46 protein-coding genes and 1 riboswitch are annotated in these 50,004 nt (G+C 71.3%); of the genes, 26 read left to right on the forward strand and 20 right to left on the reverse strand.

Going from position 1 to position 50,004, the window contains the following annotated elements; translation table 11 throughout:
- On the reverse strand, positions 1-349 hold a 349-nt coding region (locus N5D62_RS23035), incomplete at its 3' end, for a DnaA N-terminal domain-containing protein (protein ID WP_279760280.1).
- Between the two features lie 296 nt (positions 350-645).
- Here N5D62_RS23035 and rpmH point away from each other — a divergent pair.
- The 5 genes from rpmH to mnmE all read left to right on the forward strand — a co-directional run bounded on the left by rpmH (position 646) and on the right by mnmE (position 5,039).
- Positions 646-780: a 50S ribosomal protein L34 gene (gene rpmH, locus N5D62_RS23040; RefSeq protein ID WP_067065970.1), complete on the forward strand. Its 135-nt coding sequence runs from the start codon at positions 646-648 to the stop codon at positions 778-780.
- A gap of 233 nt (positions 781-1,013) precedes the next feature.
- A complete protein-coding gene (locus N5D62_RS28295; RefSeq protein ID WP_347881832.1) occupies positions 1,014-1,313 on the forward strand; it encodes a ribonuclease P protein component in 300 nt (99 codons plus the stop codon).
- A 39-nt stretch (positions 1,314-1,352) separates the two neighbouring features.
- Positions 1,353-1,664, forward strand: coding sequence for a membrane protein insertion efficiency factor YidD (gene yidD / locus N5D62_RS23050; RefSeq protein WP_279760330.1), 312 nt, complete (start codon positions 1,353-1,355; stop codon positions 1,662-1,664).
- Positions 1,657-3,339, forward strand: coding sequence for a membrane protein insertase YidC (yidC, locus tag N5D62_RS23055; RefSeq protein ID WP_279760284.1), 1,683 nt, complete (start codon positions 1,657-1,659; stop codon positions 3,337-3,339). Before yidD ends, yidC begins: the two co-directional genes overlap by 8 nt.
- 323 nt (positions 3,340-3,662) lie before the next feature.
- A complete protein-coding gene (gene mnmE / locus N5D62_RS23060; protein ID WP_279760285.1) occupies positions 3,663-5,039 on the forward strand; it encodes a tRNA uridine-5-carboxymethylaminomethyl(34) synthesis GTPase MnmE in 1,377 nt (458 codons plus the stop codon).
- Positions 5,040-5,051: 12 nt separating this feature from the next.
- On the opposite strand, the gene N5D62_RS23065 is transcribed toward mnmE, so the two are convergent.
- From N5D62_RS23065 to N5D62_RS23080, 4 genes are all read right to left on the reverse strand, one after another.
- Positions 5,052-5,612: an adenine phosphoribosyltransferase gene (locus N5D62_RS23065; RefSeq protein WP_279760286.1), complete on the reverse strand. Its 561-nt coding sequence runs from the start codon at positions 5,610-5,612 to the stop codon at positions 5,052-5,054.
- Positions 5,613-5,640: 28 nt separating this feature from the next.
- Positions 5,641-7,149 carry a diguanylate cyclase gene (locus N5D62_RS23070; protein WP_279760287.1) on the reverse strand — a complete coding sequence of 503 codons (1,509 nt, stop codon included), beginning with the start codon at positions 7,147-7,149 and terminating at the stop codon, positions 5,641-5,643.
- A 208-nt stretch (positions 7,150-7,357) separates the two neighbouring features.
- Complete coding sequence (locus tag N5D62_RS23075; RefSeq protein ID WP_279760288.1) at positions 7,358-8,617, reverse strand: acyl-CoA dehydrogenase family protein; 1,260 nt, start codon at positions 8,615-8,617, stop codon at positions 7,358-7,360.
- A gap of 68 nt (positions 8,618-8,685) precedes the next feature.
- On the reverse strand, positions 8,686-9,432 hold the full coding sequence (locus tag N5D62_RS23080; protein ID WP_279760290.1) for a histidine phosphatase family protein: 747 nt from the start codon (positions 9,430-9,432) through the stop codon (positions 8,686-8,688).
- Between the two features lie 186 nt (positions 9,433-9,618).
- On the opposite strand from N5D62_RS23080, the gene N5D62_RS23085 reads away from it, so the two are divergent.
- Entirely contained in the window at positions 9,619-11,628 is a 2,010-nt protein-coding gene (locus N5D62_RS23085; RefSeq protein WP_279760291.1) for an acyltransferase family protein, read from the forward strand.
- Between the two features lie 120 nt (positions 11,629-11,748).
- Here the strand turns inward: N5D62_RS23085 and N5D62_RS23090 are convergent, their stop codons facing one another.
- On the reverse strand, positions 11,749-13,746 hold the full coding sequence (locus tag N5D62_RS23090; protein WP_279760292.1) for a monovalent cation:proton antiporter family protein: 1,998 nt from the start codon (positions 13,744-13,746) through the stop codon (positions 11,749-11,751).
- A 164-nt stretch (positions 13,747-13,910) separates the two neighbouring features.
- On the opposite strand from N5D62_RS23090, the gene N5D62_RS23095 reads away from it, so the two are divergent.
- Positions 13,911-15,182 carry a Glu/Leu/Phe/Val dehydrogenase gene (locus N5D62_RS23095; RefSeq protein WP_279760293.1) on the forward strand — a complete coding sequence of 424 codons (1,272 nt, stop codon included), beginning with the start codon at positions 13,911-13,913 and terminating at the stop codon, positions 15,180-15,182.
- 77 nt (positions 15,183-15,259) lie between these two features.
- Here N5D62_RS23095 and N5D62_RS23100 read toward each other — a convergent pair whose 3' ends face one another.
- Together N5D62_RS23100 and N5D62_RS23105 are read right to left on the reverse strand one after the other, a co-directional pair.
- Positions 15,260-15,838: a DJ-1/PfpI family protein gene (locus tag N5D62_RS23100; protein WP_279760294.1), complete on the reverse strand. Its 579-nt coding sequence runs from the start codon at positions 15,836-15,838 to the stop codon at positions 15,260-15,262.
- 70 nt (positions 15,839-15,908) lie between these two features.
- A complete protein-coding gene (locus N5D62_RS23105) occupies positions 15,909-16,670 on the reverse strand; it encodes a phosphatase PAP2 family protein (protein ID WP_279760296.1) in 762 nt (253 codons plus the stop codon).
- A gap of 199 nt (positions 16,671-16,869) precedes the next feature.
- On the opposite strand from N5D62_RS23105, the gene N5D62_RS23110 reads away from it, so the two are divergent.
- From N5D62_RS23110 to N5D62_RS23135, 6 genes are read left to right on the forward strand one after another with little or no spacing between them, the layout of a single operon-like run.
- Positions 16,870-17,532, forward strand: a complete 663-nt coding sequence (locus tag N5D62_RS23110; RefSeq protein WP_279760298.1) for a response regulator transcription factor — start codon at positions 16,870-16,872, stop codon at positions 17,530-17,532.
- On the forward strand, positions 17,529-18,842 hold the full coding sequence (locus tag N5D62_RS23115) for a sensor histidine kinase (protein ID WP_279760299.1): 1,314 nt from the start codon (positions 17,529-17,531) through the stop codon (positions 18,840-18,842). Before N5D62_RS23110 ends, N5D62_RS23115 begins: the two co-directional genes overlap by 4 nt.
- Before the next feature lie 25 nt (positions 18,843-18,867).
- Positions 18,868-19,857, forward strand: a complete 990-nt coding sequence (locus N5D62_RS23120) for a KpsF/GutQ family sugar-phosphate isomerase (RefSeq protein WP_279760300.1) — start codon at positions 18,868-18,870, stop codon at positions 19,855-19,857.
- Positions 19,857-20,477, forward strand: a complete 621-nt coding sequence (locus N5D62_RS23125; protein WP_279760301.1) for an HAD hydrolase family protein — start codon at positions 19,857-19,859, stop codon at positions 20,475-20,477. Before N5D62_RS23120 ends, N5D62_RS23125 begins: the two co-directional genes overlap by 1 nt.
- Complete coding sequence (gene lptC, locus N5D62_RS23130; RefSeq protein ID WP_279760302.1) at positions 20,477-21,193, forward strand: LPS export ABC transporter periplasmic protein LptC; 717 nt, start codon at positions 20,477-20,479, stop codon at positions 21,191-21,193. Before N5D62_RS23125 ends, lptC begins: the two co-directional genes overlap by 1 nt.
- Positions 21,190-21,966: an SDR family oxidoreductase gene (locus tag N5D62_RS23135; RefSeq protein ID WP_279760303.1), complete on the forward strand. Its 777-nt coding sequence runs from the start codon at positions 21,190-21,192 to the stop codon at positions 21,964-21,966. Before lptC ends, N5D62_RS23135 begins: the two co-directional genes overlap by 4 nt.
- 116 nt (positions 21,967-22,082) lie before the next feature.
- Here N5D62_RS23135 and N5D62_RS23140 read toward each other — a convergent pair whose 3' ends face one another.
- Positions 22,083-22,592: an RNA-binding protein gene (locus N5D62_RS23140; protein WP_279760305.1), complete on the reverse strand. Its 510-nt coding sequence runs from the start codon at positions 22,590-22,592 to the stop codon at positions 22,083-22,085.
- Positions 22,593-22,885: 293 nt separating this feature from the next.
- Here N5D62_RS23140 and N5D62_RS23145 point away from each other — a divergent pair, with 293 nt between their 5' ends.
- The 5 genes from N5D62_RS23145 (at position 22,886) to N5D62_RS23165 (ending at position 29,368) form a co-directional block, all read left to right on the forward strand.
- Positions 22,886-23,809, forward strand: a complete 924-nt coding sequence (locus tag N5D62_RS23145; RefSeq protein ID WP_279760331.1) for a helical backbone metal receptor — start codon at positions 22,886-22,888, stop codon at positions 23,807-23,809.
- 8 nt (positions 23,810-23,817) lie between these two features.
- Positions 23,818-24,540 carry a two-component system response regulator CreB gene (creB, locus tag N5D62_RS23150; protein ID WP_279760306.1) on the forward strand — a complete coding sequence of 241 codons (723 nt, stop codon included), beginning with the start codon at positions 23,818-23,820 and terminating at the stop codon, positions 24,538-24,540.
- Between the two features lie 6 nt (positions 24,541-24,546).
- Complete coding sequence (creC, locus tag N5D62_RS23155) at positions 24,547-26,085, forward strand: two-component system sensor histidine kinase CreC (RefSeq protein ID WP_279760307.1); 1,539 nt, start codon at positions 24,547-24,549, stop codon at positions 26,083-26,085.
- 62 nt (positions 26,086-26,147) lie between these two features.
- Positions 26,148-27,569 carry a cell envelope integrity protein CreD gene (gene creD, locus N5D62_RS23160; RefSeq protein WP_279760308.1) on the forward strand — a complete coding sequence of 474 codons (1,422 nt, stop codon included), beginning with the start codon at positions 26,148-26,150 and terminating at the stop codon, positions 27,567-27,569.
- A 71-nt stretch (positions 27,570-27,640) separates the two neighbouring features.
- Complete coding sequence (locus N5D62_RS23165) at positions 27,641-29,368, forward strand: GMC family oxidoreductase N-terminal domain-containing protein (RefSeq protein WP_279760309.1); 1,728 nt, start codon at positions 27,641-27,643, stop codon at positions 29,366-29,368.
- Here N5D62_RS23165 and N5D62_RS23170 read toward each other — a convergent pair whose 3' ends face one another.
- Both N5D62_RS23170 and N5D62_RS23175 read right to left on the reverse strand, forming a co-directional pair.
- A complete protein-coding gene (locus tag N5D62_RS23170; protein ID WP_279760310.1) occupies positions 29,369-30,745 on the reverse strand; it encodes a leucyl aminopeptidase family protein in 1,377 nt (458 codons plus the stop codon). It lies immediately after the preceding gene.
- 143 nt (positions 30,746-30,888) lie between these two features.
- Positions 30,889-31,299, reverse strand: a complete 411-nt coding sequence (locus tag N5D62_RS23175; protein WP_279760311.1) for a thioredoxin family protein — start codon at positions 31,297-31,299, stop codon at positions 30,889-30,891.
- 210 nt (positions 31,300-31,509) lie between these two features.
- Here N5D62_RS23175 and N5D62_RS23180 point away from each other — a divergent pair, with 210 nt between their 5' ends.
- Positions 31,510-31,674, forward strand: a complete 165-nt coding sequence (locus N5D62_RS23180) for a hypothetical protein (RefSeq protein ID WP_279760312.1) — start codon at positions 31,510-31,512, stop codon at positions 31,672-31,674.
- A gap of 57 nt (positions 31,675-31,731) precedes the next feature.
- On the opposite strand, the gene N5D62_RS23185 is transcribed toward N5D62_RS23180, so the two are convergent.
- The 4 genes from N5D62_RS23185 to N5D62_RS23200 all read right to left on the reverse strand — a co-directional run bounded on the left by N5D62_RS23185 (position 31,732) and on the right by N5D62_RS23200 (position 36,595).
- Positions 31,732-34,065 (reverse strand): DEAD/DEAH box helicase, encoded by a 2,334-nt coding sequence (locus tag N5D62_RS23185; protein WP_279760313.1) that lies wholly within the window; start codon positions 34,063-34,065, stop codon positions 31,732-31,734.
- Between the two features lie 45 nt (positions 34,066-34,110).
- Entirely contained in the window at positions 34,111-35,310 is a 1,200-nt protein-coding gene (locus tag N5D62_RS23190) for a hypothetical protein (protein WP_279760314.1), read from the reverse strand.
- A 104-nt stretch (positions 35,311-35,414) separates the two neighbouring features.
- Positions 35,415-35,918, reverse strand: coding sequence for a hypothetical protein (locus tag N5D62_RS23195; protein WP_279760315.1), 504 nt, complete (start codon positions 35,916-35,918; stop codon positions 35,415-35,417).
- Positions 35,915-36,595 (reverse strand): RNA polymerase sigma factor, encoded by a 681-nt coding sequence (locus N5D62_RS23200; protein ID WP_279760316.1) that lies wholly within the window; start codon positions 36,593-36,595, stop codon positions 35,915-35,917. The genes N5D62_RS23195 and N5D62_RS23200 overlap by 4 nt, the downstream gene beginning before the upstream one ends.
- A 529-nt stretch (positions 36,596-37,124) precedes the next feature.
- On the opposite strand from N5D62_RS23200, the gene N5D62_RS23205 reads away from it, so the two are divergent.
- Positions 37,125-37,883, forward strand: coding sequence for a TSUP family transporter (locus N5D62_RS23205; RefSeq protein ID WP_279760332.1), 759 nt, complete (start codon positions 37,125-37,127; stop codon positions 37,881-37,883).
- A 164-nt stretch (positions 37,884-38,047) separates the two neighbouring features.
- On the forward strand, positions 38,048-38,866 hold the full coding sequence (locus N5D62_RS23210) for an HDOD domain-containing protein (protein WP_279760317.1): 819 nt from the start codon (positions 38,048-38,050) through the stop codon (positions 38,864-38,866).
- 28 nt (positions 38,867-38,894) lie between these two features.
- Here the strand turns inward: N5D62_RS23210 and N5D62_RS23215 are convergent, their stop codons facing one another.
- Positions 38,895-40,193, reverse strand: coding sequence for a GGDEF domain-containing protein (locus N5D62_RS23215; RefSeq protein WP_279760318.1), 1,299 nt, complete (start codon positions 40,191-40,193; stop codon positions 38,895-38,897).
- A 152-nt stretch (positions 40,194-40,345) separates the two neighbouring features.
- Between N5D62_RS23215 and N5D62_RS23220 the strand changes: the two genes are divergently transcribed.
- Complete coding sequence (locus N5D62_RS23220) at positions 40,346-41,017, forward strand: hypothetical protein (RefSeq protein ID WP_279760319.1); 672 nt, start codon at positions 40,346-40,348, stop codon at positions 41,015-41,017.
- A 130-nt stretch (positions 41,018-41,147) separates the two neighbouring features.
- Positions 41,148-41,320, forward strand: a riboswitch (FMN riboswitch).
- Positions 41,321-41,426: 106 nt separating this feature from the next.
- Positions 41,427-41,978 carry a 6,7-dimethyl-8-ribityllumazine synthase gene (locus tag N5D62_RS23225; RefSeq protein WP_279760320.1) on the forward strand — a complete coding sequence of 184 codons (552 nt, stop codon included), beginning with the start codon at positions 41,427-41,429 and terminating at the stop codon, positions 41,976-41,978.
- Positions 41,979-42,128: 150 nt separating this feature from the next.
- On the opposite strand, the gene N5D62_RS23230 is transcribed toward N5D62_RS23225, so the two are convergent.
- From N5D62_RS23230 to N5D62_RS23240, 3 genes are read right to left on the reverse strand one after another with little or no spacing between them, the layout of a single operon-like run.
- Positions 42,129-43,061, reverse strand: a complete 933-nt coding sequence (locus tag N5D62_RS23230) for a pseudouridine synthase (protein WP_279760322.1) — start codon at positions 43,059-43,061, stop codon at positions 42,129-42,131.
- An 8-nt stretch (positions 43,062-43,069) separates the two neighbouring features.
- Positions 43,070-44,053, reverse strand: coding sequence for a TIGR02285 family protein (locus N5D62_RS23235; RefSeq protein WP_279760323.1), 984 nt, complete (start codon positions 44,051-44,053; stop codon positions 43,070-43,072).
- 14 nt (positions 44,054-44,067) lie between these two features.
- Positions 44,068-45,369, reverse strand: a complete 1,302-nt coding sequence (locus N5D62_RS23240; protein WP_279760324.1) for a UDP-N-acetylglucosamine 1-carboxyvinyltransferase — start codon at positions 45,367-45,369, stop codon at positions 44,068-44,070.
- A gap of 232 nt (positions 45,370-45,601) precedes the next feature.
- Here N5D62_RS23240 and N5D62_RS23245 point away from each other — a divergent pair, with 232 nt between their 5' ends.
- On the forward strand, positions 45,602-46,735 hold the full coding sequence (locus N5D62_RS23245; RefSeq protein ID WP_279760325.1) for an RDD family protein: 1,134 nt from the start codon (positions 45,602-45,604) through the stop codon (positions 46,733-46,735).
- Here N5D62_RS23245 and N5D62_RS23250 read toward each other — a convergent pair whose 3' ends face one another.
- The gene (locus tag N5D62_RS23250) at positions 46,736-47,557 is read right to left on the reverse strand and encodes a rhodanese-like domain-containing protein (RefSeq protein WP_279760326.1); all 822 of its coding nucleotides are present in this window, start codon (positions 47,555-47,557) and stop codon (positions 46,736-46,738) included.
- A 141-nt stretch (positions 47,558-47,698) separates the two neighbouring features.
- Between N5D62_RS23250 and asd the strand changes: the two genes are divergently transcribed.
- Together asd and N5D62_RS23260 are read left to right on the forward strand one after the other, a co-directional pair.
- Positions 47,699-48,547: an archaetidylserine decarboxylase gene (asd, locus tag N5D62_RS23255; RefSeq protein WP_279760327.1), complete on the forward strand. Its 849-nt coding sequence runs from the start codon at positions 47,699-47,701 to the stop codon at positions 48,545-48,547.
- A gap of 113 nt (positions 48,548-48,660) precedes the next feature.
- Complete coding sequence (locus N5D62_RS23260; RefSeq protein ID WP_279760328.1) at positions 48,661-49,974, forward strand: tryptophan--tRNA ligase; 1,314 nt, start codon at positions 48,661-48,663, stop codon at positions 49,972-49,974.
- Positions 49,975-50,004 lie beyond the last annotated feature (30 nt).

Consider the following 50,004-nt stretch of genomic DNA (forward strand, 5'->3'; position numbering starts at 1 on the left):
GCTGCTGCAGCACCTGGCCCATCGACAGGCCCGACGGCGAGGTGCGGGGCAGCGGCGCGATCGCCTCGCGCGGCGCGAGCGACAGCTCCAGCCGCGCCGGCTTGCCGGCGAGTTCGCTCAGGATGGCCTCGATGCGGCCGGCGTACTGGCTGCGGATCCAGTCCAGCTTGAATCGGTTGGGGACGCGCAGCGACACCAGGACGGCCGCATGACCGTTCTCTTCCTGCTGGGCGACCTCCGCGGGGGGCAGGGGCCGGATCCAGGTGTTGAATTGCTGTTCAGGCAGTTCGGCGGCCAGGCGTTCGCAGCCGCGCTGCCACAGTGCCGCCCCTGACAAGTCGTCGCTCATTGTGGAAAACTTATTCTTCGAGCGGCCGGATTGTACTGATCCCAGGCCGCGAAGCCAGGGTTATCCACAGATTTTTTGGCTCGGTCAAGTGCTGGTAATCCCCGTGGCCACTCGCATCCGGATTGACCCTGACGCAAATCTTTGCTGTAATCGCGGGTTTTCCGGACGCCCGGACGTAGCTGCGTGGGCCTCCAGTTTTTGAGCGGCTTCCGACATCTCCCGATGTCCTCCGTCCGCCGCGCCATCAGATGGCGCGAGGCGACGGGAAGTTCCGAGATATCCGAAAGAGGTTCATCATGAAACGCACTTATCAAGGCTCCAAGACCCGTCGCGCCCGTACCCACGGCTTCCTGGTTCGCATGAAGACGCGTGGCGGCAAGGCCGTCATCGCCGCTCGCCGCGCCAAGGGCCGCAAGCGCCTGGCCGTCTGAGCGACGTTCCAGTCGTCTTCGCAAGCACCGTGATCGGCCGCATCGTGCGATCGGCCGATTTCGAGCGCGTGCTGGGTACCCCCAGCCGCGCGCGCAGCGCGCACTTCGCCGTGCATCACCTGGCCGCCAGCCCCTCGCTGCCCAAGCGCCGTCCATCCACAGGAACGGCCCACTTGTCCACAGGTGATGCACCGATTCATCCCCAGCCTGTGGATGAAGCGGTTCCCGCGAACGTGGCGCCCACCCCCGCCGACCTGCCTCCCGCCGCGCCCGACCGGGCCTGGCTGGGTTATGTCGTGCCCAAGCGGCACGCCAAGCGCGCGGTCACGCGGGTGCTGCTCAAGCGCCAGATCCGCGCGGTGTTCGGCGAGTTGCCGGACCTGCCGCCGGGCCTGTGGGTGGTGCGGCTGCGCATGCCTTTCGACCGCAAGCAGTTCCCCAGCGCCTCGTCCGACGCGCTGCGCGCCGTCGCGCGCGCCGAGCTGCTGCAGTTGACCCGCAAGCTGGCGCGGCCGCAGGCCGCCGCCGGCTGAACGCGCTTCGGATTTCCGATCATGGCGCCCCGCCCCGGCCTGCCGACGCGCTTGCTGATGGGGCTGGTGCGCGGCTACCAGTTGCTGTTCAGCGCCTGGCTGCGCGCGGGCTGCCGCTACAGCCCGAGCTGTTCGAACTACGCCATGCAGGCGCTGCGCCAGCACGGCGCCGCCGCCGGCACCTACCTGGCGGTCGGACGGATCCTGAGATGCAACCCTTTCTGTCTGGGCGGACACGATCCCGTGCCTGACAATCCGCCCCGCCTGTTCACCCGGCTGCTCGCGCGTCCCTCGGGATGCCGGCCGGGGTCAGCCTCCTCAACCGCCAATCCAAAAGCTTCCCATGACTGATATTCGCCGCACCATCTTGTGGGTGGTGTTCACGATGTCGCTGGTCCTTCTGTGGGACGGCTGGCAGCGGCACAACGGCCAGCCTTCGCTGTTCCACCCGGCACCGGCCAAGGTCGCCACCGCGCCCGCCGGGCCGGCTTCGGCCGCGTCCGCCGCCGCCCTGCCCGCCACGGCGGCCGCTTCCGGCGCCGCGACGACCACCGCGGCCGCGCCCGTCGTCAAGAACGAGCTCGTCACGTTCACGACCGACCTGGTCAAGGCCACCATCGACACCCGCGGCGGCAGCCTGGTGCGCGTCGAGCTGCTCAAGCACGCCGACGACACCAACCCCAGCGGCCATGTCGTGGTGCTGGACCCGATGCGCAACTACAGCGCCCGCTCCGGCCTGCTGAACGTGCCGAACGCGCCGAGCGACCAGACGGTGCTGACGCTGGTCGACGGCCCGCGCGAGATGAAGGACGGCCAGGACACCCTGGTCGTGCGCCTGGAAGGCGAACAAGGCGGCGTGAAGCTGGCCAAGACCTACACCTTCAAGCGGGGCGATTACGCCATCGCGGTGGGCCACGAGGTGACCAACGCCGGCGCCGCGCCGGTGACGCCGCAGCTGTACCTGCAGCTGGTGCGCGATGGCCACATCGATCACACCGGCCCGTCGTTCGCGCCGACCTCGTTCTCGGGTCCCGCGCTGTACACGGACAAGGCGAAGTACCACAAGCTCGCCTTCGACGACCTCAAGAAGGGCAAGGCCGAGTACGAGAAGAACGCCGACGACGGCTGGGTCGCGATGGTCCAGCATTACTTCGTCAGCGCCTGGATCCGCAACGAGGCGGGTCCGCGCGAGTTCAACGTCCGTCCGCTCAACGAGAACCTGTACACCGCCGGCATGGTGATGAACTTCCCGGCCGTGGCGCCGGGCGCGTCGGCCAAGCTGGACAACGTGCTGTACGTCGGTCCGCAGGAAGAGAAGAAGCTCGAGGTGCTGGCGCCGGGCCTGGAGCTGGTGAAGGACTACGGCATCTTCAAGATCCTGTCCAAGCCGCTGTTCTGGCTGCTGGACGTGCTGCACACGCTGCTGGGCAACTGGGGCTGGGCGATCATCCTGCTGGTGGTGCTGCTGAAGGTCGCGTTCTACGGCCTGAACGCCAGCGCGTACCGCAGCATGGCCAAGATGAAGGCGGTGAACCCGCGCATCCAGGAACTGCGCGAGCGCATGAAGGACAAGCCGCAGCAGATGCAGCAGGAGATGATGCGCATCTACAAGGAAGAGAAGATCAACCCGCTGGGCAGCTGCCTGCCGATCTTCCTGCAGATGCCGTTCTTCATCGCGCTGTACTGGGTGCTGCTGTCCAGCGTCGAGATGCGCGGCGCGCCGTGGGTCATGTGGATCCACGACCTGTCGAAGCCCGACAGCCTGTTCGGCCACCTGTTCGGCGCGCCGATCGGTCCGCTGCCGCTGCTGATGACGGCCTCGAGCCTGCTGCAGGTGTGGCTGAACCCGCAGCCGGCCGATCCGGTGCAGGCCAAGATGATGTGGATCATGCCGCTGGCCTTCAGCGTGATGTTCTTCTTCTTCCCGTCGGGCCTGGTGCTGTACTGGCTGGTGAACAACATCCTGTCGATCGCCCAGCAATGGATGATCAACAAGCAGATCGGCGCGATGCCGGCGAAGAAGTAAGGGCAGGCGGCGCGCGGGGGATTCGGCAATTCCTCACGCGCACCCCCCGAGCCCCCGCACCCCGGGGGCTTTTTTTCGTCCGCGCGCAGGCGCTTAATGCGGTTCATGCGGGGTTCGCTTCCCAGTCCGATTCGGGATGACGACTGGGGACCGGAGGCGCGGACGCAGGCTCACGAGAGCCGGCGCCCCGGCCTACCCCGCGCCATCCACGACAACGGCGATGCGGTCCTCGGACGCATCGCCGTTTTTCATGGCCGCGGCGGGAGACGACGCGGGCGAGCCGGCGCAGGAACGCCGCCGGACGCTGCGAGACAATCGCGCCCATGCTGTCGCGACACCAGGATCCCATCGCCGCCATCGCCACCGCGCCCGGACGGGGGGCGGTGGGCATCGTGCGGGTTTCGGCCCCGCAAGACCTGACCCCGCTGGTGACGGCGATCTGCGGTCGCGCGCTCAAGCCGCGCGAGGCGACCTACCTGCCGTTCCGCAGCGCGCAGGGCGAGGCGATCGACCACGGCCTGGCGCTGCTGTTCCCGGCGCCGCATTCCTACACCGGCGAGCATGTGCTCGAACTGCAGGCGCACGGCGGGCCGGTGGTGCTGCAGCTGCTGCTGGCGCGCTGCCTGGAAGCCGATCCCGCGCTGCGGATGCGGCTGGCCGAGCCCGGCGAGTTCACGCGCCGCGCCTTCCTGAACGGCAAGCTGGACCTGGCGCAGGCCGAGGCGGTGGCCGACCTGATCGACGCGAGCACCGAAGCGGCGGCCCGCAGCGCCGGGCGCGCGCTGGCGGGCGCGTTGAGCGGCGAGGTCGGCGGCCTGCGCGATGGGCTGATCCAGCTGCGCATGCTGGTCGAGGCGACGCTGGACTTCCCGGAGGAGGAGATCGATTTCCTCGAGCAGGCCGACGCGCTGGGCAAGCTGCGGCGGCTGCTCGAGCGGGTGGAGGCGCTGCTGGACCGCAGCCGCCAGGGCGCGATCCTGCGCGAGGGCATCAAGGTGGTGCTGGCGGGGCAGCCGAACGTCGGCAAGAGCTCCTTGCTGAACGCGCTGGCCGGCGCGGAGCTGGCGATCGTGACGCCGATCCCGGGCACGACGCGGGACAAGCTGAGCCAGACGATCCAGATCGAGGGCGTGCCGCTGCACATCAGCGACACGGCGGGCCTGCGCGACACCGAGGACGAGGTGGAGCGCATCGGCGTGGCGCGCAGCTGGGACGCGATCGCGGACGCGGACGTGGTGCTGTTCCTGCACGACCTCACGCGGGTCGGCCACGCGGACTACGAGGCCGAGGACGCCGAGATCCGCGGCCGGCTGGCGAGCGTCGATCCGGCGCGGATCCTGCAGATCTACAACAAGGCCGACGCGCATGCCGCGGCGGGCCTGCCGGACGGGGCGCTGACCTTGTCGGCGAAGACGGGCGAGGGCCTGGATGGGCTGCGGCGCAAGCTGCTCGAGCAGGTCGGCTGGCACGCGGTGCCGGAGGGACTGTTCATCGCGCGGGAGCGGCACGTGCAGGCGCTGCGCCGCACGCGCGAGCACATCGAGCTGGCGTTGCTGCAGGCCGAGGCTCAGCCGGCCGCGCTGGACCTGATGGCGGAGGAACTGCGCCTGGCGCATGACGCGCTCGGCGAGATCACCGGCGCGTTCACCGCCGACGATCTGCTGGGGGAGATCTTCAGCAGGTTCTGCATCGGGAAGTGAAGACCTCGCGGCTCAATGCCCGTCGAACGCCACCAGCGAGAACACCTTCAACCCGCCGTCCCGCAGCCGCTTCGAGCCGCCGAGCTCCGGCAGGTCCACGATCGCCGCGCCTTCGATCACCTCGGCGCCCAGGCGCTCCAGCAGCCGCTTGCCCGCCATCATCGTCCCGCCCGTCGCGATCAGGTCGTCGATCAGCAGCACGCGGTCGCCGGCCTTCACCGCGTCGGTGTGCATCTCCACCGTCGCGCTGCCGTACTCCAGCTCATAGGTCTCCTGCACCGTCGTGAAGGGCAGCTTGCCCTTCTTGCGGATCGGCACGAAACCCACGTTGAGCTCGTACGCCAGCACCGAGCCGATGATGAAGCCCCGCGCGTCCAGCCCCGCGATCGCGTCCGGACGGACATCGAAATACCGGTGCACGAACTGGTCGATCAGCACCCGGAACGCCCGCGGGTTGGACAGCAGCGGCGTGATGTCGCGGAACTGCACGCCCGGCTCCGGCCAGTCCGGCACGGTGCGGATCCGCTGCTTCAGGAACGCGATCGGGTCTTCGGTGGGGGCGGCTTGCGGCATGAGCGCGATTGTCGCGCCAGGGCGCCGCTCAGGCCGTCTGCTGCTGACAGATCAGCCGCGCGCGGCCGGCCTGCTTGGCCTCGTACAGCGCGGCGTCGGCGGTCTGGATCAGGCGTTGCGAGGCCTCGCCCGGCTGCGGCACGAAGGACGCCACCCCGATCGACAGGCTCACCGACCGCCGCACCGGCGAGCCCACGTGCTCGATCGCGGCAAGCCGCACGCTGTCCAGGCAGCGCTGCGCCACCACCTGCGCGCCCGCCAGGTCCGTGTCCACCAGCAGCACCGCGAACTCCTCGCCGCCGTAACGGCAGACCGACTCGCCGCCCCGGCCCGCGCAGCTGCGCAGCAGCGTCGCGACCCGGCGCAGGCAGTCATCGCCCGAGACATGGCCGTAGCAGTCGTTGTATTGCTTGAAGTGGTCGATGTCGACCATCAGCAGCGCCAGCGGCCGCCCCGCGCGCGTCGCCCGCTGCCACTCGGTCTGCAGCAGCTGGTCGAACAGGCGGCGGTTGCCCACGCCGGTCAGGCCGTCGGTGGTGGACTGCCGCGCCAGCAGCTCGTTGGCGCGCCGCAGGCGTTCTTCCTGGCGTTTGCGCTCGGTCAGGTCGGTGACGATGCAGACGTACAGGTGGATCGTGTCGGTGCGCACCTCGGCGATCGCCAGCTGCAGGTGCAGCGCCTCGCCGCTGCGGTGGCGCGCGGTGAACTCTCTCGGCTGGCCCAGCAGCGAGCGCGGATCCAGCGGCGCGTCCGGCGCGTTGCCCGCTTCCGGCGCCTGCGTCGTGCCCATCAGCATGCCCAGGTGCACGCCCTGCAGCTCCGCCGCGGTGAAGCCGAACAGCTGCTCGCAGCTCGGATTGGCCTCCAGCACGTGGCCGCCGGAATCCAGCGTCAGGATGCCGTTGGCCGCGGACTCGATCGTCGCGCGCAGCTGCGCGCGGCTCGCCGCCAGCCGCTGCTGCTCGTGGATCAGGTCGGTGACGTCCATCCGCACGCCGACGATTCCGCCCGAGGGCGTGCGCGACTCGTAGATCCGCAGCCACATGTCGTCGTGCACGCGCTGCAGCAGCGGCGTCGTCTGCTTGCCGCGCGCCTGCTTGCGCTCGTCCAGCCACTCGGGCTCGCGGCCGCGCGCCTCGGGCACGCCGCCGCGCGACAGCGACTCCCGCACCAGGTCCTCGAAGGTGCACTTGCGCTGGAAGTGCCGCAGCATGTGCGGATAGATCTCCACCAGGCGGCGGTTGTAGGCGATCAGCCGGTCCTCGGCGTCGAAGATCTCGACGCTGGCGGGCAGGGCGTCGATCGCCTCCTCCATCGTCCGCTGCGCGAGCCGGGCGCGCGCCTGGGTCCGGTTCAGCGTCGACACCACCGCCACCGCCAGCAGCACCGTCAGCGTCAGCGACGCCACGCCGATCCACGCCAGCCAGTTCTCGACCGCGTAGCCGCCCAGGGTGACCGTCAGCACGATCGCCTGCAGGCCGACCAGCAGCGCGAACGCCAGCAGCGGCCAGGTGCGGAGTTCGGCGAATCGGTTCATCGGCGGGCTCGGGGCCCCGGGGCGGGGCGTCCAGAAAAAGGTGGCTGATCCTAGCCACCGAGGCCCGGGATGAACACCGCTCCACGGGGGGAGAAGCGGGTTCCGGCGACGCCCCCACGTTGGTGGGGTGCCACGCATTGTGAGTGACGGTGTACGAAAGGGCGCGACGCGCCCTTTCGTCCGCCTTGCGCGCGTCGCGCGCGCCGGGTCAGCCGCCGCGGGTGACCGGCATGTCGCCGGCGCCGGGCAGCGTCATGTGTCGCGACAGCTCCAGCTTGGCCAGCGAGTTGCGGTGCACCTCGTCCGGACCGTCGGCGAAGCGCAGCGTGCGCTGGCCCGCCCACATGTAGGCCAGCGGCGTGTCGTCGCTGACGCCCATGCCGCCGTGGACCTGCATCGCCCAGTCGATCACCTTGAGCGCCATGCTCGGCGCGACGATCTTGATCATCGCGATCTCCGCCTTGGCGACCTTGTTGCCGACGGTGTCCATCATGTAGGCCGCCTTGAGCGTCAGCAGCCGGGCCTGCTCGATGCTGCAGCGCGCCTCGGCGATGCGTTCCTGCGTGACGGTCTGCTGCGCGATCGTCTTGCCGAAGGCCACGCGCGAGATCGCGCGCTTGCACATCAGTTCCAGCGCCCGCTCGGCCGCGCCGATCGAGCGCATGCAGTGGTGGATGCGGCCCGGGCCGAGGCGGCCCTGCGCGATCTCGAAGCCGCGGCCCTCGCCCAGCAGGATGCTGTCCACCGGCACCCGCACGTTCTTGAGTTCGATCTCCATGTGCCCGTGCGGCGCGTCGTCGTAGCCGAACACGCTCAGGTGGCGCTTGACGGTGATGCCCGGCGTGTTGGCCGGCACCAGCACCATCGACTGCTGCTCATGGCGGCCGGCCTCGGTGTTGGTCTTGCCCATCACGATGTACAGCGCGCAGCGCGGATCGCCGGCGCCCGAGGACCACCACTTCGTGCCGTTGATGACGTACTCGTCGCCCTGGCGCTCGATGCGGCACTGGATGTTGGTCGCGTCCGAGGAGGCCACGTCGGGCTCCGTCATCAGGAACGCGGAGCGGATCTCGCCGCGCAGCAGCGGTTCCAGCCAGCGGTCCTTGTGCGCCTCGGTGCCGTAGCGCTCGATCGTCTCCATGTTGCCGGTGTCGGGCGCGGAGCAGTTGAAGACTTCCGGCGCCCAGTACACGCGGCCCATGATCTCGCACAGCGGCGCGTACTCGAGGTTGGACAGCCCCTCCGGCGCGCGCGGCGAGCGCGGCAGGAACAGGTTCCACAGCCCGGCGGCGCGCGCCTTGGGCTTGAGCTCCTCGATCACCTTCGTCGGGATCCACGCGTTGCCGGCGCGGCGGTTCGCGTCGATCTCCTCGTGATAGCGGCGCTCGTTGGGGTAGATGTGCTCGTCGAAGAACGCCAGCAGGCGCTCGCGCAGCTGGTCCACCTTGGGGCTGTAGTCGAAGTTCATCTGGAGGTCTCCGGTGGGCGGCGTGGGCCGGTGATCGGGGCGTGCCGTGCGGCGGATCGGCCGCGGTGTCAGCCGCGTTGGCTGCGATAGCGGAGGTACTGCGCGTACAGCGCCTCCATCGTGGTGGACCGTTCGTCCGCGTGCAGCGGATGCGACGGCGCGTAGTTGCACACGCGCAGCAGCCAGTCGCCGGGCGAATCCCCGGCCGGCGGCGCCACGTCGAGCACGTTGATGCAGGCGGGCGACTGGACCCAGCTGCCGAGCATCGCGCGCTGGCCGCCGGTCACCGCGTGCGACAGGATGGCCGCGTTGACGACGCCATGCAGCACCAGCAGCGCGCAGTCCCAGTCCGGATCGGCCTGCAGCCGAGCGACGCCGCCGAGCACGCGGTCCAGCAGCTCGCCGACGCTCTCGCCGTTGAGGAAGCGCTGCGATTCCGCGACCGGGCTGCGCTGCAGGCCGGTGAAGGCCTGCGCGAGGTCTTCCTTGGCGATGTCGCCGAGGCGGCCGCCGCGGATCTCCTGCCACTCCGGCCAGATCCGCGGCTTCAGCTCGGACTGGCCGGCATGGCGCAGGACCAGGTCGGCGGTCTCGACGGTGCGCGGCAGGCCCGACACGATCGCGCGGTCGAAGCGCACGCCGGCGGCGCGGAAGGCCTCGCCGGCGGCTTGCGCCTGCGCGATGCCGTCGTCGTTGAGCCGCACCTGCTCGGGCAGCACCGGGCGTCCGGTCGTGCCATCGAAGTAGGTCACCGCGCCATGCCGCATCAGGTAGACGCGGCGGCGATGCGGGGTGCGGGGCTGGGTGTCCAACATGGGCGGCAGTGTGGCGCAACGCCGGAGGGCGCACTGTCACGCAGGCGGCAGGCCCGCGGACCGGGCCACAATTCGCGCGCCGCCCGCGCGGCCGATCTTCGCTCTCCTCCTGACGCCTTGGTGACAAGCCCCTCCCCGCTTCCCTTTCATCGCCCGCACGGCCCGCACGCGGCCGGCGAGGTCCCGTTGCGCGACGACATCCAGGCGCTGCGCGCGATCGCCGTCCTGTGGGTGCTGCTGTACCACGCGCAGCTGCCCGGCGCGTCAGGCGGCTACCTCGGCGTCGACATCTTCTTCGTCATCTCCGGCTACCTGATCACCGGGTTGATCCAGCGCGCGCTGGGCCGCGGCGACTTCTCCTTCCGCGCCTTCTACGGCCGGCGCGCGCGGCGGCTGCTGCCGGCGGCCTACGTCGTGCTCGGCGCGACGCTGCTGGCCGTGCCGTGGGCGCTCAACCGCAGCGAGCAGATCGACTTCGCCGGCCAGCTGCTCGGCGCGCTGGGCTTCGCCAACAACGTGGTGCTGTGGCGCCAGACCGGCTACTTCCAGGGCGCGTCCGACCTCAAGCCGCTGCTGCACTTCTGGTCGCTGGCGCTGGAGGAGCAGTACTACCTCGTGCTGCCCGCGTTGCTGGTGTTCAGCCCGGCGCGATGGCGCGCCGGGGTGGCGATCGCGATGACGGCCGCGAGCCTCGCGCTGCTCGCGTGGTGGCAGTCCTGGGATGCGAGCGGCGCCTTCTACCTGCTGCCGACACGCGCGTGGGAACTGGGACTCGGATCGATCGGCGCGTTGATGACGGGGCCCGGCGTGTTCGCGGACGACGCCGCGCGGCAGGCGGCGCTGCAACGCGCGCTGCGCCTGCTGGCCTGGCCCGCCTGGGCGCTGCTGCTGATCGTGCCGACGATGCCGCAGGTGCTCGGTGCCTCGCATCCGGGGCCGGCGGCGCTGGTCGTCAACCTCGCGACGCTGGTGCTGCTGCTGCGCGAGCCGGCGCGCCTGCCGCGCGTCGCCGCGCCGCTGATCCGCATCGGCGACTGGTCGTACGCGTTGTACCTGGTGCACTGGCCGCTGCTGGCGATCCTGCACAACGCCTGGGTCGGCCTGAAGGCCAATGCCGGAGGACAGGCGTCGCTGGCGTGGTGGCGCGTCGGCGCGGTGCTGCTGGCCTTCCCACTGGCGTGGGCGCTGCATCGCGCGGTCGAGCGGCCGGCGAAGGCGCTGCTCACCGGACGGCGCGGCGCGATGGTCCTGGGCTCGTGCACCGTGGCGCTGGCGGTGGGCGGCGTCGCGCTGGCGCTGCACAAGCCGGCGCCGGGCGCGGTCGATTTCGTCGAGCTGCGCAAGCCCAACTACGGCCTGTCCGCCAACTGCGATGCCGAGGAGCCGTTCGACGGCCGCGAGGATTGCCGCACGCGTCCCGGCGCGCGCTGGATGGTGTGGGGCGATTCCTATGCGATGCACCTGGTGCCGGGGCTGGTCCGCGTGGCGGGCGACCAGGGGTTGGTGCAGGCGACGAAGTCCTCCTGCGGGCCTTTCCCCGGCGTCACGCCGGTGCGGCCGGAACTGGGGCCGGGCCACAGCTTCGCGCCGCCGTGGATCGAGCAGTGCCAGGCCTTCAATGCGTCGGTGCTGCGTTGGCTGGGTCGGCATCCGGAGATCGAGACGGTGGTGCTGTCGAGCTTGCTGACGCAGTACCTGGATGAGGGCAAGTACGAGCTCGAGCGCACGCGCGGCGGCGAGCGCCTGCGGGGCGAGGCGGCGATGCGCGCGGCGTTGCTGGCGGATGTGGGCGAGACGGTGCGGCGGCTGCGCGCGATGGGCAAGCGGGTGATGGTGGTGGCGCCGCCGCCGTCGGCGCCGTTCGACATCGCGGGTTGCCTGGAGCGCCGCCAGGCGCGTCGATGGACGATCGGCGCGACGCCGGGTTGCGTGATCGACGAGCGGGAGGACGAGACCCGGCGCGCCGCCGAAACCCGCTTCATCGAGGTCTTGGCGTCATCCGACCCCCGTCTGCCGGTGCTCCGTTTCGAACCGCTGCTCTGCAACGGAGGGACCTGTCAGGTCGAACGGGACGGCGTGCCGCTCTACCGGGACCAGGGGCATCTGAGCCGCGAGGGCTCGAAGCTGCTGATGCCGGCCGTGATGTCCGAGGCGGTCGGCGAACGTCAACTGGCCCTGCTGCGCAGTCCTCGGTAGCAAAACCGTCGCAGGACGGTGGTGGTTGAGGACGGCAGTGCGTGGGGTTCAGGCGCTTGCCGCCTGTGGCCCCACGTACTGGCGGCCGGCGCCCGGCTCCTGGCAAGCCAGCTCCCCTGCCTACCCCACCAACAACCCATGTTCCGCCCGCGCGATGGCTTCCGGCGTCCCGGAGACCACCAGCGTGTCCCCGCCCTGGAGCACGAGCTCATCGCTCGCCTCCTTGACGGCCCCATTGGGCCGCCTGACCGACACCACGCTGACGCCCCACCCGGCGAGCCCGACCTCCCCGAGGGTGCGTCCTTCGAGGAGGCTGGCCATTGGCAGGCTGATGGACTGCAGCCGTTCCTGATCGCGTTCCTCCAGCGTGTCGTCGTCCGCGCCGTGGAAGTAGCCGCGCAGCAGCCCGTACCGGCGATCCCGCGCATCCCGCGCGATCCGCAGCACGCGCCGCATCGGCACGCCGACGAGCGCGAGCGCATGGCTGGCGAGCATCAGCGAACCCTCGATCGCCTCGGGCACGACCTCGGTGGCCCCGGCGGCGCGCAGTTTCTCGAGGTCGGTGTCGTCGATGGTCCGCACCACCACGGGCACGTGCGGCGCGTGTCCCCGGACCTCATGCAGCACCTTCAGCGCCGACGGCGTGTCGTGGTACGAGATGACGACCGCGCTCGCCCGGGTCAGGCCGGCGGCGATCAGGCTGGGCAGCCGCGCGGCGTCGCCGAACACGACGCTCTTGCCCGCGGCCGCCGCCTGGCGCACCCGGTCCGGATCCAGGTCCAGCGCCATGTAGGGGATGTGCTCGGCCTCCAGCAGCGTCGCCAGGTTCTGCCCGCTGCGGCCGTAGCCGCAGATGATCACGTGCGCGTCGGTCTTGATCGACTTCTTGGCGATCGTCGTCAGCTGCACCGACTGCAGCAGCCAGTCGCTGGCGGACAGCTTCATGACGATGCGGTTGCTGTGCTCGATGATGATCGGCGTCAGCAGCATGGACAGGACCATCGCCGCCAGCACCGGGCTGACCCACTGCGCCGCGATCAGGTTCTGCTGCGCGCCCAGCGTCAGCAGCACGAAGCCGAACTCGCCCGCCTGGGCCAGGTAGAGGCCGGTGCGCAGCGCCACGCCGGTCGGCGCCTTGAACAGCTTGGCCAGTCCCGCGACCAGCACGAACTTGGCCAGCGTCGGCACCAGCGTCAGGATGATCACCAGCGGCCATTGGAAGACCAGCGTCTGCCAGTCCAGCCGCATCCCGATGGTGATGAAGAAGAGCCCGAGCAGCACGTCGTGGAACGGCCGGATGTCGAGTTCCACCTGGTGCTTGTATTCGGTCTCCGCGATCAGCATGCCGGCCACGAACGCGCCCAGCGCCAGCGACAGCCCCGCGTGCTCGGTCAGCCAGGCCAGGCCCAGCGTCACCAGCAGCAGGTTGAGCATGAAGAGCTCCTGGCTCTTGCGCCGCGCCACCAGCGTCAGCCAGCGCCGCATCAGGTGCTGGCCGCCGGTCAGCAACAGCACCAGCAGCAGCGTCGCCTTCAACCCGGCCCAGCCCAGCGACTGCAGCATCGCGCTGCCGCTGCCGCCCAGCGCCGGGATCAGCACCAGCAGCGGCACCACGGCCAGGTCCTGGAACAGCAGCACGCCGACGACGCGCCGGCCGTGCTCGCTCTCGAGCTCGAGCCGCTCGGCCATCAGCTTCACGACGATCGCGGTGGAGCTCATCGCCATCGCCGCGCCCAGCACCAGCGCGCCCTGCCAGCCCAGGTCCCAGGCCCAGCCCATCACGCCGAACAGCCAACGCAGCAGCAGGTTGCCGGCCATGGTCCCGCCGATGGTGATCACCACCTGCAGCAGCCCCAGCCCGAACACCATCGAGCGCATGCTGTGCAGCTTGGGCAGGTTGAATTCCAGGCCGATCGCGAACATCAGGAACACGACGCCGAACTCGGCCAGGTGCTGCACGCCGGGGACGTCGCTGGCCAGCGCCAGCGCGTTCGGACCGATCAGCACGCCCACCACCAGGTAGCCCAGGATGGGCGGCAGTTTCAGCGAACGGCACACCACCACGCCCAGGACGGCGGCGATCAGATAGACGAGGGTCAGGTCCAGCGCGGTGAGCATGGCGGCGATGGTACTGGGGCTTGGCGAAGGTCCCGTCCGAGGCGCAAACTACCCGCCTTATGCATCGGGCGCATGCCCGCATGTGCACTCGGCTTTGCCGGACGTGGCGGGACGGCAGGGCTTCGGGGTACCGTTCGCGCCACCGAAAAGTTACGGAGCATTTCATGCCCAACCTGTCTTTCGTTTCCCCCACGCGCAACAGTCCCTGGGGTACCTACCTGTCCCAGATCGACGCGGTCGAGCCCTACCTGGGCAAGCTGGCCCGCTGGGTGGAAACGCTGCGCCGGCCCAAGCGCGCGCTGATCGTGGACATCCCCATCGAGCTGGACAACGGCACCATCGCCCACTACGAGGGCTACCGCGTGCAGCACTCGCTGACCCGCGGTCCCGGCAAGGGCGGCGTGCGCTACCACCCGGACGTCACGCTGGAAGAAGTGATGGCCCTGTCGGCCTGGATGACGGTCAAGAACGCCGCGGTGAACCTGCCCTACGGCGGCGCCAAGGGCGGCATCCGCCTGGACCCGAAGACGCTGTCCCAGAAGGAACTGGAGAAGGTCACCCGCCGCTACACCAGCGAGATCGGCATCATCATCGGCCCGACGCAGGACATCCCCGCGCCTGACGTCAACACCAACGGCCAGATCATGGCCTGGATGATGGACACGTACTCGATGAACGTCGGCGCGACCGCCACCGGCGTCGTCACCGGCAAGCCGATCCCGCTGGGCGGCTCGCTGGGCCGCGTGGCCGCCACCGGCCGCGGCGTGTTCGTCGTCGGCCGCGAGGCGATGCGCCGCCTGGGCGTCGAGATGGAAGGCGCCCGCGTCGCGGTGCAGGGCTTCGGCAACGTGGGCTCGGTGGCCGCCAAGATGTTCGCCGCCAACGGCGCCGTCGTCGTGGCCGTGCAGGACCACACCGGCACCATCCTCAACGAGAAGGGCATGGACATGGCGTCCCTGCTCGACCACGTCGCCCGCACCGGCGGCGTCGGCGGCTTCTCGGGCGCGGACCGCATCGACAACGAGAACTTCTGGGACGTGAAGTCCGACATCCTGATCCCCGCGGCCCTGGAAGGCCAGATCACCGGCGAGCGCGCCAAGCGCGTGCAGACCCGCGTGGTGATCGAGGGCGCCAACGGCCCGACGACGCCGGACGGCGACGCCGTGCTGGCCGACCGCGGCATCATCGTCGTCCCCGACGTGATCGCCAACGCGGGCGGCGTGACGGTCTCCTACTTCGAGTGGGTGCAGGACTTCTCGTCGTTCTTCTGGACCGAGGACGAGATCAACGTCCGCCTGGACAAGATCCTGGTCGGCGCCTTCAAGGGCATCTGGGACACGGCCGAGCAGCACAAGATCCCGCTGCGCACGGCGGCGTTCACCGTGGCCTGCACGCGGGTGCTGCAGGCCCGCGAAGAGCGCGGCCTGTACCCCTGATCCGCCCCCGCGGGTTTCTCGCGGTTACGGAAGCAACGGGCCCCTCGGGGCCCGTTTTTTCATGTCGACGCGAGGTCTCAATGCGAGATCTTCGTGCCCAGCACCGCCAGGAACTGCGCGATCCAGGCCGGATGCGCGGGCCAGGCCGGCGCGGTGACCAGCTTGCCGTCGGTCACCGCCTGGTCGACCGGGATGTCGGCGTAGCTGGCGCCCGCCAGCTCGACCTCCGCGGCGCAGGCCGGGTAGGCCGAGACCTTCTTCCCGCGGATGATCCCGGCCGCGGCCAGCAGCTGCGCGCCGTGGCAGATCGCGGCGATCGGCTTGTCGGCCTGCGCGAAGTGCTGCACCAGCGGCAGCACGCCCGGCATCGTGCGCAGGTACTCCGGCGCGCGGCCGCCGGGGATCACCAGCGCGTCGTAGTCCTCGGGCTTCACGGCGTCGAAGCCCGCGTTCAGCGTGAAGCGGTGGCCCGGCTTCTCCGAATAGGTCTGCGCGCCCTCGAAGTCGTGGATCGCGGTGAGGACGACGTCGCCGGCCTTCTTGCCGGGACACACCGCGTCGACGCGATGCCCCACCGCCTGCAGCGCCTGGAACGGCACCATCAGCTCGTAGTCCTCGACGTAATCGCCGGCCAGCAACAGCAGCTTCTTGCCCATCGCGTCTCTCCAGAGTCGGGTTGCGGAGCGCCGATTCTGGGAGGCCGCGTTCGTCAGGGCGATGAATCCGTCATGTACCCGCGTCGGCGTCGCGGGCTCGCAGCGCCGGCGAGGCGATGACCGCCAGCGTCCAGCAGATCCAGGCGGTCCACATCGTGTGGCTGGGGTAATGCGCGCCGCGCGCCAGCTGCGCCAGCCCGTACAGCACGCCCAGCGTCAGCACCAGGCCGAGCGCCGCGCGCGCCTGCGCCGGATAGGCGCGGCGCAGCATGAAGAACAGGCTGAAGAAGGCGAAGGCGGAGCTCGCGTGCCCCGACGGGAAGCAGTGGCCCGGGCCGCCATCCAGCACCCCGAAGCGCCAGTGCGACACGTAGCGCGCGACGCCGCCGAACTCGGCCAGGTCCCAGGGGCAGCTGGTGGTGCTGCCCTGCTTGAGCAGCGGGATCAGGATGAGGCTGAGCGTCGTCAGCGCCACCGCGCCCCAGCGCTCGCGCCGCGTCAGGGCCGGCCACAGCGGCCGCACCGCGTTGACCAGCAGCATCACCGCCAGCCCGGTCGTCAGCCAGCGCCCGCCCTGGTGCAGCAGCCCGGCGGTGACCCAGTGGTCGCGCAGCGCGAAGCCGTGCGCGTCGCCGAAGAGCCGCACGACGGCCAGGTCCCAGCCCGCGAGGTCCCAGGCCAGCAGCGTCGCCAGCGAGAGCAGGGCGATCAGCAGACCGCGCCGCAATTCCGGCAAGGGCAGCGCGCCGGCGCCCGGCAGGCCGGGCAGCGCGGACGATCCGGCCGCGTTCAGCGGCAGGGGCACGAGGGAGGACAGGGGCGTCGGCTTCACGGAGCGCGAGTGGGCCCGGATGCCCTGAAGTCGCGCTGAAGTTAAGCTGAAGCCCCGCTGAAGACGTCCCGCCGACGCTTCGCCGGGGCCCGCGCCGTGACGGACGCCGCGCCGCGGCCCCCCAGTGGCGGCGGCTACGATCCGGACCGGTCCGCGATTCGCCTTCACGTATTCCTCACGACCCCTCCTCGCGACGCCCATGCGACTGCTGCTGCTCGAAGACGACGAACTGCTCGGCGAGGCCCTGCGCGACTTCCTGCGCGACGAGGGCCACGCGGTGACCTGGGCACGGCGCCTGTCCGAGGTCCTGCCCCGCCAGCACGAGGAGTTCGACGCGCTGCTGGTCGACTGGCAGCTGCCCGACGGCTCCGGCCTGGACTGGCTGCGCGGGCTGCGCCAGCGCGGCGTGGCGGTGCCGGCGCTGATGCTGACCGCCCGCGACCTGCTGGCCGACCGGCTGCAGGGCCTGGACGGCGGCGCCGACGACTACCTGGTCAAGCCCTTCGCGCCCGAGGAACTGGCCGCGCGGCTGCGCGCGGTCAGCCGCCGCCATGCCGGCGCGAGCAGCTCGCAGCGCCGCCATGGCGACGTGGTGCTGGACCTGGCCGCGAAGCGCGCGTCGCGCGGCGGCCATCCGGTCGAGCTGACCGCCCGCGAATGGGCCGTGCTGGAAGCGCTGGCGCAGCGCGGCGGCAGGCTCTATCCGAAACGCGACCTCGAGCTGCAGGTCCTGGGCGACGACGCCGAGGTGCAGAGCAACGCGCTCGAGGTCCACGTGTCCAGCCTGCGCCGCAAGCTCGGCCGCGAGCTGATCGAGACCGTGCGCGGCCTGGGCTACCGGCTCGGTCCCGAGGCGCCGTGAACGCCGCCACCGGCCCGCGCCGCCCGACCATCGCCGGCCGGCTGGCGCGCCAGCTGCTGCTGATCTCGGCCTTCTGGGCGTTGCTGGCGGGCGTGAGCGTCTGGCTGGTGGTGCAGGAGGAGGTCGACGAGCTGCTGGACGAGACGCTGCAGGCGTCCTCGCAGGTGCTCGGCCAGCTGCTGCGCCAGAACCAGGCGATGCCCACCGAGATCGCCGACAGCGACGACCTCAGCACCCATTTCGCCTGGCAGCTGGTCGGACCGGACGGTCGCCTGCTGCATCGCTCGCCGCTGGCGCCGGTCAAGGCCTGGAAGCTGCCGCCCGGCTTCAGCGACTGGCAGGACGACGGCACCGACGGCGACGACTGGCGCGTCCACGTGCGCCCGCTGCCGACCGCGGCGGGCCCGGGCTGGTTGATGGTCGCCCAGACCAGCGCGGAGCGGAAGGAAGTCCGCAGCCGGGTCGGGCTGGCGAGCGCGCTGTCGGCGCTGCTGGTCGGCGGGCTGTGCATGCTCTGGATGAACCGCCGCGCCAAGGCCGAGCTGGCGCCGCTGGGCGAGCTGGCCGCCGCGCTGGCCGACTACGACCCGCTCGACACCCGGCAGCTGCTGCCCGAGCAGCAGCGGCGCGAACTGGCCGAGATCCGGGCCGCGGTGCTCGACCTCGGCCAGCGGCTTGCGCAGCGCGTCGCCAACGAGCGCGCCTTCTCCGCCCACGCGGCCCATGCGTTGCGCACGCCGCTGGCCGGCATGGACGCGCAGCTGGCGATGGCGCTGCGCGAGGCGCCGCCCGAGGCGCGCGGCCGGCTGCAGCGCACGCGCGAGGCGGCCGACCGGCTGCGCCGCGTGGTGACCGCGCTGCTGACGCTGTTCCGCACCGGCATGAGCCTGCACTGGCAGCGCGTCGACCTGATCGAGCTGCTGGCGCTGCTGCCGCTGCCCGAGGGACTGGCGCTGGACCTGCCCGAGGCCGAGGGCGGCATCGACGCCGATCCGGACCTGCTGTCGGCGGGCCTGATCAACCTGCTCGACAACGCCTGGCGGCATGGCGCCTCGCGGGTGCTGGTGCGGCTGCACCGCCTGCCCGACGGCGGCCTGATGCTGCACCTGAGCGACAACGGCGAGGGCGTCCCCGACTGGCAGCGCGTGGACCTGAACGACGCGCTCGAACGCCAGCAGTACGAGGGCCGCATGGGTCTGGGCCTGATGATGGCCGACCTGATCGCCCGCGCCCACGGCGGCGACCTGCGGCTGCCCGCGGCCAGCGAGGGCTTCGCCGTGGCGATGCGGCTGGGCGCGGCGCCGGGCTGACCCCGCCGCTACACTTTCGCCCTGTATGACGACCCACGCCGCCCTCACCCATTCCCGCGCGCTCGACGTCGCGCGCCAGTGCCTGCAGGTCGAGGCCGACGCGCTGCTCGCGCTCGGTCCCCGCCTCGGCGAATCGTTCGAGCAGGTGGTCCGCAAGATCCTGGGCTGCACCGGCCGCGTGGTGGTGATGGGCATGGGCAAGAGCGGCCATGTCGGCCGCAAGATCGCCGCCACGCTGGCCTCGACCGGCACGCCGGCGTTCTTCGTCCACCCGGGCGAAGCCAGCCATGGCGACCTCGGCATGGTCACCGTCACCGACATCGTGCTGGCGCTGTCCAACTCCGGCGAGAGCGACGAGCTCAACGCCATCATCCCGGTGCTCAAGCGCCTGGGCGTGCCGCTGATCGCCATGACCGGCGGGCTGTCCTCGTCGCTGGCGCGGCATGCGGACTGGGTGCTGGATTCGCGGGTCGAGCAGGAAGCCTGCCCGCTGAACCTCGCGCCGACCGCGAGCACGACGGCGCAGATCGCGCTCGGCGACGCGCTCGCCGTCGCGCTGCTGGACGCGCGCGGCTTTCGCGCCGAGGATTTCGCGCGCTCGCATCCGGGCGGCTCGCTCGGCCGCAAGCTGCTGACGCACGTGCGCGACCTGATGCGCAGCGGCGACGCGCTGCCGCGCGTGGACGCGGCGCTGCCGCTGCTGGACATGATGCGGGTGATGTCCGACAAGGGCCTGGGCTGCGCGGTGCTGACCGACGCCGACGGCCGGGTCGGCGGCATCTTCACCGACGGCGACCTGCGCCGCCTGATCGAGCGCGGCACCGACCTGCGCGGCCTGACGGCCGCCCAGGTGATGCATGCGAATCCGCGCACCGTGGCCGCCGACGCGCTGGCCGTCGACGCGGCCGACCTGATGGAGGCGGCGCGCATCACGCTGGTGCTGGCCGTGGACGACGACCAGCGCCTCGTGGGCGCGATCAGCATCAACGACCTGATGCGCGCGAAGGTGATCTGATGAGCGGCTCCGAGATGTCGACCCGACCGGTGGTCCGCGAGCTGCGGCCCGCGCTGTCCTTCCCGCCCGAGCTGCTGCTCAAGGCACAAGGCCCGGGGCTCGGGCTCAAGGCGGCGATCTTCGACGTCGACGGCGTGCTGACCGACGGCCGCATCTACCTGAGCGAGCGCGGCGAGGACTTCAAGGCCTTCGCCACGCTCGACGGCCACGGCCTGAAGCTGCTCGCGCAGGGCGGGATCGTGCCGATCGTCATCACCGGGCGGGACTCGCCGGCGGTGCGACGCCGCGTCGCCGACCTGGGGCTGGCGCACGCGGTCTACGGCGCGAAGAACAAGCTCGCCGCGGCGCAGCCGCTGCTCGACCAGCTCGGCCTGGACTGGGCGCAGGTCGGCGCGATCGGCGACGACTGGCCCGACCTGCCGCTGATGGTGCGGGCCGGCTTCGCCTGCGCGCCGGCGCAGGCGCACGCGGAGGTCAAGGCGGTCGCCCACCACGTCACCGCGGCCGCGGGCGGCCACGGCGCCGCGCGCGAGTTCTGCGACCTGCTGCTGATGGCGGCCGGCCAGTACGCCCGGCTGCTGCACGGCCACCTGGAAACGCTGGACGGGAGCGGCCACTGATGGCGGCGCTCGCTCCGCCGCCGGTGGCGCCGCGCCGCCGCGCCCAGCCGCTGCTGTGGCGCCTGCAGGCCATGCTGGCCAACTACGTGCCGCTGCTGCTGATGGCGATGCTCGCGGCCTTCACCTGGTGGCTGATCAAGAACACGCCGCAGCTGGAGGCGCCGCGCGAGCGCGCCGCCCCCAAGCATGAGCCGGACTACCGGATGAACGGGTTCGAGGTCGAGCGCTTCAGCAGCGACGGCCGCCTGACCGGCCGCGTGATCGGCACCGAGATGCGGCACTACCCGGACAACGACACGCTGGAGATCGACGCGCCGCAGCTGCGCGCCTACGGCAAGCAGGACGAGCTGCTGGTGGCCGACGCGCAGCGCGGCGTGTCCAACGGCGACGGTAGCGAGGTGCAACTGCTCGGCGACGTGAAGGTCAAGCGTTATCCCGGCGGCGACCCCACGCAGGCGCCCGACCTGGAGCTCTACGGCGAGTTCCTGCACGCCGACGTGCCGAAGCAGCAGATCCGTTCCCACCTGTCGGCGCGCGTCGTCGGCATGGGCGGCGAGATGCAGGTCAGGAGCTTCGTCTACGACCAGCTCACGGGCCGCCTGACCTTCAGCGGCGGTGGCCGCGCGACCTTCTCGGCCCGGCCGGGCGTGCGCGCCGCGCTGCCGCCCGCCAAGCCGGCCGCCGCTTCCGCGCCTGCCGCGACCCGCAAGCCATGAATCGACTCGTCTACATCACCGGTGCCTCGAGCGGCATCGGCCAGGCGCTCGCGCTCCAGTACTACCGCGAGGGCTGGGACCTCGCGCTGGTGGCGCGACGCGTCGAGGACCTCACCGCCTGGGCGCAGGCGCAGCAGCTGGCGCCGGCGCGCTGGCGGGTCTATCGCGCCGACGTCAGCGACGTCGAGGCGATCGCCGCGACCGGCCGGCGTTGCATCGCCGAGCAGGGCCTGCCCGAGGTCGTCATCGCCAACGCCGGCATCAGCATCGGCATGGACACGGCGATCTACGAGGACCTCGCGGTGATGCAGCGGATCTTCGCCACCAACAACATCGGCCTGGCGGCGACCTTCCATCCCTTCGTCGCGCCGATGCGCGAGCGCCGCCGCGGCACGCTGGTGGGCATCGCCAGCGTGGCCGGCATCCGCGGGCTGCCGGGGCATGGGGCGTATTGCTCGAGCAAGGCCGCGGTATTCAGTTATTGCGAGAGCCTGCGCGGCGAATGCCGGCCCGACGGCGTGAAGGTCGTGACGATCGCGCCGGGGTATGTCGATACGCCGCTGACCCGCGAGAACCGCTACGGCATGCCGTTCCTGATGCAGCCCGAGGACTTCGCGCGCAGGGCCTACGAGGCGATCGAGGCCGGCGCGCGGGTGCGCTTCATCCCGTGGCAGATGGGCGTCGTGGCGCGCGCGATGCGGCTGCTGCCGGGCGCGGTCTTCGACCGGCTGCTGGCCGGCCGGCCGCGCAAGCACCGCCAGGGCGAGCACTGAGGCCGGACGCTCGTCGCCGTCGTTGGACACGGCGGGCGACGACGCCAAAAACAAAGGGCGCTCCGAGGAGCGCCCTTCTTCATTCATCGCGAGGCGGGGATCAACCCCGCCTTGGCTCAGTAGCCGCCGCGACCGCCGCCGTAGCTGCCGCCGCCGCCACCACCGTAGCCGCCGCCGCTGCCACCGCCGCCGTAGCCGCCACGGCTGCCGCCGCCACCGCCGTAGCCGCCGCGGCCACCGCCGCCGCCACCACCACCGTAGCCGCCGCCACCACCGCCGCCGCCGTAGCCGCCGCGGCTGCCGCCGCCGCCACCACCGTAGCCGCCGCGGCCACCGCCGCCGCCGCCACCGAAGCCGCCACCGCCGCCCGGACGGTCTTCACGCGGACGAGCCACGTTGACCACGATCGCACGGCCTTCGAGGGCCTGACCGTTCATGCCGTTGATGGCGGATTGCGCTTCGTCGTCGGTCGACATTTCCACGAAGCCGAAGCCCTTGGAACGGCCGGTCTCGCGGTCCATCATGACCTTGGCGGAGATGACGGTGCCGAATTGCGAGAATGCCTCCTGGAGCGACTCATCTCGCACGCTGTAAGCGAGGTTGCCCACGTATAGCTTGTTTCCCATGGGGGAAGCCCTTTCAAAACCAAATAACCCAATGTGCTGCTTCAACCCATCGTGAACCACTCATACGAAGGCGCTGCATTCAGGCGATCCGATTATGTGTGACAGGATTGGCGGTTCGCAACGCGTCAAGCCGGTTGTTGTTTTTCAGCTTCTGCGCACAAACCCCGAGCAGTGTCGGAGGCGTTGAATATTCCTCGCCGCCGGCCTAAAGCCATGGCAAAACAGGCTCCCGACCACCCCCCGCCGGCCTCGGTGTTTTCCACTATCCGGAAGAACCCGTGCTGAATCCGCACATCGAGGCGCCAATCGCCCCGCCGGGCGCGCCACGGCACGCCGATGGCCTGCGCGTCGTTTCGCTGGTGCCGTCGGTGACGGAACTGCTCTTCGCCCTCGGATTGGGTCCCTGGATCGTCGGCCGTACCGGTTTTTGCATTCACCCCGCGCCAGCGGTGTCAGCAATATCAAAGATCGGCGGAACGAAGGACGTCCAGCTCGACAAGCTCCGGGCGCTGGCGCCGACGCACGTGGTGGTGAACGTCGACGAGAACCGGCTCGACACCGTCGAGGCGCTCCGCGCCTTCGTCCCCCACGTGGTGGTGACCCACCCCTGCGGCCCCGAGGACAACCTGACCTTGGTCACCCAGATGGTGGGCATGGTGGAAGTTTTTGCCGCCGAACTGGGGGTCAGGTCTGAACCCCCCGGCAGAAATGTCCGCAACTCGGAGGATCAGGGAAATCCCCCTCCGCTGCCGGATGTCCCTGATCTCCGTGACCGCGCCGCGCGCCTCGCCGCCGAGTTGCGGGAGGAACTGGCCGCCTGCCGGGCGTTCCGTTCGGCACCGCGCCAGGGGCCGGCGGCGCCGCGTGTCCTCTATCTGATCTGGCGCGACCCCTGGATGACGGTCGCGCGCGACACCTACATCGCCCGGATGCTCGCCGAGGTCGGCTGGCACAGCTGGCCGCCGGTGGAAGGCGGCGAGAGCGGCGCGGCCCGCTACCCGGTGCTGGCCGGCGAGGAGCCCTGGCTGGCCGAGATCGACGAACTGCTGCTGAGCTCCGAGCCCTACCGCTTCGACGAGCGGCACCTGGCCGAGGCCCGGGCGCTGTGCCCCAACGCCCGGGTGCGGCTGGTCGACGGCGAGCTGGTCAGCTGGTACGGCCCCCGCGCCGCCGAGGGCCTGCGTTACCTGCGTGGACTGGCGCGGGCTCCGCGATGATCGCGCCCATGACGACGAGCCCCTCCGCGAACGCCTCGCCCGCCGTGCCGGCCGCCGGCCAGGTCCTGCTGCTGGAAGACGACCCCGCGATCGCCCAGACCGTGTGCTTCATGCTGGAGCGCGAGGGCTACCGGGTCCGCGCCTGCGGCTGGGTCCACGAGGCCCGCGCGGCGCTGGCCGCCTCGCCGCCGGACCTGGCGATCCTGGACGTCGGCCTGCCGGACGGCAACGGCCTGGACCTGTGCCGCGAACTGCGCCAGGGCGCGCTGGCGCGGCTGCCGGTGCTGGTGCTCAGCGCCCGCAGCGAGGAGGGCGACAAGGTGCTGGGCCTGGAACTGGGCGCGGACGACTACCTCGCCAAGCCGTTCAGCAACCGCGAGCTGGTGGCGCGCGTGCGGGCGCTGCTGCGTCGCGCGCAGGCGTCGGCGGAACCGGCCGCGCCGGTGGTCGCCGGTTTCCTGGTCGAGGCGGAGGGCTCGCGCGTGCGCTTCCACGGCGAACTGCTGCCGCTGACGCGGCGCGAGCTCGGCCTGCTGCTGCGCCTGCTCAAGGCGCCCGGGCGCATCCACAGCCGCGAGAGCCTGCTCGACGCCGTCTGGGGCCTGGACGCCGACAGCGGCGACCGCACCGTCGACACCCACATCAAGACGCTGCGCGCGAAGCTGCGCCAGGTGCGGCCTGAACTCGACCCGATCCGCACGCACCGCGGCATGGGCTACTCGCTGGAGTGACGGCGGATGCGCCTGGGCCTGCGGCTGTTCCTCGGCTTCTTCCTGGTGGCGGGGCTGAGCGCCTTCATCCTGCTGCGCGTCGTGCTGGGCGAGTTCAAGCCCAGCGTGCGCGAGGTAATGGAGGACATGATGGTCGACACCGCCAACCTGGTGGCCGAGCTGGCGCGCGACGAGCTCGCCGCGATGCCGCCCGGCGGCGACCTGACCGGCACGCGCTTCGCGCAGCGGGTGCGCGACTATGCCGAGCGCCCGGTCGACGCCCGCATCCTGAGCGCCCGCAAGCGCACGCTGGACTTCCGCATCTACGTGACCGACGCGGCCGGGCGCGTGGTGCTGGACACCAGCCCGGCACCGGCGACCGGCCAGGACTACTCCGGCTGGAACGACGTCGCCCGCACGCTGCGGGGCGAATACGGGGCGCGCTCGACGCCGGAGCTGCTGACCTCCTACGGCAACGCCGGCGAGCTGGGCAACGGCAAGGACGCCAAGGGCAGCCCGGTGATGTACGTGGCGGCGCCGGTGCGCCTGGACGGCCGCACGATCGGCGTCGTCACCGTCGCGAAGCCGGCGGCGGCGGTGCAGCAGATCATCTACCGCGCCGAGCGCCGCATCTGGATCGCGGGCCTGACGCTGCTGGCGGTGTCGCTGGCGGTCGGCGTCGCGGTGACCGCCTGGATGATCGCCACGGTGCGGCGGCTGCGGCGCTACGCGCAGGAGGTGCAGCTCGGCCAGCGCCAGGCGCCGCCGAAGGTGCCCGGCGAGCTCGGCGACCTGGCCTCGGCGATGGACGCGATGCGCGAACGCCTGGATGGCCGCGAGCGCCTGGAGCACATGGTGCGCGCGCTGACGCATGAGCTCAAGAGCCCGCTGGCCGCGCTGCGCGGCGCGGGCGAGCTGCTGCAGGACGAGTTGCCGGCGGCCGACCGGCAGCGCTTCGCCGCGCAGGTCGTCTCGCAGAGCGAGCGGATGACCGAGCTGGTCGAGCGCCTGCTGGCGCTGTCGACGCTGGAGCTGCGGCGTGGGCCGGAACATCCGCGGCCGGTGACGCTGGTCGAGGTGGTCGACGAGGTGCTCGCGCAACTCGACGACCGGCTGCAGCAGCAGGCGCTGACGGTCCGCTGGCTGGGACGCGACCCGGTGCGCCTGCAGGCCGACGCCGAGATGCTGATGCTGGCGATCAGCAACCTGCTGGCCAACGCGCTGGACTTCGCGCCGGCGGGCTCGGTGCTGGAGCTGCGGGTCGGCGTCGCGGACGACGCCGCGCTGGCCGCCGACGCGGCGCGCGACGGACGCCGGCGTGTGTTCTTCGAATTGCGCGACCATGGTCCCGGCGTGCCGCCGGCGGCCTTCGCGCAACTGGGGGAGCGCTTCTTCTCGACCGCCCGGCCGGGCAGCCTGCGCAAGGGCTCGGGCCTGGGCCTGGCGATCGTGCGCCAGGTCGCGGAGCTGCACCGAGGCGCGCTGCGCTTCGAGCCGGCCGACCCGGGCCTTCGCGTGCGGCTGGACTTCCCCGATTTCACCGCCGGCTCACAAACTTCGTCCTGATCTCACCGCCGCTGCCGAGACTGCCGCCTTCCCTGGACTGCCCGAGGGCAAGGAGAAGAACGATGCAAGTGAAAGCGCTGTGGTGGAAGCTGGTGATCCTGGCCGGCGTGACGCTGGTGTTGATGATCGCGCTGCTGCGGATCGGCTGGCTCGTCGACGAGCGCCAGCAACGCCAGCGGGCCGCCGAGGCCGGCGTCGCCGCGGCGCAGGCGGGACCGCAGGTGCTGCTCGGCCCCGTCGTGCAGCGCAGTTGCACCGAGGAGTGGGACGGGATCGGCGGCGGCGGCAAGGAGCCGCTCAAGCCGGTCACCGAGCGCCGTGACTTCATCCTGTCGGCCTTGCCGTCCGAGCTGACGGTCGACGGCACCCTCAATCAGGAACCACGCCGCCGCGGGCTGTTCAAGGTCAACGCCTACGCGGGCCAGGTCGGCCTGCAGGCGCGCTGGTCCAACCTTGCCGCCCTGACGCCGCCGGCCCCCCGCAACGCGGGGCGGATCCAGTGCGACGCCCCGCGCGTGGTGGTGGCCGTCAGCGATTCGCGTGGCCTGCGCCAAGTCACCGTCAAGCGGGGCGAGGCGGCCTTGGTCGTGCGCCCGGGCACGCGCAACGACAGCTACCCGCGCGGGCTGCATGCCGTGCTGCCGGCTCATGCGCTGGACGAGCCGCTGGCCCTGTCGGTCGCGGTCGACCTCATCGGCATGACCGACTTCGGCGTCGTGCCGGCCGCCGCCGCCACGCAGGTGACCCTGCGCTCCGACTGGCCGCATCCGAGCTTCGGCGGCCGCTTCCTGCCGGCGACGAGCACCGTCGGCCCGAAGGGCTTCGAGGCGACCTGGAAGGTGTCGGAACTCGCCACCACCGCGCTGCGCGACGTCGCCGCCGGCCGCGGGCTGCCCGCGATCGATCGCGACCCCGAGGCCGGCGGCTATCCGATGGCCCCCGTGTCCGACGCGAAGAACGCGCAGATCGCCGATACGCTGGCCTTCTCGATGATCGACCCGGTCAACCCCTACGTGATGAGCGACCGCGCCATCAAGTACGGCCTGATGTTCATCGTCCTGACCTTCGTCAGCGTCGGCCTGCTGGAGCTGCTGTCGGGCCGGCGCGTCCACCCGGTGCAGTACCTGCTGGTCGGCCTGGCGATGACGCTGTTCTTCCTGCTGCTGCTGAGCCTGTCCGAGCACCTGAGCTTCCCGCTCTCCTATGGCCTCGCCGCCGCGTCGGCCATCGGGCTGCTGGCCTTCTACGGCGCGTCGATGCTCGGCTCCGCGCGCCGGGGCCTGGGTTTCGGCGCGCTGGTCACGGTGCTCTACGCGGCGCTGTTCGTGCTGCTGAACCTGGAGAAGGCCGCCCTGCTGGTCGGCGCGGTGCTGCTGTTCGCGGTGCTCGCGGCGGTGATGGCGCTGACGCGCCGCATCGACTGGTACGCGCCCGGCGGGCGCACTGCGGATCTGCCGCAAGCGGAGCTCGCCGGCACTCGGTGACAACGCGGTTGCCGCCCCTGTCCGGGTCGGTCAGCATGGGTCTCCACCAGACCCGGCACGACCACAAGGACATGGGCGCAGACAACCCCGCAGGGCAGGCGCCGACTGGCGCCGCCACCACCGCAGCTACCACCGCCGGCTCGGCCTCCGGCGGCTTCGACTTCATCGTCGTGGGCGCCGGCACCGCCGGCTGCCTGCTCGCCAACCGCCTCAGCGCCGACCCGTCCAAGCGGGTGCTGCTGCTCGAGGCCGGCGGCCGCGACGACTACCACTGGATCCACATCCCCGTCGGTTACCTGTACTGCATCGGCAATCCGCGCACGGACTGGCTGTTCAAGACCGAGCCCGACCCCGGCCTGAACGGCCGCAGCCTGCGCTACCCGCGCGGCAAGGTGCTGGGCGGCAGCTCCAGCATCAACGGGATGATCTACATGCGGGGCCAGACCCGCGACTACGACGGCTGGGCCGCCGCGACCGGCGACGACGCGTGGCGCTGGGACGAGGTGCTGCCCTACTTCCGCAAGCACGAGGACCACTGGCGGCTGGACGACGGCGGCGAGCGGCCGCCCGGCTTCGACCCGGCGATGCACGGCCACGGCGGCGAATGGCGCGTCGAGAAGCAGCGCCTGCGCTGGGCGGTGCTGGACGCCTTCGCGTCCGCCGCGCAGGAAGCCGGCATCCCGGCCACGCCGGACTTCAACCGCGGCAACAACGAGGGCGTCGGTTACTTCGAGGTCAACCAGCGCGCCGGCTGGCGCTGGAACACGGCCAAGGCCTTCCTGCGGCCGGCCTGCTACCGGCGTCCCAACTTCGAGATGTGGACCGGCGCGCACGCGCAGCGCCTGCTGACGTCGACGGCCGACGGTCAGGTGCGCTGCGACGGCGTGCGCGTGCGCACGCCGCAGGGGCTCGAGGAGGTCCACCTGAACCCGGGCGGCGAGGTGCTGCTCGCGGCCGGCGCGATCGGCTCGCCGCAGCTGCTGCAGCTGTCGGGCATCGGGCCGGCCGGGCTGCTCCAGCGCCATGGCATCGAGGTCGTGCGCGACCTGCCCGGCGTCGGCGGCAACCTGCAGGATCACCTGCAGATCCGCGCGGTGTTCCAGGTCGACGGCGTCAGCACGCTCAACACGCTGGCGTCGAGCTGGTTCGGCAAGGCGCGCATCGGCCTGGAGTACGCGTTGCGCCGCAGCGGTCCGATGAGCATGGCGCCGTCGCAGCTCGGCGCGTTCGCGCGCAGCGGTCCGGACAAGGCCTGGCCCGACCTGCAGTACCACGTGCAGCCGCTGTCGCTCGAGGCCTTCGGCGAGCCGCTGCACACCTTCAACGCGTTCACCGCGAGCGTCTGCAACCTCAACCCGACCAGCCGCGGCCATGTCTCGATCCGCAGCGCCGACGCGGCCGACGCGCCGCTGATCGCGCCCAACTACCTGAGCACCGCCGAGGATCGCGACGTCGCCGCGCGCAGCCTGCGCCTGACGCGGCGCATCGTCGAGCAGCCGGCCTTGTCCCGCTATCGGCCCCGCGAGCACAAGCCCGGCGTGCAGTTCCAGAGCGACGAGGAACTCGCGCGGCTGGCCGGCGACATCGCCACGACGATCTTCCATCCCGTGGGCACCTGCCGCATGGGCCGCGCCGACGACGACGCGGCGGTCGTCGACAGCCGGCTGCGGGTGCGCGGCGTCGCCGGGTTGCGCGTCGTCGACGCCAGCGTGATGCCGACGATCACCAGCGGCAACACGAATTCGCCGACGCTGATGATCGCGGAGCGCGCCGCCGCCTGGCTGCGCGCCGGGGACTGATCAGGCGCCGAAGCGTTCCTCGACGTAGGCCAGCAGCGTGCGGATGGTCTGGGCCTCGCCCCCGACCGGACGGCCCGGGCGGGCGATGTCGTTCCAGGCGAAGAGGTCGACGTGCAGCCAATCCTGCTCGGCCGGGATGAAGGCCTCCAGGAACAGCGCCGCGTTGATCGCGCCGGCCAGCGCGCTGCGGCCGGTGTTCACGATGTCGGCCAGGCTCGAGGTGATGCCTTCCTTGTAGGGCGCCCACAGCGGCATGTGCCACAGCGGATCGTCCATCTTGAGGCCCAGGTCGACCAGGTCGCGCGCGGTGTCCATGTGCTTGGCGAACAGCGCCGGCAGCTGCGCGCCCAGCGCGATGCGCGCGGCGCCGGTCAGCGTGGCCAGGTCGATGATCAGTTCCGGCTTGGACTCGCTCGCGTAGGCCAGCGCGTCGCACAGGATCACGCGGCCTTCGGCGTCGGTGTTGCCGATCTCGATGTGCAGGCCCGCGCGCGTCTTGATGACGTCGCCCGGCCGATAGGCGTTGCCGCTGATCGCGTTCTCCACCGCCGGGATCAGCACCTGCAGGCGCACCGGCAGCTTCAGCGCCATGATCAGCGTGGCCAGGCCCAGCGCGTTGGCCGCGCCGCCCATGTCCTTCTTCATCTGGCGCATGCCGTCGGCGGGCTTGATGTCCAGGCCGCCGGTGTCGAAGCACACGCCCTTGCCGACCAGCGTCAGCCGCGGGTGCTTGTCGCTGCCCCAGTTCAGTTCGACCAGGCGCGGCGCGCGGTCGCTGGCGCGGCCGACGGCGTGGATCGCGGGGAAGTTCTTCTTCAGCAGGTCGTCGCCGACGATCTCCTTGAACTTCGCGCCGTGCTGCTTGGCGACGACCGCGGCGGCCTTGGCCAGTTCCTCGGGGCCCATGTGCTCGGCCGGCGTGTTGACCAGGTCGCGCACGGCGGTCATCGCGGTGGCGATCGCCAGGCCGCGCTGGCCGTCCGGGCTGCTCTTGATCAGCAACTGCGCCGGCTGGCGCTTGCGCGGCTTGTAGAGGTCGAACTGGTAGCAGCCCAGTTCCCAGGACAGCGCGGCCGCCTCGTCCTGCAGCGGCAGGCCGTCGGCGGAGAGGGTGTAGTCGCCTTCGGGCAGCGCCTGCGGCAGCGCCGACAGCGCGAACGGATGGGCCGCGTGGGCGACGCCGGCGAAGACCTGCGCCAGCTTGCCGTCCTCGCCCGGCACCAGGGCGAAGGTGTCCGGCGCGGCCGAGAAGCCCAGCGTCGCCAGCCACTGCTGGGTGCGCTTGGGCAGCTTCGGGGCGAGGGCCTGGTAGGCGGCGCGGTCGAGCGCCAGGATGGGCGTGGCGCGGGCCACCGAGTTCTTGAATTGGACGTTCATCGATGCACCGGCCTGCCGCGGGTCGCGCGGGGAACCGGCCTGGGGTTGGCGGTGGCGCATTCTCGCTCGCCGTCCCCCATGGGACGGATTCGATTCGCCCGTCCGGGGGCACCCTTCGTCGGGCGCCCTTCAACAGGCGCCAGTCAGCAGGACTGTCGCAGGCGCGACAGCAGCGCCTGGGCGGCCGCGGTCGAACCGGCCGGGGCGGTCGGGCTGGCGGCGCGCATCGCGGGGTTGTCCTCCACCGCCTGGATCAGCCGCTGCGCCGCCGCCGGGCCCGGCAGCACCGGGCCGATGAAACACACCTGCTCCCCACGGCCGATCAGCAGCGTGGGGAAGGTCTCGACCTCCAGGTCGTCCACGAGTTCGGCGTCGTCCTCGATGTCCACCCACAGGAAGCGCGCGCCGGGGTGCGCCTGCCGCAGCGTGGCGAAGTCGTCCCGATAGGTGTCGCAGGTCCGGCACCAGGCGGCGCACAGGCAGGCCACCAGCAGGTCGGAGGGACCGTCCAGGGCGGGGGACGACGCGGTCGGCGAGGGGGAGTCGGCGGACATGGGGGGCGAGCTTAGCCGAGTTGCTTCCGGCGGGCGGCCGTTCGCATTGCGTCCAACGCACCGTTGTGGTGCGTCATGCGTGACGATGGCGCGACTCTTGTTCAGATTTGTGAGGACGCTGTCAACGTTGCGCCAATGGGCCGCGTTAGCTGGCACAAAGCGGCTATTCCCTCCGCTTCATGCCCCTGATAGGCAAGAAGGTCCCCGACCATGATGAAGTCCCAAACCCGTACCGAATCCCAGCCCCGTCGCCTCCCGATGCCGGAACTGGCGACCCACGACAAGGGCCGCAAGCACGAGGCGTTCGAAGTCGCCAGCCTCGGCTGCGACCGCCGCAGCGTCGCCCGCGCGCTGCGCTTCGACCGCAAGCGCTGATCCCGGGAGCGGGACCGCCCCGGCACCCGGCGCCGGTTCCGCCTCCCCAGCCGCCGCTCAGTCGTCGTCCTCCGACGGCTGAAGCGGCGCCAGCAGCCGCTCGATCTCCGCGGCGCTGAACTTCTCCAGACGATCGCCCCCGTCCCGGCCCAGCAGGCCGTCCGCCAGCGCCCGCTTGCGGGCCTGCAGCTCCAGCATCCGTTCCTCGATCGAGCCCTCGATCGCCAGCTGGTGGACGAACACCGGCCGCGACTGGCCGATCCGGTGCGCCCGCGCATGCGCCTGGGCGTCGACCGCCGGGTTCCACCAGGGATCGACCTGGATCACCGTGTCGGCGGCCGTCAGCGTCAGGCCGACGCCCCCCGCCTTCAGGCTGACCAGCATCAGCGGCGCCTCCCCCGCCTGGAAGCGCCGGACCACCTCCCCACGCCGCCCTTGGGGCGTCTCGCCCGTCAGTTTCATCAGCGGGATCCTGGCGTCGTCCATCGCCGCCTCGATCAGGTCCAGCATGCCGGTGAATTGGGAGAACACCAGGATCGTCCGGCCTTGGGCGATGAGCTCGGGCACTTTTTCCCGGATCCACTCCAGCTTGGCCGCCTCCATCCCGGGCGGCATCTCGATCCCCGGCACCAGCCGCGGATCGCAGCAGACCTGGCGCAGCTTGAGCATCGCGTCCAGCACCGACATCAGCCCGGAGCCGAAGATCTCCGACTCCTTCAGCAGCCGCCGCACCAGGTGATCCGCGCCGATGCGGACGCTTTCATACAGCTGGCGTTGCCGGCCCTGCAGGGGGATGCGCTGGGTCAGCACCGTCATTGGCGGGAGGTCCTGGGCCACCTCTTCCTTCAGCCGGCGCAGGATGAACGGGCGCACGCGCGTGGCCAGTTCGCGGGCGCGGCGGGCATCGCCGGTCTGCTCGATCGGCTTGCGCCAGTGCCGCGCGAACGAACGCGATTCGCCGAGGTAGCCCGGCATCAGGAAGTCGAATTGCGTCCAGAGCTCGCCGAGGTGGTTCTCCAACGGCGTGCCGGTGAGCACCAGCCGCTGGTCCGCCTGGAAGCGGCGCAACGCGCGCGCCGCCCGGGAGCGGGGGTTCTTCACCGCCTGCGCCTCGTCCAGCACCAGCACCGAGAACCTCGGCTTGGCCAGCGCCCGCAGTTCCCGCCAGGCCAGGCCGTAGCTGCACAGCAGCAGGTCGATGTCGCCGAGCCGCTTGAGCACGTCGGCGCGTTCCGCCGGGTCGGACAGCGCCGCCACCCGCAGCCCGGGCGCCACGCGGGCGGCCTCGTTCATCCAGTTGAAGATCAGCGAGGTCGGCGCGACGACCAGCGCCGGCGAACTCAGCCGGCCCGCCTGCTTCTCCACCCAGAGGTGGGCCAAGGCCTGGGCGGTCTTGCCCAGGCCCATGTCGTCGGCCAGGATGCCGCCCAGCTCCTGCCGGGCCAGGTACTGCAGCCAGGCGAGGCCCTGCAATTGATAGGGCCGCAGCGTGATGCCGAGCCCCTCGGGCGCCGGGGGCAGTTCGGGGGGGCCAGCGTCGCGCAGGCGTTCCCACATCGTGCGGAGTTCGTCGGCGCCGAAGACCTGCCAACGGCTGTCCGGCACGTCGAGCGCCGCCAGCTGGGCCGCTTCCCAGGCGGTCAGCTTCACGGGCCCGCGCCGTGAGCGCTGCGCGACCAGCACGTCCAGCAGGTTGAGCATCAGCCGCTTCAGCGGCGCGGCGGTCGAATGCAGCCGTCGGCCGCCGGGCGCCTTCAGGCTGACGATCGCGTCGTCGTCGATGTTGGAGATCGCATCGGCATAGAGCCAGCGGCGATCCTTGCGCAGCAGGTCCCAGATCATCGGCGCGAGGTCGACGCGCTGCCCCTGGACCGTCACGCCCAGGCTCAGCATCCACGAGCCCTTGCGGCGCGACAGCCCCAACCCCGTCAGCCGGCCGGCTTTCGCCGGCGCGATGGCGGCCTGCACGTCATAGGGCGTGTCGTCCTCCGGCTGGATCTCCAGCGACCAGGCGTCGATCGCGACACTGTGATGCGCGAACCCCGGCAGGACCTCCACCTCCCAGCCCAGCTGGCGCAGGCGCGGCACCTCGTCGGCGGCGAAGTCGGGGAACAGGTCTTCCTGTTCCAGCGTCCAGCACGGGGTCAGGCCACGGCCGAAGGACGCATCGCGCCACTGCAGCATCTCGGCGTCCACCGCGTGCAACGGGAGCGCCTGCCACTGCTCGAGCGCCGCCGGTGCCGCCGGCCAGCGTTCCAGCCGCAGCAGCGAGACGCGGTCACCGCGCGGGCCGAGCTTCCCGTGCGGCCGCATGCCCAGCAGGCCATCACCGCGATTCAGCGTCTGCAGGATCAGCTTGGGCGGGAGCGGGGAAGGCGGCGTCGGAGTCATCGGCCGCCATTGTGTCGCCGTCCGCCGGCCCGCCAGTTCGACCGGTCAGCCTTCCTTGCCCTCCTTGCCGCTCTTGCCGTCCTTGCCTTCCTTGGGCGTGCGCGGCTTGGGCAGGCCGGACTTCGTGAAGTCCGCCGGCACCTGCATCAGCGCGGTGTCCGGCTCCGTGCGGCGGATGTTGCGCAGCTGGTAGTTCTGTTCGCCGGTGCGCGGATCCTTGGTCTGGACGCTGACGGTCACCTTGAGGTCGGGCGAGGTCCACACCTCCCGCGAGATCACGATCGGCTTCTCGTTGCCGATCTTGCCGGCGGGGATCGTCGACGCGGAGCGCGAGCCGGTGACCTTGAGGCCGTCGATCTCGCGCGGCGGCAACGCCTCGGACGGCGTGCGGTCCGACGGGCCGGACAGCGGCTCCATGCGCATCGCGACGGCGGCCGGGATCGGCGGCATCGGCGCGAGTTCACCCAGCGGCGCCTCGATGCGGATCATGCGCACGCTCTGGCCGGTGTCGCCGGGCGCGATCACCACCGCCGCGGGGGCGCGCGGCGCGGCCGGCGGCGACGGCGGCTTGGGCGTCTCGGCCCGGGGCGCGGACTCGCCGGAGGCGAAGGCCTCGCGCACGCGTTCGCCGTGCTCGCGCGCCCAATCGCGCATCTTGCGGGCGTACTCGCGCAGCAGCTCGTTGTAGTCCCGCATCTTGTCGTTGTACTCGCGCATGCGGTCGCGGTACTCGCGCTGCGCCTCGGCATCGACGCGGCCGCCGCCGAGGAATCGCGCGGTCTTGCGGTCGGGCTCGAGCAGCCAGTTCTCGCCGCTCACCGGGTCGCGCAGGTAGACCAGTCTGCGGCCCTGCCGCTCGACTTCCTGACGGGTGCGGCCCTCGGCGTCGCGGCACATCTGGCTGGTCTGCTGATGCACGATGCGGTTGCCGTCGGCCAGCGGCTGGACGGTCTCATGCACCGCCTGGGCGCAGTACGGCGCGCCCTTGACCACCCGCTCGGACATCAGGATCTGCGTCGCCACGCCGGACTCCGCGATCAGCGCCGACACGTCCGGCACCGGCGGCGCGGGAGGCACCGGTGGCACGAAGGCGGGGGGCGCCGGCGGCACGGGCGGCGGCGTGGCGGGCGCCGCGGGTTGGGGCGCGGGCCGCGCGTCGGGGTCCGGCGAGGCGCTCGCGGCGGGCTGGGCCTGGACCGCGGCGGCGGCGAGCGCCAGGGCGAGGGCGGTGAGGGAGGTCTTCATGGCGGTCTCCAGGAAAGAGGCGGAACGGGATCGGAGGAACGGATCGAGGGACGGATCGGGGGAACGGATGGACGGGGCGATGGATCGGCGGATCGGTGGATCGATCAGGGCATGACGCGCATCGCGAGCACGTCGCCGGAGGCATGGACGAGCAGCTCGGCGCGCACCGGTGCCGCGGCGTCGGCGGGGTCGTAGGGCAGGCCGAGCAGCGCGAGCCGTTCCCGCGACACCTCGGCCGGCACCAGCCACGCGGTGCCGGCGCCGGCCTTTTCATAGGCGGCCCAGCGATCGGCGGTCACCAGCACGATGAAGCCGCTGCCCGAGCTGCCCAGCACGGTGGCGCCCGATTCGCCCGGCGGCGCCGAACCCAGCAGCCACACGCAGGCGACCAGCACCGACGCGCACAGCGCCGGTCCGGCGAGCGCCCAGCGCCAGCGGCCGGAGCTCGCGCCGCGCCCGCGGGCGGCGAACTGCTGGCGCATCGCGGCCAGCACCGCGTCGTCGCGTTCGCGCGTCGGGGCGCGCTGTCTGAGGTCCTGGGCCACGGCCCAGAGCCAGTCGGCCAGGCGCGCGGTGCGGGGCGGGGAGGAGTCGGTGGTCTTCATCATGCGGACTTCGATGAACGGGCAAGGGCGGCGACGTCGGCGGAGGCGGTGGCCGCCGTCGCCGGTGGGCCGTCGTCCTGCAACGCGGCCAGCAGCCGGGCGCGGCCCCGGTGCAGCCGCGTGCGCAAGGTGTTGAGTTCGATGCCGGCGATGCGGGCGGCCTCGGCGTAGGCGCGTTCCTGCAGGTCGACCAGCACCACCGCCTCGCGGAAGGTCCAGGGCAGGGCCTGCAGCGCGGCCCAGACGCGGGCCTGGTCCTGCGCCCGCACGAGTTGCTGCTCGGGCGCTTCGGCGTGGCTGCCGGTGTCGGTGGCGTCGTCGGCCTCGTCATGCGCGACCGGCAGATCCCGCCAGCGCGCCAGCAGGTGGTGTCTGGCCATGCCGGCGAGGTAGGCGCCGAGCGGTCCCCGGCCGGCGTCCCAGCCCTCCGGCCGGCCGGCGAACTGGACGAAGGCCTCCTGCATCGCGTCCGCCGCCCAGTCGGGCTGGCCGCACAGGGCCAGCGCGTAGCGATAGACGCCGGGCGACTCGCTGCGATACAGCGGCTCCAGCGCGGCGGCGTCGCCCTGGCGCAGCCGCCGCACCAGCGCTTCGCTGGTGGCGGTGGACGGCGGGTCGACCGCGCCGCCGGGCGTGGAGGTCGGGCGGGCGCGGCCAGCCAGGCGGGTCCAGAAGCTCATGGGGCGATCGACGAAGGCGAGAAACGCAGCATGACCGTATTGCGCCGGGCGCTCCAGAAGTTCCCAGGCTTCCGGACCCCACCCCTTGTTTCAGGGGTATGACACCGCCACGCCACACCGGGCGGCCTCCGCCCGGCGGGCAAGAACGGTGCGCGTGCGATGTGCGCAAATCGTTTTCGTCGGGGCCATTTCACGCAAGTGAGGGCAGGCTTACAAGTCCATCTTGGTGCATCCGCCGGGTGAAAACCCCAAGTGCGTGCATGGGGACCCGGTCCTAGCATCCATGCCACTCGACGCGACGCTCATCCCGCTCCGGCCCCAAAGCCGGCGAAATGGGGGTTGCCTACGGGGGCTGAGGAGACAAACAGATCAAACCAACACCAACGAATCGCAGTGACACTGTCACAATTCGCGGGCCCCTGGATCAGGGGCCCGTTTTGTTTTGGTGGCCCGGATTGACGATGTCCCAGCGATCGTGCGCGGCCGGTGTTCGCGGCCTTGAGGCCGTTCCTGCGAGTCGTTGCTGATGATCGAGTTGTTGACCGCGGCCGTGGCGTCGCTGCTGGCCGGATTCGTGGACGCGGTCGTCGGCGGCGGCGGGCTGATCCTGGTGCCGGCGCTGTTCAGCGTCTACCCGAACGCCGCGCCCGCCACCCTCTTCGGCACCAACAAGGGCGCCGCCATCTGGGGGACGGCCTGGGCCACCCATCAATACGCGAAGCGCGTGACGCTGCCCTGGCGGTCGCTGATGCCGGCCGCCGCCGCGGCGCTGCTGGGCAGCTTCGTCGGCGCCTGGGCGGTCACGCAGGTGGATCCGAGCGGCCTGCGCAAGGCGCTGCCGGCGATCCTGCTGGGCGTGCTGCTGTACACGCTGGCCAAGAAGGACCTCGGCCGCCACCACGCGCCGCGCCACGAGGCGGCGACGCAGACGCTGATCGCCAGCGCGATCGGCCTGACCATCGGCTTCTACGACGGCTTCTTCGGTCCTGGCACCGGCAGCTTCTTCGTGTTCCTGTTCGTGCGGCTGCTGGGCTTCGACTTCCTGCACGCGTCCGCCACCGCCAAGCTGCTGAACACCGCGACCAACTTCGCCGCGCTGATGCTGTTCGCCGCCAAGGGCCATGTCTGGTGGCACGTGGCGGCGGTGATGGCGGTGGCCAACGTCCTGGGCAGCCTGGTCGGCACCCGGATGGCGCTGGCCAAGGGGGCCGGCTTCGTGCGCGGGATGTTCGTCGTCGTCGTGTCGCTGCTGATCCTGAAGACGGGGTACGACGCCTTCCTGCGCTGACCCGCGGCGGTCATCCTCCGCCTTGAGGAGGAACGCGCGCCGCGCAGCGCCCCCCGGGCACGCCAAACGCCCCCCGAACAACTCGTCACCGGCTGTCCGCCAAAGGCGGGATGCCGACGGCCCATCGCCCGGGCTACCATCCGACTAAACAACCGCTGCTCACCATGCCTGTCGACCCTCAACTGCGTGCGCTGGATATCGAGATCCCCACCCAGCCCGAAGTGCTGGTCAAGCTCTCGCTGCTGATGGCGGACGAGGACATCGACCTGCAAGCCGTCTCGGCGCTGGTGGAGACCGACATGGCGCTCGCCGCCGCCGTGCTGAAGGCGGTGAACTCCTCGCTGTACGGCCTGCGCGGCCGCGTGCAGACGGTGCACCAGGCGCTGACCTACCTGGGCATGCGCGAGGTCGCCGCGATCACCTTCGAGATGGGCCTGCGCGCCGCCTTCCCGCCCGCGGTGGAGCTGGAGCCCGTCTGGTCCCGCGCCGCCAAGCGCGGCCTGCTGATGGGCCGCATGGGCCAGATGCTGGGGGTGGACCCATGGGCCGCGCACTCGGCGGGCCTGTTCGAGGAATGCGGCAAGGCGGTGCTCTACCGCCATGCGCCCGGCCACTACCCGGCGATGCTGCGCGCGACGGGCAGCGACAAGGAACTGGTCCAGCTGGAACACACCGCCTTCGGCGTCAGCCACGACGCGCTGGGCGCCGCGCTGTGCGAGAGCTGGGGCCTGGCGCCCGCCGCCGTGGCCAGCGTGCGTTTCCACGTGCAGGTCCAGGACGAGCTGCAGATGCCCGAGGCGATGCAGCGCCGCGGCGTCGGCGCGATCTCGCTGGTCGCCTGGACGCTGATGAACAAGCCCGAGGCGGTCGACGAGACCGTCATGGAGATCGCGCCGCAGGCGCAGCTGGACGAGACCCTGATGCTGCGAGCCGCGCGCCGCGTCGAGGAACAGCTGCAGCAGGCCGAATCGCGCGGCCGCTGAGCGGCTCCGCCAGCGCCGGCGGCGCGTCTCAGGACGCGAGGCAGAGCCGGTCGCGCCCCATGTGCTTGGCGAGGTAGAGCGCCTCGTCGGCCGCCTGCATCAGCGCCTGCGCGCTCAGGTAGGGATGACCGGGCTGCGAGGCCGCCAGCCCCGCGCTGATCGTCACGATGCCTTCGCCCGGCGCGTCGTCCGGCAGCGCGCCATGCGGCATCGCGAGCGCACGCCAGGCCTCGCGCAGCGCCTCCATCAAGCCCTGCGCGGATTCGGCGTCGAAGCCGGGCAGCAACACCGCGAATTCCTCGCCGCCAAGTCGCGCCACCAGGTCGGTGTCGCGCTGGAAATGCTCGGCGAGCAGCCGCGCGAGCCGGCGCAGCACCTCGTCCCCGGCCGCGCGCCCGTGGCGGTCGTTGTAGGGCTTGAGGAAATCCACGTCGAGGATCGCCAGCGCCAGCCGCCCCTGGTCCCGCTGCGCGCGCTTGAACTCGCGGCGCAGCGCGGCATCGAACTCGCGCCGATTGGCGATGCCGGTGAGCGCGTCGTGGCGCTCCATCGAGGCGAGTTCCCGCCGCTTCGCCTCCAGCGAGCGCTCCGCCTGCTGCAGCGCGCGATGCTGGCGGGCGATTTCCTCCTGCAGCTCGCGGCCCCGCGATTGCTCGCGGTGCAGTTCGTCGCCGAGCGAGGTGCGGACATGATCGAACGCCTGCTCGAGCTGCAGCAGCTCCCGCGGTCGGGGCTCGCCGGCATCGAACCAGGTGGGCGCCTGCGGCGGCAGCGTCGGGTCGAAGCGGCTGGCCTGCTCCGACAGCTGTCGCAACTGGCGCAGCAGCCAGCGGTCCATCACCAACGCGGCCGCCAGGCCCAGCACCGTCGCCAGCGTCAGGTGGATCAGCGTCGAACGCAGCAGCGGATCGCGGCGCAGCGTGTCGCCCAGCGTCGCCGCGGCGGCCTGCAGGCGCAGCTCGCCGGTCTCGGCGAGCGAGAAGGCCGCGCTGCGGCCCGGCTCGCTGTCGTCGTCGGACAGCGCGCGGAATTGCGCGCCGTCGGGCGTCGTCAACTCGACGCGGCGCAGGTTGTGGCGGGCCAGGATGTGATGCAGCAGGCCATGCAGCGCCTCGGGCTGTTGCGGCCGCTGATGCAGGCTGTAGGCGAGCGGCCCGGCGTACAGCAGGGGGATGGCGCTCAGTTCGGCGTCAGCCTCGGCGGCCCGGCGCTGGGTGGTCTCGCGCAGCTCCCAGCCGGTGGACAGGGCCACCAGCAGCAGGCCCAGCGCGAATAGCGCCAGCAGCGAGCGGGCGCCGACCGAGAGGTGGATGGCCTTGTGGGTCATTGGGTGGATGTCGGGGGTTGCGACAAAAGTCGCGGGGAGCACCGTCGAATCACCTGCGGACCATTGTGCCGAGCCGGGCTCGCTGGTTTCCCCGGGGAAACTCCAAGCGGGGGTGGGACCCAGAATGGCCCCCCATACCTCAGGGGGAGGCGATGAAGCGAGTCGGCGTGGCCGCGGGGATGCTGCTGCTCGCGGCCGGCACGGCCTGGGCCGATCCCGGCTATTACCTGGTGCGCCCGTACAGCGAGCGTGGCCAGGCCACGCTGGACCTGCGCTACTGGCAGGTCGATCCGCCGGACGAGGGCGCGACGCTGTGGCCCGAGGTCGGGCTGCGCTACGGCGTGACCTCGCGCTGGAGCACCGAGCTGCTGCTGAGCTGGATCGGCCCGACGCCGCATGAGCAGACGCTGAGCTCGATCAACTGGGTCAACCAGTTCCTGTTCACCCAGGGCGACACGCCGTACGACCTCGGCCTGCACCTGCAGCTGATCCGCAACCGCGACCAGGGCAACGCGGTCGAGGTCGGTCCCATCTTCCAGACCGAATGGGGCCTGGCGCAGCTCAACCTGAACGTCTTCTTCAGCCACGACGCCGGATCGCGCCGGCGCAACCAGACCAAGCTGCAATGGCAGGGCCTGTACCGCTGGCAGGCGGGATGGCGCGCCGGCGTGCAAGGCTTCGCCGAGCCGAAGTCCTGGCGCACCGGACCGGTGGTGAAGGTGGACCTCGGCGCCGGCGTGGAACTGTCCGCCGCCTACCTGTGGGGGAACACCTATCGCAGCCGGGGGGACATGTTCAGCGCCGTGCTGCAGTGGGGCTTCTGAACTGGCGATCGAGCGACACCACGCGAAGGGGCGAAGGCCGGAAGGGTCTTGCGCCTGGGCGACAACCCGGCACGATCCCGCTGCCTAGAATCCGCCCGCTCCCGACGCCTTCTCCCGAAGGCGCCAGGAGCAGCGTTCTCAGGGCGGGGTGAAAGTCCCCACCGGCGGTATCCGAGGCACGGTCGACAGACCGACGACCCCGGGAGCCCGCGAGCGCCCGGCATCGCCCTTGTGATGCCGGGGTCAGCAGACCTGGTGAGAGGCCAGGGCCGACGGTCACAGTCCGGATGAAAGAGATCGCGTTCATCGTCGGCCTCGCGGGCCGGTGCGAGCGTCCGCGCTCGCGCCGCCGCTCGGCCGCGCTGCGACGTGCGCCCTGATTCATCGTCCCACCTTGCAAAGGGTTCACATGAATCAGACCAACCTCCACGCTCCCGCCATCGCCGGTTCCTCGGCGAACTCCCCGGCGGAATCTCCCTCGAAACCGCCGGCGAAACCGCCAGCGAAACGCACCACGCCCCGCGTGGCCATCGTGTCCGCCAGTTGGCATGCCGACCTCGTCGGCCGCTGCCGCGAAGCCGCGATCCGCGGACTCGAATCGACCGGGCCCGTCCAGGTCGACACCTTCGACGTTCCCGGCGCCTTCGAGATCCCGCTCCACGCGATGAAGCTCGCGCGTAGCGGGCAGTTCGACGCGGTGCTCGCCTGCGCCCTCGTCGTCGACGGCGGCATCTACCGCCACGACTTCGTCGCCCACGCCGTCATCGACGGGCTCATGCGGGTCCAGCTCGACACCGGCGTGCCGGTGTTCTCGGCGGTGCTCACGCCGCTCGCGTTCCACGAGCATGCGACCCACCACGGGTTCTTCCACGAACACCTCGTGGTGAAGGGGACCGAACTGGCCTCCGCCTGCCGGGCGACGCTGGCGGCGCTGCGCAAGCTCGACGCGCTCGTCGACTGACCGACTGACGTTGGCGGATCGGGGGCGCTCCTGTTGGGGGGCGGCCTCCGACTTCGGTACGCCAGGCGCGGCCCATCACAGGGCATGAGGGCTCCCTCCAGGACCCTCACGCCCTATTCCGGGCCCAGTCACGCTCGCTGGTCGCGGGCCTTATCGGGTGGCGACCAGCCCGGCCAGGGCCAGGGAGGTCACGAACCTCCTCGGCCGGCCGTCCAGCGGATCGGTGAAGGCGACCTCGCGGGCAAGCAGTTGCAGCGGACGCGTGAAGTCCACCTCGTCCTCCACCGGCTGCAGCACCGGATAAATGCGGTCGTTCTCGATGGGAAGACCGAGCGCGCACAGCTGCGCCCGCAGCTGATGCTTCACGCCCGTGCGCGGACGCAGCTCGTAGTGCGCGCGGCCCTCGTCCAGGCGCGCGAGCAGCGCGATGCGCGTGAGCGCATTGGGCTCGCCGTCGACCGTGCGCATCTGCATGAAGTCGACCGGGTGCTCCTCCAGGCGGCTCGCCTGCTCGAAAGGGAGCCGTTCGCCGACATCGTCGAGCCACGGCGCGATCGCCTCGTACACCTTCTCGACATCGCGTTCGCGGAAGAGCCGTTGATACGCGTCCCGCGTCGCGGCCTGCGTCGAGAACAAGGTCAGTCCCGCCGTCTCCCGGTCCAGCCGATGGATCGGGCTCAGGTCCGCCAGGCCGGTCTCGCGCCGCAGACGCGTCAGCAGCGTCTGCTGCACGTAGCGGCCCTTGGGCGTGACCGGCAGGAAGTGCGGCTTGTCGGCGACCAGCAGGTGCGCGTCGACATGCAGGATCCGCGATGCGAAGGGCACCTCCGGCTCGTCCGCGAGCCAGCGCCAGTAGTAGAGCCGGCGTTGCGCGCGATACGGCGCATCGGGCGCGAGCGGCTCGCCGGTGTCGTCGAGCACGTCGCCGCGCGCCATGCGCGCCGCCCAGTCCTCGCGCGGGACCAGCGGCAGCCGTTCGGCCAGGAAGTCCAGCACCCGCGGCCACGGGCCCGGCGGGCAGGCGAGCGCGCTGGCGGCGACGCCGTCGCGCAGCGGCAGCGCGAGCTTGGGCGGACGGGCCATGCGCGTCCCTACTCGACCTGCGCCGGTCCGCGCGCGCGCTCGTCGAGGAAGCGGTTCAGGCGCTGCAGGTCCTCGGTGTCGATCGGCGCGCCGTTGCGCCAGGCCTTGATCCAGGCCTCGCGCTGCGGGTCGGCCGCGAGCTGGCGCACCGCCTGGTCCATCGCCTCGATGGCGCGCCGGCCCTCGGGCGTGCGGCTGCAGCCCGCGGTCGCGACCAGCGTGCTGCGGCCTTCGGCCAGCGGCAGCTTCGCGAGCTCCGGCGCGCCGGGATGCATGGCGCTGAAGTCGTCGACGGTGATCGGGTACTCGAGCGTGTAGTCCATCCGCCGCGCGCGCAGCATCGGCAGCAGGTGCGCGCCGCGGCCCGCGACGACCGAGCGCGGCGCGCGCTCCGGATCGGCGGTGAGCAGCTTGTCGATGCGCGGCCCGAAGCTGCGGTCGCGCGGCACCAGGCCGGTCAGGTCGGTGCGGCGCAGCAGGTCGGCCAGCTGCAGCGGCTGGCCGTTCGACTCGAAGCGCGACAGGTCCTCGCGACGCACGATCACGTGGATCTGGCGCGAGAGCATGGGCGGGTACAGCGAGGTGAAGTACAGCCACTGCAGCCGCTCGGGCGTGCGCACGTGCAGCACCGAGCAGATTGTCTCGCCCTGGCGCGCCTGCGCCTCGAAGCGCGGCAGGCTCAGCTCGACGAAGACATGGCGGAACTGCGGCATGCGCTCGATCAGCAGGCGCAGGAAGCCGTCGACCTCGCCCTGGCCGAGGTCCTCGACCCGCTGCGGCGCCTTGCCGTCGCGGTAGACGAAGTGAGGCGGCATGTCCTGCACCAGCCAGCGCAGGATCGGCAGCGGCGCGGCGGGCGAGGGGGAGGCCGAGGACGGCGATGGCGTCGTCGGCTGCGCCGCGGCGGGCACGGCGGTCAACGCGCCCAGCACGAATGAGAAGGCGAACGCGGCGGCCGCGGCCAGGGGGGCGACGAGGTCGCGCCCGGCCACGTGGCGTCGGCGGGTCAGTCGCCCTCGACCCATTCCACCTTGGCGCCGAGGCGGGTGATGTTCTCGGCGAACTGCGGATGGGCGCGGCGGACCGGCGTCGCGTTGCGGATGACGGACTTGCCGGGGATGCTGGCCGCGACCATCAGCAGCGCGATCGCGACGCGGATGATGTACGGGCTCTCGACCTCGGCCGGGCTCAGCGGCTTGCCGCCGAAGGTCACCATGCGGTGCGGGTCCGACAGGAAGGCATGCGCGCCGAACTTGGACAGCTCGGTGGTCCAGCCCATCGCGCCGTCGTAGACCTTGTTCCAGAACATCACGCTGCCTTCGGCCTTGACGCCCAGCGCCACGAAGATCGGCAGCAGGTCCACCGGCAGGTAGGGCCAGGGCGCCGCTTCCACCTTCTGCAGGATGTTGCGGGTGAAGGGCTCCTTGACCTTCAACTTGCCCTCGACCACCGAGCGCGACCAGCCGTCCTCATGCACGATCTGGACGCCGAACTTGGCGAAGGTGCGGTCGATCAGCGGGAACTGCTCGGGGTGTGAATTCTTGACCCGCACGTCGCCGCCGGTGATCGCGCCCAGCGCGAGGAAGGTGACGATCTCGTGGAAGTCCTCGGCGAAGGTGAACTCGCCGCCGCCCAGTTCCTTGACGCCGTGGATGGTCAGGCGCGAGGTGCCCAGGCCTTCCAGCTTCGCGCCTAGCATCTGCATGAACTGGCAGAACTCCTGGACATGCGGCTCGCTGGCGGCGTTCATCAGCGTCGAGGTGCCGTGGGCGAGCGCGGCGCACAGCACGAAGTTCTCGGTGGTGGTGACCGAGGCGTAGTCGGTCCAGTGGTCGTTGGCGCGGAGCTGGCCGTCGACCTGCAGCAGCAGGCCATCGGCGGCGCGGTCGACCGAGGCGCCGAAGCGCTCGAAGACCTCGACGTGCGGATCGATCTCGCGCGCGCCGAGCGTGCAGCCCTTGACGTCGTCCTCGATGCGGGCGGCGCCGAAACGCGCCATCAGGCCCGGCACCAGCATGATCGACGAGCGCATCTCCTCGGGCAGGTGGTCCTTGGCCGGGTCGAAGTGGGTGTCGAGGTGGTGCAGGTCCAGCACGCCGCTCTTGAAGTCCACCGTGACGCTGCTGCCCAGGTTGCGGAAGACCTCCAGGATCTTCTTGACGTCGGTGATCTCGGGCACGCCGTGCAGGCGCACCGGCTCGCGGGTGAGCAGCGTCGCGCACAGGATGGGCAGGACGGCGTTCTTGTTGGCCGAGGGAACGATGCGGCCCTTCAGGGGCGAGCCGCCGTGGACGATGAGATTGGACATGGGCTTGCGCGGGGCGCGCCGGTGGGCGGCGGAAGGATCGGTGGGCGAGCGCGAATTATCGGGGGTCGTGCGATGGCCCGGCGCTCGAACGGGACATGGGCTTGCATCTTGCAACGCCGGCCCGCGTCCCGCCAGGGAAGGTGTGCTCCGCCGGCGGAGGAATTCCTCCCAGGGCGCAGCCAGGGAAATCATGGGCCTGGGAGCGAGGCGCCGCTGGCCACAATCGCGGCCCATGACCACGCCCGTCGATCCGTCTCCCGCGCCCGGTGGCGCCCTGCCCGCGGTGCCCGCCGCGCCCGCGCCCCTGGCCGCCGCGACCTCCGCCGGCGAGGCGCCGGCCCCGTTGCTCGCGCCGGTGCGCAAGCTGCTCGAGAAGCGCGCCGGCGGCACGGCTTCCGGCACGGAAGCGGGCGAGGACCCGCGCGACTGGATCACGCCCGAGGACCTGAACGTCGCGCCGGCGCTGCTGGGCCTGCCGCTGGCCTCGCCATGGCAGCGGGCCAAGGCGATGGCGGTGGACGTGACGCTGGTGACGCTGCTGTCGAACCTGGGCAACACGCCGCTGCTGGCGGGCTGCTGCTGGGTCGCCTGGCGCTGCTACAAGCGGCAGCGCGCCTCGCGGGGCGAGGTGCAGAAGGAAAGCGGCTGGCTGGGCTGGGCGCCGGCGCTGTGCCTGGTGGCGTTCGGGCTGTACTCGAGCGTGATGGAGCACATCGACGAACAGACCCGGAGCGAGCGCCGCGAGGCGGTGGCCGCGGCGTCACCGACCAAGCCCGATCACGACGATGAGGAAAGCGCCGCCGAAGAAGCCGGCCCTCACGACGCGGCGGCCGCCAGCGACTCGACGAAGCAGCTGGTGAAGGCGGCGCTCGCGACGGCGGCGATCGCGGCCTCGGCGAGCCCGGTCGGGACCGAGGCGGAGCGGATCGAGCATGCGCGCGAGTTGGAGCGCCAGGCGCAGCGCACGCGCATCAAGGCGCTGAAGGACGAGGTCCGCGAGTTGAAGGCCGAGGCCAAGCGCTCGCTGCTGGAGAAGCTGCGCCATTGGTGGGAGCTGGTGGGCCTGAACCTGGCGTGGGCGTTCGTGTATTTCGTGGCCTTCCCGCTGATCTGGCCGGGCCAGACGCCGGGCAAGCGCCTGATGGGGCTGCGCATCGTGGAGCTGACGGGCAAGCCGCTGAAGCCGATGCTGTGCGTGCGCCGCTACGGCGGCTACGCGGCCGGCGCGACGACGGGTGGCATGGGCTTCCTGCAGATCCTGTGGGACGCGAACCGGCAAGGCCTGCACGACAAGGCGGCCCACACCGCGGTGATCGACACGAGGAATCCGCGCCGCCTGCGCCTCACCGAGGACTTGACCGGCTGATCAGCCTGTCGGATCCAACCGCTTCGCGCGCGCCAGCCGCCAGGCTTCGGCGGGGTCGTCGCCGTAGACGTCTTCCGCGGTCGTGGCGGTTTCCTTCCGCTGCGTGTCGATCGCGATGCGTTTGTCGAAGACGAAGCATTCCCCGAGCCAATCCGCGTCGGCATCGGGCATCTGCTCGAAGTAGTTGAGGATGCCGCCATCGAGCTGCCGGACGGTGAGGCCGCGATCGCTCATCCACCCCGACATCTTTTCGCAGCGGATCCCGCCGGTGCAGTACATGGCGACGGTCTTGCCCTCGCGCCGCCATTCCTCGGCGTGGGCTTCGACGTAAGCGGGGAAGTCGCGGAAGTGCCGCACGCCCGGGTCGACGGCGCCGTGGAAGTGGCCGAGCTCGAATTCGAAATGGTTGCGGTTGTCGAGCACGACGACGTCGTCGCGCCGGATCAGCTCGCGCCACGCGCGGGGGGACACGTGGGTGTCGCGGGCGTCGACCAGGCCGGTGACACCGTCGAGCCCGAAGGCGACGAGCTCCGGCTTCTCATGGACCTTCAGCAGCGTGAAGGGTCGGGTCGTGCAGAAGCTGCGCTTGAAGTGGAGGTCGGCGAAGGGCGGCTCGGCGCGGAGCGCGGCTTCGAAGGCGTCGAGCGCCTCGATCGGACCGCCGAGGGCGCCGGTGATGCCTTCGGGCGCCAGCAGCAGGTTGCCGCCGACGACGTTCCCCAGGCTCAGGTTGAGGTCCCGCAGCCGCTGCGCGAGCAAGGCGGTCTCGTCCAGGCGGACGAACTTGTAGAACGAGCTGTGCTGGTGCTCGGGGGAGGACATGGGGGGACTGGACGGGCGGAGCGGAAACCAGCCGCGATGGTACCGGGGGCCTTCCCCCGCACGGGGGCAACCCTTGTGCGGGACCGATCCTTGCCCGCCTAGAATCCGCCACCTTTTTCCTGGCGCCTGGCGCCCCTTGCCGTGTCCGACCGTCTCGCCGTCCTGCCTCAATACCTGATGCCCAAGCTGGCGATGACCCGCCTGGCCGGACGGCTGGCAGGCGCGGAACTCGGCGGCTTCACGACCTGGACGATCCGGCGCTTCATCGACCGCTACGGCGTCAACATGGCCGAGGCCGCGGAATCCGATCCCGCCGCCTACGCGACCTTCAACGAGTTCTTCACCCGCGCGCTCAAGCCCGGCGCCCGACCGCTGGCCGACGCGCCGCTGATCTGCCCGGTCGACGGCGCGATCAGCCAATTCGGCCCGATCCGCGCGGACCAGATCTTCCAGGCCAAGGGCCACCAGTACTCGACCGCCGCGCTGCTGGGCGGCGACCAGCAGCTGGCCGCGCAGTTCCGCGACGGCCACTTCGCGACGATCTACCTGAGCCCGCGCGACTACCACCGCATCCACATGCCCTGCGGCGGCCGGCTGGTGCGCATGGTGCATGTGCCGGGCGAGCTGTTCTCGGTCAACCCGACCACCGCGCGCGGCGTGCCCGGCCTGTTCGCGCGCAACGAGCGCGTCGTCTGCCTCTTCGAGGGCGAGCACGGCCCCTGGGTGCTGGTGCTGGTGGGCGCGACGATCGTCGGCTCGATGGCGACCGTCTGGCATGGCGTCGTCAATCCGCCGCGGCCGGGGCGCCTGCGCACCTGGCACTACGAGAACGAGCACTTCAGCTACGCGCGCGGCGAGGAGATGGGCCGCTTCCTGCTGGGCTCCACCGTCGTGCTGCTGTTCCCGAAGGACCTGCCGATGGCGTTCAACCCGGGCTGGCTGCCGGGCGGCCCGGTGCGGCTGGGCGAGCCGATGGCCACGCTGCGCTGAGCGCGCCGCCCCCGCCCATCGGGGGGCCCCCTCCGGCCCCGACCATGCCCTCCGAATAGGGCCCGCCTTTGCGGGACAATCGCCGTTTTGCGAAACGACGGCGACGAGCTCCCATGACCCTGCGTGTCCTGACCGGCATCACGACCACCGGCACCCTGCACCTCGGCAACTACGTCGGCGCGGTGCGCCGCGCCATCGCGGCCAGCCGCGAACCGGGCGCCGAGAGCTTCTTCTTCATGGCCGACTACCACGCGCTGATCAAGTGCGACGAGCCGGCCCGCATCGAGGCCTCGCGCCTGCAGATCGCCGCCACCTGGCTGGCCGCCGGCCTGGACACCAGCCGGGTCGTGTTCTACCGCCAGAGCGACATCGTCGAGATCCCCGAGCTGACCTGGCTGCTGACCTGCGTCACGTCCAAGGGCCAGATGAACCGCGCGCATGCCTACAAGGCCTCGGTGGACGCCAACGTCGCCGCGGGCGAGGATCCGGACGCCGGCATCACGATGGGCCTGTACAGCTATCCGATCCTGATGGCCGCGGACATCCTGATGTTCAACGCCCATCGCGTGCCGGTCGGCAAGGACCAGGCGCAGCACATCGAGATGGCGCGCGACGTCGCGCAGCGCTTCAACCACACCTTCAAGACCGAGCTCTTCGTGCTGCCCGAGGCCAGCATCGACGAGGAAATGGAACTCCTGCCCGGCCTCGACGGCCGCAAGATGTCCAAGAGCTACGACAACGTGATCCCGCTGTTCGAAGGCGGCGCGAAGGCATTGCGGGAGGCCATCTCCAAGATCGTCACCGACTCGCGCCTGCCCGGCGAGCCCAAGGAAACCGAAGGCTCGCACCTGGTCCAGATCTACGACGCGTTCGCCACGCCCGCGCAGCGCCAGGCGTTCCGCGCGGCGCTGCACGGCGGCCTGTCGTGGGGCGAGGCCAAGGACCAGCTGTTCGCGCTGATCGACGCCGAGATCGGCCCGATGCGCGAGCGCTACGACGCGCTGATGGCCAACCCCGAGAAGATCGAGGCCATCCTGATGGAAGGCGCCGCCAAGGCACGCGCCATCGCCGCGCCGCTGCTGGCCCGCGCCCGCGAAGCCGTCGGCCTGCGCCGCTTCCAACCGCTGGCCGCGCCGGTCGCCCAGGCCGCGAAGGCCAAGTCGACCGTCCCCGCGTTCAAGCAGTACCGCGAGAACGACGGCCTCTTCTACTTCAAGCTCCTCGCCGCCGACGGCACCCTGCTCCTCCAGAGCACCGGGCTGTCCCAAGGCAAGGAAGCCGGGCAATGGGTCGCGAGACTCAAGCGCGAAGGCGCGACCGCGCTGAGCGATGCCCCGGTGTCGCGTGAGACCTCGGACGAGGTGCTGCTGCCGGCGCTCGAGGCACTCGTCACCGCGGAACTCGAAGCGGCGGCCGCGAAGGGCTGATTCCCTCCTCCCTTCGGGCGACCGAGCACG

The organism is Mitsuaria sp. GD03876, assembly GCF_029840635.1.
Classification (GTDB): Bacteria; Pseudomonadota; Gammaproteobacteria; order Burkholderiales; family Burkholderiaceae_C; genus Roseateles.

Bases quoted from the DNA above. Each gene is read 5' to 3' on its own strand.
- rpmH (WP_067065970.1), top strand. From the start codon at position 646: ATGAAACGCACTTATCAAGGCTCCAAGACCCGTCGCGCCCGTACCCAC.
- yidC (WP_279760284.1), top strand. From the start codon at position 1,657: ATGACTGATATTCGCCGCACCATCTTGTGGGTGGTGTTCACGATGTCG.
- mnmE (WP_279760285.1), top strand. From the start codon at position 3,663: ATGCTGTCGCGACACCAGGATCCCATCGCCGCCATCGCCACCGCGCCC.
- N5D62_RS23065 (WP_279760286.1), bottom strand. From the start codon at position 5,612: ATGCCGCAAGCCGCCCCCACCGAAGACCCGATCGCGTTCCTGAAGCAG.
- N5D62_RS23070 (WP_279760287.1), bottom strand. From the start codon at position 7,149: ATGAACCGATTCGCCGAACTCCGCACCTGGCCGCTGCTGGCGTTCGCG.
- N5D62_RS23075 (WP_279760288.1), bottom strand. From the start codon at position 8,617: ATGAACTTCGACTACAGCCCCAAGGTGGACCAGCTGCGCGAGCGCCTG.
- N5D62_RS23080 (WP_279760290.1), bottom strand. From the start codon at position 9,432: ATGTTGGACACCCAGCCCCGCACCCCGCATCGCCGCCGCGTCTACCTG.
- N5D62_RS23090 (WP_279760292.1), bottom strand. From the start codon at position 13,746: ATGCTCACCGCGCTGGACCTGACCCTCGTCTATCTGATCGCCGCCGTC.
- N5D62_RS23095 (WP_279760293.1), top strand. From the start codon at position 13,911: ATGCCCAACCTGTCTTTCGTTTCCCCCACGCGCAACAGTCCCTGGGGT.
- N5D62_RS23100 (WP_279760294.1), bottom strand. From the start codon at position 15,838: ATGGGCAAGAAGCTGCTGTTGCTGGCCGGCGATTACGTCGAGGACTAC.
- N5D62_RS23110 (WP_279760298.1), top strand. From the start codon at position 16,870: ATGCGACTGCTGCTGCTCGAAGACGACGAACTGCTCGGCGAGGCCCTG.
- N5D62_RS23120 (WP_279760300.1), top strand. From the start codon at position 18,868: ATGACGACCCACGCCGCCCTCACCCATTCCCGCGCGCTCGACGTCGCG.
- N5D62_RS23125 (WP_279760301.1), top strand. From the start codon at position 19,857: ATGAGCGGCTCCGAGATGTCGACCCGACCGGTGGTCCGCGAGCTGCGG.
- lptC (WP_279760302.1), top strand. From the start codon at position 20,477: ATGGCGGCGCTCGCTCCGCCGCCGGTGGCGCCGCGCCGCCGCGCCCAG.
- N5D62_RS23135 (WP_279760303.1), top strand. From the start codon at position 21,190: ATGAATCGACTCGTCTACATCACCGGTGCCTCGAGCGGCATCGGCCAG.
- N5D62_RS23140 (WP_279760305.1), bottom strand. From the start codon at position 22,592: ATGGGAAACAAGCTATACGTGGGCAACCTCGCTTACAGCGTGCGAGAT.
- creB (WP_279760306.1), top strand. From the start codon at position 23,818: ATGACGACGAGCCCCTCCGCGAACGCCTCGCCCGCCGTGCCGGCCGCC.
- creC (WP_279760307.1), top strand. From the start codon at position 24,547: ATGCGCCTGGGCCTGCGGCTGTTCCTCGGCTTCTTCCTGGTGGCGGGG.
- creD (WP_279760308.1), top strand. From the start codon at position 26,148: ATGCAAGTGAAAGCGCTGTGGTGGAAGCTGGTGATCCTGGCCGGCGTG.
- N5D62_RS23165 (WP_279760309.1), top strand. From the start codon at position 27,641: ATGGGCGCAGACAACCCCGCAGGGCAGGCGCCGACTGGCGCCGCCACC.
- N5D62_RS23170 (WP_279760310.1), bottom strand. From the start codon at position 30,745: ATGAACGTCCAATTCAAGAACTCGGTGGCCCGCGCCACGCCCATCCTG.
- N5D62_RS23175 (WP_279760311.1), bottom strand. From the start codon at position 31,299: ATGTCCGCCGACTCCCCCTCGCCGACCGCGTCGTCCCCCGCCCTGGAC.
- N5D62_RS23180 (WP_279760312.1), top strand. From the start codon at position 31,510: ATGATGAAGTCCCAAACCCGTACCGAATCCCAGCCCCGTCGCCTCCCG.
- N5D62_RS23185 (WP_279760313.1), bottom strand. From the start codon at position 34,065: ATGACTCCGACGCCGCCTTCCCCGCTCCCGCCCAAGCTGATCCTGCAG.
- N5D62_RS23190 (WP_279760314.1), bottom strand. From the start codon at position 35,310: ATGAAGACCTCCCTCACCGCCCTCGCCCTGGCGCTCGCCGCCGCCGCG.
- N5D62_RS23195 (WP_279760315.1), bottom strand. From the start codon at position 35,918: ATGATGAAGACCACCGACTCCTCCCCGCCCCGCACCGCGCGCCTGGCC.
- N5D62_RS23200 (WP_279760316.1), bottom strand. From the start codon at position 36,595: ATGAGCTTCTGGACCCGCCTGGCTGGCCGCGCCCGCCCGACCTCCACG.
- N5D62_RS23210 (WP_279760317.1), top strand. From the start codon at position 38,048: ATGCCTGTCGACCCTCAACTGCGTGCGCTGGATATCGAGATCCCCACC.
- N5D62_RS23215 (WP_279760318.1), bottom strand. From the start codon at position 40,193: ATGACCCACAAGGCCATCCACCTCTCGGTCGGCGCCCGCTCGCTGCTG.
- N5D62_RS23220 (WP_279760319.1), top strand. From the start codon at position 40,346: ATGAAGCGAGTCGGCGTGGCCGCGGGGATGCTGCTGCTCGCGGCCGGC.
- N5D62_RS23225 (WP_279760320.1), top strand. From the start codon at position 41,427: ATGAATCAGACCAACCTCCACGCTCCCGCCATCGCCGGTTCCTCGGCG.
- N5D62_RS23230 (WP_279760322.1), bottom strand. From the start codon at position 43,061: ATGGCCCGTCCGCCCAAGCTCGCGCTGCCGCTGCGCGACGGCGTCGCC.
- N5D62_RS23240 (WP_279760324.1), bottom strand. From the start codon at position 45,369: ATGTCCAATCTCATCGTCCACGGCGGCTCGCCCCTGAAGGGCCGCATC.
- N5D62_RS23245 (WP_279760325.1), top strand. From the start codon at position 45,602: ATGACCACGCCCGTCGATCCGTCTCCCGCGCCCGGTGGCGCCCTGCCC.
- N5D62_RS23250 (WP_279760326.1), bottom strand. From the start codon at position 47,557: ATGTCCTCCCCCGAGCACCAGCACAGCTCGTTCTACAAGTTCGTCCGC.
- N5D62_RS23260 (WP_279760328.1), top strand. From the start codon at position 48,661: ATGACCCTGCGTGTCCTGACCGGCATCACGACCACCGGCACCCTGCAC.